The organism is Aureibaculum koreense (genome assembly GCF_034296135.1).
GTDB lineage: Bacteria > Bacteroidota > Bacteroidia > Flavobacteriales > Flavobacteriaceae > Aureibaculum.
On the sequence record NZ_JAXKVV010000001.1, the window covers coordinates 230,686 to 288,356 of the forward strand.

Here is a 57,671-nt window from a genome sequence, read left to right on the forward strand (position 1 = left end):
AACCAACCTTCTCTATCCAAACTTCTGTATTGAATAGCTTCTGAAATATGATCAGGTTTTATGGTTTCAGAATTATCTAAATCGGCCACTGTTCTGGCTACTTTTAAAATCCTGTCATAGGCTCTGGCGGAGAGGTTTAAACTTTCCATCGCTGTTTTTAATAAAGACGTTGAAGCCTCGTCTAGCTTACAAAATTTTCTGATTTGTTTTACGTTCATTTGTGCATTATAATGCACATTGGCATTGTCTTCGAACCTTATTGTCTGCAAATGCCGTGCCATGGTAACACGTTCTCTAATCACTTTACTCGCTTCTCCTTTTCGTTCTTCGGATAGTTTTTCAAAAGGCACAGGCTGCACTTCTATATGAATATCAATTCTGTCCAACAACGGACCCGATACTTTACTTAAATAGCGTTGCATTTCTGTTGGTGAGGAAGTTACGTGACCAGGTGTATCATTAAAATAGCCACTCGGACTTGGATTCATACTTGCTACCAACATAAAACTACTGGGATAGGTTACCGTAAATTTAGCTCTCGAAATAGTCACTTCCCTATCCTCCAACGGTTGACGCATTACCTCTAAAACAGTTCGTTTAAATTCTGGTAATTCGTCTAAAAAAAGCACTCCGTTATGTGATAAGGATATTTCTCCCGGTTGCGGATAAGCACCTCCTCCTACCAAAGCCACATCACTAATGGTATGGTGTGGTGAACGAAAAGGTCGTTGCCCCATAAGCCCAGAATTTGCTCTAATTCTACCAACTACAGAATGGATTTTGGTCGTTTCCAAAGCCTCTTGCAAAGTCATCGGAGGTAAAATACTCGGTAATCTTTTGGCTAACATAGTTTTACCCGAACCTGGCGGGCCAATCAATATAATATTATGACCGCCGGCTGCGGCAATTTCCATACATCTTTTGATGGATTCCTGCCCTTTTACATCCGAAAAATCAAATTCTGGATGCTCTAAATTATCGTAAAATTCCTTTTTGGTATCTACAATCGTGGGGGCTAAGGTAGAATTACCCTCAAAAAAATCAATAACTTCCTTAATATTCTCAACACCATAAACTTCTAAACCATCCACAATGGCCGCTTCTTTGGCATTTTGTTTGGGCAAGATAAAGCCTTTGAATCCTTCTTCTTTGGCCTTAATGGCAATAGGCAACACTCCTTTTATCGGTTGTAAACTTCCATCCAACGAAAGTTCGCCCATAATCAAATACTCAGAAATAGTGTCTCCCTTAATTTGTGAAGACGCATTTAAAATACCAATGGCCAAGGTTAAATCATACGCAGAACCTTCTTTACGCATATCGGCCGGAGCCATATTTATCGTAATCTTTTTACCGGGTATGCTATAACCATTATTCTGTAAAGCAGCCGCAATTCTAAAATTGCTTTCCTTAACCGCATTATCGGGCAAACCGACTAGATGATATCCTATGCCTTTATCAATATTGACCTCAACGGTAATGGTAGTAGCTTCTACACCAAAAACGGCACTTCCATAAACTTTAGTTAACATGTCCTTGCTTATTTATAACGGGATTGGCGTACATCTTAAGTAACCGCTCTTGAATATCGGCATCATCACTTTGCTCTTGTACGTAATTCTTAAAATCAACTAAATTCTTTGGGGTGTAAAAATCTACAAATAGATTGGTGCTGTGTAACAAATCGTATGCTATATAATTGGTTTTAAAAAGTTTATAATTTTTATAGACCAGTCTGTCCATTTCATCAGCAATGGCTATAATAGTAGATTTTACATCATCAGAAAAATCAATATTATTAACGTTTAACTTCTCAAAATGCAAACTTACATCGCCTTTGGGTTCTTCAATACCTTTTAGTATGCTATTGATATTTTCGTATTTAGATTTTTTATAAACACCAAGTTCCTCTTTGGTTTGCAATTCAATTGCTTTTTCTACAGCACAAGGTTCATATTCGTAAGAAACCGAAGAAATTACTATTTGTAAATCTTTTACTGATTGCTTTAGGTCTTTACCACCACTCATCAATAGCATTTTTACCAGTCCTGGAAAGGTTTTATCGTTACCGTCTTTTGTTCTTCCATTGCCCTGGGCAATCCATGAAGATACTTTTTTATGGGTAATGGAATACCTTAAATAGGCCGATAAATTCTTTGCATTTTGCAACAGTTCCACCCGAGTGCCAGATCTAAAAACCGTGTACATATTATTCAACTTTGCTACACGTTCCATTACGGGATTTACAATCAGATTATCTCCCAACGAAATTTCCGTAAACGGATAACCTCTGTGGTACAACGTATATTGCAGCAAACCTGAATCCAGAAAAATATCACGGTGGTTAGAAATGTAAAGATTATTACCAGTTTCAGCAACATCTTCTAAACCAGAAATATATAAGTTGTTGATTGAGCTTTCAATCAACGAGCGAATCATCGGCTCAATAAAATTAACCTGAAAATCGGCACATGTATTACATTTTTTTAGTTTATAAACAATTTCATCATCGGACCAATCGGGATAAATGTATTGTACGCCTTTTTTAAATTGATCGCTGGTAGTTAACCATTGCAACGCGGCATTAATCTGTTGTTGATTGTATGGAGCAATGGTTTCAAAAATGGTAGCAATTTCTTTAGTTATTGTCATGTTTTAAAAATATGGCATTCCATAAGAATATGCAAAATTATCTTTTATCAATAAATAAAACGGGCTTTCGACTGTTTTTTGGAAATTTAAGTTTGTTAATTACTTCAATATCATGGATTTCTATAGCGGGAAGTACTCTTAACTTGGCACGACAATGATCTTTAATTTGTTGTAGAATTTTATCGGATTTAGACAATGTGCCTATTTTTATGAGAATTTCGTCCGTACCGATGCTGTTATGTGAAATTTCAATGATATAATTTTCTATGGCATCAAAGTCGTTGAGCAGATCGTACAAGGCTGGTGGATATAAGGTAGTCCCTTTATACTTTACCATTTGCTTTTTACGGCCCATAACGGGACTCAATCGCATGGTATTTCTACCACAAGTACAAGTTTCGGTATGTTTTCTGACAATATCTCCTGTTTTAAAACGTAATAAGGGCATAGCTTCCACACCTAAGGTTGTGATGGTGAGTTCGCCATATTCATTTTGGTTAACAGGTTGGTTATTGTCATCTAAAATTTCAACAATTATGAGCTCAGGATGATGGTGACCGCCGTGTTGTTCGGTACATTCCGTAAATGCCGTACTCATTTCGGTGGAAGCATAGGTAGAAAACAAGTCTATGTTCCACTTTGACGTTATTTTATTGGCCAATAGGTTTAAGGAGAAATCATCATTACGCAGGGCTTCGCCTATGCAAATTACCCCTTTTACGCTTGAAGCATTATAATCGATGTTATTTTGCTCGGCATAATCTATGAGTTTGAGTAAAAATGATGGTACGGCAATTAAGTAAGTAGGACTAAATTTTAAGATAGAATCCCATTGCAATTCAGGAATGCCCGCTCCTACCCTAATAATACTAGCCCCGAGTTTTCTTACTCCTAAAAAATATGCCAGACCCGCTACAAAACGCCTATCCATTGTAGTCATTAGCTGAACGGTATCATGTTTGGTAACACCGGCACAGGCAAAAGAAATGGCTTCGTTATAGGCCAATCTATCTAAATCGGCATCGGTTAGGGCAAAAGTTACAGGACTCCCCATGGTGCCAGACGTAGTTACATAATCTACAATTTTACTTTTGGATACGCATAAAAAATCATCGTTATGGAGCTGTAAATCGTCTTTGGTGGTAACAGGTAGTTGGGTTAAATCTTGTAAAGTGTTAATGTTTGAAATATTTATATTATGCTGTTGAAACACTTCTTGATAATAAGCAGAATGAGCGTTAAGATACCCCAAAAGGTCTTTTAGTTTACCCTCTTGAAAACGTTTTATGTCAGATGTAGCTTGTTGTTCTATTTCAGGAATCATGCAATGCAAATGTAAGATGGCTAAAGTAAGAAAAAGTTTTAGCAGTTTTTAATTTCATCTATTGTTTTCTTTAATCTGCTTATCAATTCATAAATTTCATCTTCGTTATAGGTTGCAAAACCAATCCTTATACAATTGTGTGCTAAGTTGGCATTATCATAGCGTTGCCAAGCTCCAATTTCCAATTTGTACTTTCTAGCTACTTCAACAATAGTTGCCCAAGAGTGATTTGAATTCAACTTTATCCAAACTGCCATCCCTCCTTTTGGAACTTCAAATTGAAAAACACTGCCCAATTCTTCTTTTAACAGTTTACAAAACAAATTTCGTCGTTGCTTGTAAATTTTTATCACCTTTCTAATATGCCTATCTAAATCGCCAGATTTTATAAAATCTGCAAACGTCAATTCCAATAACGCATCTCCTTGCCTATCTACAACACCTCTTAGCTTAGCCGCTTCATCTACAAATTCTTTTGAAGCAATTAAATAACCAATTCTAAAAACCGGAGCAACCGATTTACAAACAGAACCAATGTAAATTACGTTTCCGTTGGTATCATGACTCGCCAATGGCAAAATTGGAGCATGATTGTAATTGAAATCGTAATCGTAATCATCTTCAATAATGGCGAAATTGTATTGCTTTGCGAGGTTTAACAAATGAATTCTTCTTTTTGCAGAAAGGGTTACCGTTGTTGGATGATGGTGATGGGAAGTTACATAAACTGCTTTTATCGGCTTTCGCTTACATAACTTTTCAATTTCGTCAGTTACCAAACCGTTTTTATCTACCAACACGCGTTCTAGGTTTGCCCCTTGCATTAAAAAAGTAGCATCTGCAGCAGTATAATTAGTGTCTCCCACAATTATAACATCTTCATTTTGAAGCAATAACTGAGAGGATAACCAAATTCCCATTTGACTGCCACGTGTAATCAATACATTATCTTTTGTAATGTGCAAACCTCTGGTTGCATTCAAATAATCAACTAAAACGGCTCGCAACATATCGTTACCATAAGTAGAACCATACGATACATGTTCAAACACCTTTTTTTTAGAACAAATTCTTCTGTAGGTTCTTGCAATTTCATCTATGGGTGTTAATCTTCCATCCGAAATTCCATCATTCAAATAAATAACGTCATCCCTGCTTTTTGTAGGTTTTTCAGGAAAAACACTGTTCTTGTAAAAAGAAAATCCAGCAGTTTTCTTTAACCCAATACCATCAGCGTCGTATAACTTTTGACGTTGCAACACGGGTAAATTGCTAAGCACAAAAGTTCCCTTTTTTGGAATACTTTCTACCCAACCTTGTAACAATAACTCGTCATAACAAGCTACAATTGTTTTTCTATGCACGTTTAACTGTTCTGCCAACGTTCTACTGCCAGGAAGTTTGGTATTGGCTGTTAAGGTTTGATTTTTAATCAATTGAATAATTTGATTTGATAGTTGTAAATACAAGGCCTGGTTGCATTTTCTATCAAATTGAATACTGGTTTTATAGGGAAACATCTGGACTATTATTAATTTTTATTCTGGACGATTATAAGAGTCCATAAATATACTATTTTTGAATTATAAAAGCAGAACAAATGACAAAACTAGATTTAAACCCATCAGAATTTGACGACTATTATTCAAGATATATCAATAAGTTATCTGACGTGACGAAACTTAGAAAAGGTTTTGAAATTGGTGAAATCACACTCATTGACTTTTTTAAATCCATTCCAGAAGAGAAATTAACGTATCGGTATCAACCCGAAAAATGGAGTGTAAAAGAAATACTACAACACTTAATTGATACAGAACGTATTTTTATGTATCGCTGTTTTAGAATTGCCAGACGAGATACAACGGCTTTGGCGGGATATGATCAAAACATATACATTAAACCATCTGAAGCTAATACGAAGTCACTAGACAGTTTATTGAATGAATTTACGATAAATCGCAACCATTCAATTGCATTACTGAATAGCTTAACTGATGAAGATTTATCCTTTATAGGAAATGCTAACGGTGGGGCGATGTCTGCAAGAGCGGCTGCCTTTATAATTTTGGGCCATGATATTTGGCATATGGAAGTTATTCAGAATAATTATTTATGAGACACGGTACATTAACAACAAGCAGAAAGAAAATGATGGAATTTAAACCCCATAGCATTGAATTCGCAGCAGCATTTGCGAAACTGAAGAATGTTCCAGAAATACTGGATAATGGATATGATAAAACACCAAATCCGTACACAGAAAAAGACGCTATTGAATTTATAAATAAAGAAATTGGAAAAAAACCAGCAGAGCGATTTCTAATTTATTGGAATAATGAAGTAGCAGGAGAAATAGGAATTACATTAAAGGATGATGTTTTTCGCCTAACCGCGGAAATCGGATATTTTATTTCTAAAAAATTCTGGGGAAAAGGATTGGCTACGCAAGCAGTCAAGAAAATGACGGAGTATACATTTAGTCATTTTGATGTTGTACGAATAGTTGCAGGGGTTTTTGATTTTAATACCTCTTCCATGAAAGTATTAGAGAAAAATGGCTTTTACTTAGAAAGTGTCCGAAAAAATGCCGTCCTAAAAAATGGAAAAATTATTGACGATTATATCTGGGTGAAATTAAAAGAGAGTGGTCAAAATAATACTGGTATGAATTAAAGAATAGGTTAGAAATTAGACCAAATTATCTGCATTAACAACTATATACTACAAAAATGAAACTAACAACAGAAAATAAAGCGTATATCACCAAAAGTGTACTATGCTGGTTGGCAACGGCATCGCCTGAAAACGTGCCAAATGTCTCACCAAAAGAGATTTTTAACTATTACGGTTCAGATAAAATAATTGTTGCCAATATCGCTTCGCCACAAACGGTTCGGAATATAAACCAGAACGAAAATGTCTGTATAAGTTTTATCGACATTTTGGTTCAGAAGGGGTTTCAAATCAAAGGAAAAGCAAAGATCATTAATAAAATGAATGCTGAGTTTTGGGAAATGGAAAAAATATTGACCGAAATGACGGGTGGGAATTTTCCATTTCCTACTATTACCCAAATTACAGTAGAACAGGTTAAGCCCATTATTGCACCCAGCTATATTTATTATCCTGAAACCACAGAGGCCGCACAAATTGAAAGTGCAAAAAAAGCATACGGAATTTAAAACAAAAAAACGATGTTAGAAATAAGACCCAATTGCGAACATTGCAACAAAGCGTTGCCAAACAAGGCAACCGATGCCATGATATGCTCCTTTGAATGCACCTATTGTAAAACATGTGCAATTGAAATCTTTAAAAATGTATGCCCTAGCTGTTCAGGGAATTTTGTGGAACGTCCTATTAGACCAAAAAAAGAAGTAGAAAAATATCCCGCTTCAATAAAACCGATTTTTAAACCAAAGGACTTAGAAAAAGCCAAACTAAATTCGGATAAATATGCAACCATTCCTCCAGAAAAAAGATAAACTATGAACGCTTTTTTAATTGATAGTGTAGGTTACGGTGCATTAATTATTAATTATTAATTTATATTCAATGTCCACCAAAGGTGAATATAAGCTACGGTTAATCTCGTTAATCGCTAATATAGGCTATATCTTTTATGGTGTATTGCTTGGTGCAGCACCCATAATTGTAGGCTGTACTATTGCCGTATTACTGCATGGGTATCATCTAAGAAGACTGCGATTAAATAAACCCAACAATGATTAAAATAAAATTAGCTACAGCAGCAGATACAACCGTTTTAGCACTGTTGGGGCGACTCACATGGGCCGAATCTCATGGGCATTATGTAGAAAATAAAAACAATCTATTAAAATACCTAGATTCGAATTTTTCAGTTTCTAAAACAAAACAGGAAATAAACAATCCTAAAAACCTTTTCTATATTATGTATGTAGATGATTTACCTGTGGGTTATGCAAAATTAATACTAAACGCAAAAAACGAAAATGTGGCCTCTCAAAACAATTGTCGCCTTGAACGAATTTTTATTCAAAATGAATTTATACCCTTAAAAATTGGAAAACAATTGCTAACTTTTGTTGAAACGGAAGCGAAAGCCTTACAATTAGATACCATGTGGCTTACCGTTTATATAAAAAACAACAGGGCCATTAGATTCTATGAAAAAAATGAATTTAAAAACGTTGGAGCATTAAATTTTATAGTCAATGGTGCGGCCTATGAAAATATAGTTTTCTCAAAAAATATAAAAAAGATAAATGAATTCGTTTAACCTTTTTTTGGTTTAAGTGAAAATTAGAAAAATTTTAGCAACTTAAAAAAGTTCAATATGCAAGAGTATTCAAAATCCAAACTAAATAGAGTAAAGCGTGGTCAAAATAGAGCTACTTACGATGTAGCAAAAATCAACACCATTTTAGATGCTGGTTTTATAGGCTATGTAAGTTATGTATATAAAGGCGGAGCCATTACACTGCCTATGGCTTACGGCAGAAAAGACAACAAAATTTATTTGCATGGCTCTCAAGCCAATAGAATGTTATTGGCTTTATTGGAAGCAAAAGAAATGAGTATGACCGTGATGCATTTAGATGCCTTGGTATTGGCACGTTCTGGCTTACACCATTCTGTAAATTATCGTTCTGCAACGTTATTTGGTGCTGTAAAAAAAATAGAAGACCCAAAAGAAAAAGAAAAAGCTCTATTTTGTTTTATGGAACATATGATGAAAGGCAGATGGGACGGCATTAGACCCATGCACCCCCAAGAACTAGAAAGAACTTTAGTTGTAGAAATGACCATTGAAACCGCTTCGGCTAAAATTAGAGATGTAGGTGTTGGTGATGAACCTGAAGATTATAGTTTAGACATTTGGGCGGGGTTGGTCCCTTTAAAACAAGTTGCTGAATACCCAATTCCAGATAAAGGGTTGCCACAGCAACTGGAAATACCGAAACATGTATTGGATTATTATGAACAGCATAAAGATTAACCTATGAAAATTAAACTCCGTGCCATGTCTAAAGAAGATTGGCCACAAGTAGTACAAATTTATACAGAAGGTATTGCCACTGGCAATGCTACCTTTCAGCAAGACGTACCCACCTACTTGGAATGGGATAACAACCACCTGAAAAATTGTAGAATAGTGGCTTTAGTTGAAAATGAGGTTGTGGGTTGGGCTGCCTTATCTCCAGTTTCTGGAAGGTGTGTGTATGCAGGCGTAGCAGAAGTAAGCGTCTATGTTTCTGGCAACTTTCGTGGCCACAACATTGGGGAACAACTACTAAAACAACTCATTACAGCAAGTGAAAAGGAAAAATTATGGACCTTAGAGGCGGGAATTTTTCCAGAAAATTTGGCGAGTAGTAAACTTCATAAAAAGCTCGGATTTAGAACCGTGGGCTACCGCGAAAAGATTGGGCAACTAAACGGCGTTTGGCGAAACGTAATACTCTTAGAAAAAAGAAGTGAACTCGTAGGAGTTTCATAGCTTAACCCTCCAAAAAAATTACTCCACGCAACATTTGTCAACCAATGTTGATAAAACTACATGTTGTAGCAAGAAATATTTATAACAATTTATTAAATTTGTATATAATTCGCTGGCAAACACTTATTTCCCCTAAGTACTTCACTTTTTAGAAATTAGATTTTGTTTTAGCAGAAATAACTTTTAATTTTAAAAGATATAATTACCATGTTGTAATGTTGTAATTCATATATCGAGCCTAAAGTGAAGAGAAATGAAATTAGAGAAAATTAGAATTGAATCATTTAAAAGTATAATTAATCAAGAAATCCAAATGAATGAAAATTGTGTTGGATTAATAGGTTTGAATGAATCAGGTAAAACTAATATATTAAAAGCTTTAAATCATCTTGATAGAAACAAAGAATTTACTTTAAGAGATAAATCTAAAATTACAAATGAATTACCTTCTATTAAATATTACTTCTCCATCAATGAACCGGAAATAAAGAGAATTACAAAGCAGCTGGAAAAAGAAATACCTAATTCAATTTCGATTGTTGGTGAATTACCTTTAATAAAAAAATTAAACTTGGAATTTATAATTGTTTCAAAGAGGCTTTCACAAAATACAGAGTCCGAATATGAAACAGAATATAATATAGAATTTGATTTTGATTACGTGCATAATGAAAAATATAAAGAATTCATATCGAATGAAGAGCTTTCCGACGCGTACACTATATCATTTAAAGAAGAAAATTATCAAGTAATTGATCATTATTTTGATATTAGCCTCGTTGAAAAAGAGCATTCAAAATATTTCAAAGATATAGAAAGTACGGTATTTCAAGATGACATAGAAAGTCTTTTAGTAAAAATCATAGAGGATCTAATACCTCATGTTAAATATTGGGAATTTAATTCGCAATATCTTGTTCCGGCAGAACTAACATATGCATCGTTCATGGAAGAGGATAATCCTTATAAAAACAATGCACCTCTTTACAATATGTTTTTAATTTCAAATGATTTAAGAATTTATGATGAAGAAGGCCTAAAATCAAAATAGCTGAATGGACTGAGGATTCAAGCACAAGAAGAAAGGATTCTAATATATTAACAAGAGATGTAAACAAACACATAAAAAGTATTTGGGAAGATTATGACCAAGAACTTAAAATCGAATTGGAAGAGACTAAAATTACGATTCACGTAAATGATCCAAATAGTTCAGTAATGAATTTTTATGACATAGGAGATAGGTCTCAAGGTTTTAAGACATTCATGTCGTTTATTCTAACCGTTTCAGCAGAGGCACAGACAGGTTTTCTTGAAAATTATTTTTTAATATTGGATGAGCCTGAGACTCATTTACACCCGAGCGGTGTTAGATATATGAAAAATGAACTCTTAAAGCTTTCCCAAAATAACAATTACGTATTTTTTGCTACACATTCTATTTTTATGATAGATAGAGGCAATCTAAAAAGGCACATCATTGTCAATAAAGAAAGTGAAAGAACAAAATTAACAACAGTTAACAGAAATAATATTTTACAAGAAGATGTTATATTTCAAGCATTAGGGACTTCAGTAGATGAATTTTCATTATCCAATTCAAACATTCTTTTTGAAGGTGAACTTGATGTAAAAATGTTTAGTTATTTTTTAGAAAAATGCTTGTCAAAAAAAGATAATAAATTAAAAGATTATGAGTTTTTAGATGGTGGTGGTACTAAGCGTATTTTGAGATTTTTCACAGATAAAACTATACCCAAGTTAACAAAATGGACAATAATTTTAGATAATGATTCTCCAGGTAGAAATTTGCCTCAAAATTTGCAAAAATGTACAATAAATGAAGTTTACAAAAATTTTAATTTTATGTATTATTCTTCTGAAATTGATTATGAATTAGAGGATATTCTACCTTTAGAATTAATAAATGAATCAATTAAAATTGCTTCTGCTGATTCAGATATTTCTTTTGAATTAAATTTAGATCAAGACAAACCAATTTCAAAAATAGTCAATGAATTTTATGGTCGTAATAATATAAACGTTAGTGAAAAAGAAATCATCGAAGAAAAGTTCAAAATTCAATTAGATTTGGAAATAACTAAACATTTAAATACAATTTCAAAAGAAACTAGTATTAGCTCTAGATTAGAAAAATATAAAGCGTTATTTCCAGATTACTTTACTTTTTTGAAAGGTGTTTTATTAGAATTTGGAATAGAAATAAACTAAGCCAAATAATGCCATTGTACATATCGATTTGGTTTTAGGAAATTTTATACCTTAAACTGAGCTTGCTTTTTTTCTTGATTTTATGAAGCCAATTAGAGATTTAACTAAAGAAGAAATTGAATTGACAACTTATTTGTTAAGTCTAATACCTGAATTTGATGTAGAAATTCCTAAAAAGGCTTGGACGATGGATGATGAAGAAATGGGTTCAATCTCTTTTGACCTTGAGGGTAAGGCTGAATTTGGTGAGGTTCTCATTCAAGCCGAATACGAAGACACAGATGGAGTGACAGTTTTAATTACTTTAACCGAAGATAAAGGCGGAAACTTATTTGAGCTCGATTTTTGGAAAACAGACTTTACTAAATTGATTGAATATCCGAAACCGGAAAAAATAAATCAAGAAAATGATAATAACTGAAGGCTCAAAAAAAAGAAACACAATATTTACAATTTTTCTTTCGATATTATTTATCACTGATTCAATTGCAACTAAAAGTTTTTTATTTGAAAATAACCTAAAAGAATTAAATAAAGTTGAATTTACTTTCGGGATACTCGGAATCATTGATATGATTTTAATAATACTTTTATTTTATTGGAAGAAATGGGCATTTTGGGGATTATTAATAACAAGTATTATTACACTAATTATTAATTTAGATTTAGGGTACGGAGCTATTTCACTAATTGGCTTACTAGCAATAATTATAATCTATTTGTTGCTACAAATAAAAAAAGATGGAATTAAAGGTTGGGAAAACTTGGAATAAAACTAATTAGTACAACAACCGAGTTAAAAAACAATAGTATATTTATAGTTGTAACTTCCACTTTGAAAAACAAAAATTGAGACAACTACTTTTTATTATTTCAATTATCATCTTTTCCTCATTCCAGGTTATGGCATGCAGCTGTTCTTCTGCTTGGAATGATTCTTTCAGCAAAACGGTCAATAATTCTGAATTTGTGGCCCTAGTCAAGGTTATTTCATTTGATGAATATTTGGATAGTGATTTTATGGATTTTGAAGAAAAGATGCCGTACTCCATGACTGTAGAAATAATAAAAAAATACAAGGGAAAAGAAAGTAGGAAACGAATAAAAATTTGGGGAGATAACGGAATATTATGCCGACCATATTTGACTGATTTTGAAATCAATGGTTATTATTTGATTGCTCCCAATCCGTTAGATGATTCTACAGCTCCTGAATATGATTTCTTTTCCTGTAGCACCGATTATTTAAAGGTAAACATGTTTACAAATATGGCTTATGGAAAATACTCAATGGTTCGGTATTTAATTGATCTAAAGACGTTTGAAAGAAAATTAGATTATGGAGATTGGGATTTGGTTATTGCGGGCTCATTTATTTGTCTATTATTTTTTGTCTTAGCAATTGTCCGCAGAAGAAAATTGAAAAAAATTGAGGTAAAAAACAAATTGTAAATTCGCATAAAATAAAACACCCATGAGCAAATACATTTTCATCATTTTTACTATAGTACTATTTTCTTGTAACCCAAAAGAAAAGACTACTTCTAAAGACCAAAAAGTAACGACAACACCCGAAAACACCAAGGAAACCCTTAAAGCAGTGGTTGAAGGGGAAACCTATGCGTATATGGAGAAAGATTATAAGAAATGGGCATCGTATTGGGATCATGGCAACGATGTATTACGATTAGATATAGCCAACGGAAGTTTCTCGCAAACCAGAGGTTGGGCCAACAATGGTGGCAATTTAGAATCCTATTTTAAGGAGAATCCCGAACCTATCACTTCCACTTTTAAAAATTCCAACTATCTAATTTTTCATGACGAAAACTTAGCTTGGGTTGCCTTTGACCAAACTTGGACAAGCCAGTCAGGCGAAAAAAGTGTGGCAAAAGCCACCATTACCTTAGTTAAAAAAGAAAATGATTGGAAAATTATTTCGTATACTGCAATTCAATACGAAGCCGAAGATGCTAATGCAAATACTTTGGGAAGGGAGTAAATGCGTTAAAACTATTTTATGAGATCTTTTTTATTGCTTACTTTTCTTGTTGTATGTATGGGTTGTTCTAGCAAATACGACAACTATAAAAAAACACCGGAATATATTACCAACGCGACTTCATTAGATAAAGCTTATTTTGAAGCTTACGACGAAACGCTGAAGTTATGGAATGTCTCTTTCGACGAATTATATATTCCCACCACCGCTGGTATTGCACATGTAATTGTTAGTGGCCCTAAAAATGGGGTACCCGTTATATTACTTCATGGAATGAATGCCAGTTCTACCATGTGGTACCCAAATATTGAAGCTCTCAGCGAAAATCATCGTGTATTCGCCATTGATTTTCTATTAGAACCAGGAAAATCATATTTGTACAACGATATTGAAAGTGTTGAAAAAGTCATTGATTGGTATAAAGAAGTTTTATTTGTGTTGGATTTAGATAGTTACCACATTATCGGTGCTTCTAGAGGTGGTTGGTTGGCGGTAAAATTGGCATTAAACAATCAGAAAAAGATAAAAAGCTTAGTTTTATTAAGTCCTGCTCAAACCTTTACATGGATTAAACCCAGTACAGATTTAATTAAAAATATTGTTACCTTACTTTCTTCAAAAGAAAAACAAATTGCACAAAGCTTAAAAAGCATGTCTAGCAATGTAGCTAATATTAATAATACCTACTTAAAGCAATATAAACTTGGTTTAGAAATGGAATCTGAAAACAAATTTGTAACCAGTATGAAACCTTTTTCTAACAAAGAATTAAAATCTTTACAAATGCCCGTATTGGTTTTAATTGGTGATGACGATATGATCAATGAAAAAAGAACAATTGACATTGCCAATAAGCTTCCCAAAGGAAAAGGTGAAATTATACCCAATGCAGGGCATTTTTTATCTATTGACCAAGCAGCAAAGGTGAATGAAAAGATGTTGGAATTTTTAAAATAAAAACATGCTTTTAGGTACAACAAATTTAGAATCAATATTTTAATACAACCGTTAGATGAACTAATTACACCATGAAAACTCAAAATATTTGGATAATCGTAATTATGACCGTACTTTTTGTTGGCTGTAATCAAAAAAATGAGGAAATAGAAAGTAATCCATTTAGCGGACTATGGTCACTTCACATTATGGAACAACAAGATTCCATTACAGGAGTCTGGAATAAATGGAGAAATGGAATGCAAGGATATATCCTTTATGATGCTAATGATAATATGGCCCTACATCTGACCACCAAAGGTTATGAAAAGACGGAGCTGCGGTTTCCCAATTTCAATGACACCATTCCGAACGAAGCACTAAAACATTTGACCAATTCGTATGTATATTTTGCAAAATATACGATTGATGAAAAAGAGGGTATTGTTGAACATGCCCGTATCTCGCATTCAAATCCCGGAGATTGGAATAAGGTAGTTAAAAGAAGATTTACATTTAGTGGTGATACTTTAATATTACAACCCGTAGAGAAATCAAATTCCGGATTGCGACTTAAATGGATAAAAGAATCTGATTAAAACCAATTCTAAAAGCCCATAAAATAGTTGTAATTTACCATCTATCCCATTTTTCTAAAGCACTTTTCGGTTCTCTTCCCCATCAGGTATTCTAGTAATTCCTTTAGAAACATATGTTTATTCCTTAATGATGTTATTTAATATTGAACTCCTAATCCCGCTCCCAAGCATCTTCAAAAATCAGAGGAATAAAAAAAAGAATATTTTTTCAGGATTTTTCTTTCTTTAATTGTTTTTATACAGAAGTTGCGAAAATAGCAACTAAAAAAGAATATGTTAAATTAATTAAAATGAAAATTATGAAAAAGTTAATTTTAAAATTTGGAATTTTAACGGCGATTGTAAGTTTATTTGCGTGTAGCGATGAAGAAATGGCTACGCATCAAGAGAGTCAAAACACTAAAGTCTCTATTACCGACGCTCCAATAGATAATGCGGAAGTGTCGGCAGCTTTTGTTACCATTTCAGATGTAAAGGTTAATGGAACTTCAATAGAAGGTTTTACTAAAACCACCGTTGATTTAATGCAATTGCAAAATGGTAATAAAAAGTTATTGGGCAATATTGATTTAAATGCCACCTCAGTATCTAATATGAGTTTAGTATTAGATTATGACCAAGATGTTAATGGTAATGCTCCAGGTTGTTATATTAAAACAGCAAATGGAATGAAACACGAATTGAAATCCTCTTTAAAAGAATTTAAAATAAAAGATAAGGCGGATATATTTTTATCAGATGCTAATGAATTGGTTATTGATTTTAATCTGAGAAAAACAATAATGGAAAATCAACAAAATCCTAATGATAACTACGATTTTGTATCCAATACCGAAATGTCTGCCGGTCTTCGTTTTGTAAATTCATTAGAAACAGGTAGTATTTCTGGTACCGTACAAGACCAAAATAACACCTCCGATAAAATTATAGTGTATGCTTATAAAAAAGGGACTTATAATTCTAATGAAGCGAAGGAACAAGGTACTAGCAAAATAAGATTTGCAAATGCGGTGACTTCTTCTGCCGTAAGTTCAACTGGCAACTACACAGTTAGTTTTTTAAAGGAAGGAGACTATGAATTCCATTTTGCATCTTATGAAGAAAATAATTTAAGTGGAGAGATGGAATTTAAGGGCATGTTAGAGGTAACTTCGTTATCAGCAATTCAAACAGATTTTTTACAAGTGTCTTCAAATCTTAATTTATCATTAAACGTGATAATAAAAGGAAGAGTAAACGGGTAAAAAATTCATTTACAAAATATTAGAAAATAAAAAAATGGTATTAAAAAACATAATTTTAATAGGTTTTATGAGCTTTGCCATAAATATATGGGGACAAAATCAACATCAAAGCAATACACATGCCGGTATAAAAGGAGGTTATAACTTGGCTGCGGTAACCTATGATGGTGAGGCAGAAACCGGGCAAAGGCATGGTTTTCATTTGGGTATTTATGGTAATTCTGCCATAAACAGTTTGATGGCCATTCAAGTAGAAGCTCAGTATTCTCATCAGGGTTATCAATTAAAAGATGGTTCAGGTACTTATACCCAAAAGTTAAATTATATAAATTTACCCGTGATGTTTCAAGTATATCCCATTGATGAAGTCTTTTTGGAAAGCGGGGCACAAATTGGATGGGCAATATCGCATAAAGAAACTTATGACAGTGGATTTAATCTTTTTGATACAGAATCTGATATTAGGCCAGATACATTTGATTGGGGCTTTAATTTTGGAGGAGGTATAAAAATAGATTCAGGATTAAGTTTTGGAATTCGTTACCATTTGGGAATGGGAGAAATTTATGACGAAGGCAAACCTAAAAATAGAATGTGGCAATTTTCTGTTGGAGTTGATTTTTAAGTAGATATACTAAGTGATGCAATTAGGGAAGATGGTGCTTATTTTTTACATAAGTGCTATCTTCCTTTTTTTATAGTATGTTGATGACTTTTGTTACATAAACACTCAGAAATTTGAACAGATAACAAATTTTAAACGCTACTATTTAAGATTTCTAATGTTCTTTTGAATCCGCTCTCTATCAGGTAATGTGGTAATTTCTTTGGTCAGTGCCAATTTAAATTCCTTTAAAGCTAAAGCGTCATAACCCTTTTCAAGGTAGTATCTTCCCACCAAATCATACACTTCCCAGTATTCAGGATTTGACGTTTTTAATTCCTTCAAAAATTGGGTACTCGCCTTTCCTTTTTTATCAATTATATCGAGTAACTCTCGTCTGAGATTACGATAATTCTCATAATTTTTATAGGCTTCGGTTTTAACAAAGTCATCCTCAGGAATGGTTGATATCTCTTCCGAAATCGTTTGGTTAAAAGTTTTATTGTTAAACCTTTGAAATACGTTGTTCAAATCATAACTAACAAATTCTCCTAGTTGATACGGATTGGTAGAAACCCATACTTTAAGCTGTTCTGGCTGAAAAACAATGCCATGATGTGCCAGTAATTGATTTAAGGCTTTTTCGTTACCGTAACCGATATTTTTATCCTCAAGACCTTTGGTGTTTCTTAAAATGGAAACCGCTTTTTTAGGATTAATTTTCTGGTTTTCTGATAGCAATTCTTCCATTCGCTCGTAACGGTATTGCGAATGACTTTCGGCTTTATGTTTGATGTTGTTTACATCATCTGCATAGGCTTTGCTTTGAAAATGGTTGGAACAAATCAATTGGCTTGTATTTTCCACTTCATAAACTCCAAAATTATTAGGTGAAACCTCAATGGTAACAGCTTTTTTGTCTTTGGCACTACCCACTAAAATGGCTTCTGATACAAATACTTCACGTTTTTTAGCAATGGCTATGGCTTCTTCAATGTTTGACGCATATTGTAGAATTTCCCGAGTTAACAATGAAATAGGCGTTTTTGCTACCCAGGGAATGTCAGATTTCCCAGCATTTATAGTTACCGTTAAACCTTGGTCGTTCATTCCAGACACAACACCAATCATTCCACCCCAAGTAACCGACATAAATTTATATCCATTGTCAGGAGCTACAAAGGCTACAATTTTTTCTCTGGCAAAGTCTTCCCCTGCATAAAAATCGAAGTTCCTGCCGATTAACAATCCGCCATCAGCAGTTTTATCATCCCAAACGGCAAAAGATGAACAACCTACCAAGGCCAAATCTTTCAGGGCGTGACCAATATCATGGGCTCCGTGTAAATACAGACTTCGTAAATAATCATCGGCTACATAATCATACTCGTCTCCGGCGTAACGGGAAACGCCATAAATTTCCGTTTTATATTCATCAACTATATTTAAATAGAGCTTTCTATTATACCAAGCTAAAAACTTTCGCAACAACATCTGCTTGAACTTCGAAGGTACCATCTCCTCCACTTTACTAAAGAATATAGCTTCTTGATTTTGCAATAATTCCCTAGTTAGACTTCCGTTTGCCAATCCACGTTCCAGCGGATCACCTTTTATATACAATTCCCAAAGGCCATGTTTGTTTTTGCGTAATTGGTTGTTTCCTACTGTAAAAGTAGAGTCGTTTATTTTAGTTCTTTCGGGGATGTTATTATTGTAACCGTCTAGTTTGGGTTGATGGTTGAGGGATTTTTTTACGCCGCAGGAGGTTAATAGGAGTAGAAATCCTATTATAGCTATGAGTTTATATTTTGTGGTTTTAACCCCTCCGTCCATTTTATTTAGTCTAAAATAACAAACTTTCAACTGGACACCTCCCCTTGAAAATAAGGGGAGGAGCTTTGTTTTTTGCTCATAATACTATTTTCTAGTCTTATTTGACCTTTTTTATCGCCCCAAATTAAAATTCTCTAAAATTTAAACTTCTGCTGGGCATACTGAATCAAGTTCAGCACAGACTCCTTCCTTGACCCTTCGACTTCGCTCAGGATGGGAGGGGAGTTTAAGCTTCTATTTAAAAGAAGTAAATATACGTTACGACTTTAACCTTTAAAATTCTGCATTTGTTAATCTGCATTCTTTAATCGTTAATCCTCTTCCTCATTTGCTTTCACAATTTTAGCCAATAACTTTTCTCTTCCTACAATTTCAGAGCAAGTTAATACCGCACTGATGGTTACACCTAAAATACCGTGCATGTTTAGGCTTTGACCAGTTAAAAATAGGTTTTTTAGTCTGGTTTTAGGGGATAAAAATGATTTCATAGGATTATTCGCATCTTTTACATAACCATACATGGAACCTCGATTAACCCCAATATAATCACGGTATGACAATGGTGTTGAAGCATATACGGATTGTACGCAATCTCTAATATTAGGGAATTTTTTTTCCAACTCTACCAACATCAATTCAATTTTTTCGGCTTTGAATTCCTCATAGGTTTGCCCTCGCTCCCCTTTTTCTGCAACGGTGTTAAACGTGTCTTCCCATTGTTTAACTTCGTCATAATTCATATAGGTTATTGCGGTCATATTTTCTGCCCATTCATCGGGTCCCGACGCTTCGGGATTCTTTACACTCATGGAAACCATATAACCTTCTGGCCAACTTTTTTCGTCATATTCCGCAGCAGTCCAAACTTTTTTATGGTCCTTAAAATGATAATAATTATGGTTGATATATTTAAAAGTCTTAGGCTTAAAAACAATATAGATACTAAAGGCTGAAATAACGCTTTCAATACTTGAAATACGATTCATATAGGATTTTCGGAGTCTATCTTCTCCCAACATTTTAACCGTATGTTTCGGTTCAATATTAGAGATAAATACATCACCTTTAATTTCGTTACCCTCTTTGGTAATTACCGAAACCAATTTTTCTTCATCAAACCCAAATGAGGTCACTTCACTACGTTTATAAGCTTCGCCACCAAATTCTTTGAGCTTCCTTACCAATAATTTAGCGATTTGGCTTCCACCATTTACACAGCGGTAAGAACTTTGTATATAGGAGTTTACGGATAACGCATGTACATAAAACGGGGTTTTATCTTTATCTCCGGCATATAAAAAATTAGAACCCACCAACACCGACTTAAGTTTTTCGTTTTCTGTAATACTGTCTAAAAAATCGCTAATCTTTAAGGTCAATAATTCTGTATTGCTGTAATAGGTATCTCCTGATTTTAAATTATAAAGTGGAAAACTGTTACAGGTTTCCCGAATTTTATCGCAATAATTTTGGATAGCCTCAGCTTCGTCAGGGAATTTTTTAATCAATTGATTTGCAAAGTTATCATAACCTTGTGCATGAGGATATTCAACCGTGTCATTGTCAAATGTGATGACATCGTATTGATTTTCATCCATTTTTTTCAGCTTTAGGCCGTCCATAATACCCAAATAATTAAAATAACGATATAAGTTCTGACCTTTATCCAACCCACCGATATAATGCACACCTGTGTCAAAAACACTTTTATCCCTCGAAAAAATCTGCAAGTTACCGCCGTATTGATTGTTTTTTTCTAATACACAAACACTTTTGCCCTCACGAGCCAAAATATTAGCAGATACAAGTCCGCCCAAACCACTTCCAATAATTACAACGTCGTATTTTTCTTTCATCGGATTAAGTGAATTATTGACTCGGTTTGATGCTTAATTTGATAGCCATTTGCGATGAATTTAGCTAACAATTGGTCATTTTTAACTAAAAACACATTATTTATTTGTAAATCTACGACTTTATCAACTAGTGAAATATTATTAAAATCGTCAGAAATTAGTAAAAAAACATCTTTTTTAGGCGAAAATTGCTCAAAATCATCTAAATATTGAACATTTCTGTGAATATTGGTATAACAATTTTTAGCAATAGATCGTTTTTCTTTGTTCTCAATTAAAGTAGCGATTTTTCGGTCTAAAAACCGAGATACTAACAAAATATCGATTTGACCAAAATCATCAGCGAAATGAATGATGTTGGCTTTGCTCGGCAACATATCAGATAGCTCTTTATAAATCAGCTTGTTTGCTGAAAAATCATTTTTTACCGTATTAAAAATATCTAATCCCTTATAGTGATAGTTGCTCAATAAAATATCTTTAAAATAATTTTCATCTTCAATAGTGTCCCTAACTTTTTGAAATTCCTGTTTGTAAAAAGCTCCAATCTTCTTGGTGCGTTCTCGGTCAGATGTTCCAAATGAAGCATCATCATAAGCAATTCTCTTACCGACCACCACCGTTAAACTACCATCATAAATAATAAAATCGCGTTTGGGCAATACCTCTGCGTTTCCATGCAAATACAAAGGCAGAATATCTAATTTTAATTGTTGAGCCAAGAAAAATGCCCCTTTATGGAAACGACCAATTTTATTGGTAAACGACCGACGTGCTTCTGGAAACACCACCAAACAATAACCTTGTCGGATTTTTTCTTCGAGATGTTCTAAGCTACCATCTACCCCACTTGAAACGGGATAAAAGCCCGCTACCTTGGCTAACAAACCAAAAATAGGTGATTTATATACCCAATCGTTTACCAAGTAAATCACATTGGGAGTTGTCATTCCAATAGTTAACGTATCTAAAAATGAGGAGTGGTTTGAAATTATTATCGCAGGTTTTTCAAAAGTTTCTCCATGAGAATTGATAACCTCTTTTTTCACAAACGGATTACCATACAGCGTTGCCGTAACCATTTTGGCCATGGTATTGTGCAACCACTTCATCTTCTTTTTCTTGGAAATGGGAAGGATTGGTAAAATAGTAATACTTATTAATGACAAAATCATCCCGCCAAGACCATAAAAAGCAAACAATACCATAGCGTGCAAAAAAGTCCTAATACGTAAAGGAGCAACTCCCTTTTTAGTACGCCAGCCAATAAAAAAATTAAATAATAATGGTTGAATGGTAAAGGCAATTAATACCGCCGACAAAATTCCAATAATGGAAACCGCAGATATGGATTTTAACGCAGGGTGCTTAGCAAAAATAAGCACTCCAACACCTAGAATGGTGGTAATAACTGATAATAAAATAGACGTTTTATAGGTCGGTAATTCCCGAATGCCATACTTATGTTTTTTAAGTAATCCATTCGTTATGAAAATGCTATAATCAACGCCTAATCCAAAAATAAAAGTGGAAATAATGATGTTAAATACATTAAAATGGATATTTAAAAGACCCATAACCCCAATGGTTATTATCCAAGTCAATGCTATTGGTATAATGGTAATCAGCGTAATTTCAATACTTCTATAAAATAACAACAAGATTATAACTACAGCCACCAAGGAATACCCAATGAGTTTGTTAAAATCGTCTTTTAAACTGCCCAGAAAAGTTTCATTAATATGTTGGCGGTCAATAACCACTGTTTGATGTAAATCGTCAAGCTTATTTATAATGCTTTTAAGGTTCTTTTGGTCAACTTTTACCATAGAAACAGCAGTGGCAAAATTGCTGTCAACCGAAATAAACTCATCTAAAAATAGTGATTTTAACTTTTGATAATCTTGAAACTTAACTGTGGAAAAATCACTGTCCAATTTATCATAAAATTGTTGAAAAGTAGTAGGTTTAAATCCGACCTCGGTGCCACTTTCAATAAGATTTTCTCTTAAGGATTGCTTTCTTTCAACATTCCAAAATTGCTTCCACTGTTGTATTTTCTTTTCTTGCGATTGTTCGGATAAAACCAAACCGCCTACCGAACTAAAGCTTAGTATACTATTAGATGACTTTAAATAATTTAGTTGGTTATAGATACTATCATTACTTAACAAAGCATCCTCAACAGAATCTCCATATGCAGTTACATAAATGGATTTAGAAGCCATGTTCATTAAGTTATCTAACTTCTTTTCAGTGATTTTTAGGGCTTCGGATTGATAATTCATCTTTGAAATATCTTGATCGAAAATTACATTTCTGTAGGTAAAAAGACTGGTTATGAAAACTATAATCAAAGAACCAATCAGTATTTTATTTTTGTAAAAACGATAACCTGCAATTTTATCAATTACAGTATTTTTAGAGCTTATTTTTTCGTTTTTATAACGGTACAATTGCGGAATCAATAACAGAGCAAAAAAGGAGGCACTCACTACACTTACTGAAGCGAAAATTCCTAACTCTTTAAGAGCTTCCGAATCTAAAAACAACAAACACAAAAAAGCGATTGCTGTGGTAAAGCTACTCATCAACACAGGTTTGGCAACATCTTTATATAATTGTTTTACGTTGTTGTTATTTTTATAATGTGTTAAAATATGCAATGCATAATCTAAAGTTATACCAAGTAAAACAGAACCAATACCCAACGAAATAGCAGAAATTTGACCCTTTAGTAGATATAAGAACGATACGGCAACCAAAGCACCAAAAATAGTTGGAAGAAACAGAATTATTGGAATCAGCAGCTTTCTGTAAAAGAAAATTAATATCAATACCAAAATGGTTAGAGCTATACTGATGGTAAACTGGATGTCATTTTTTATTTGATTGGCGTTCGCGACTGCAATAATTGTAGAACCATAATATTCGCTTGAAACTTTTGAATTGTATTTTTGGTTTAAATGCTCTTGAATTCTATAGAGTTGCTCTACAAATTGTGTGTTCTTAGCTGTTTCGTTGGATGCAAATTTTGGAACGATAAACAGCAACAAATTTTTATGGTCTTTACTAACCAAGAATCCATTGTGAATTTCAAAATTGTCGTCGGTTTTTAATTGTTCCAATTTTTTCAATCCCATAAAGGTAAGACCCAACGGATCTTTTAAAATGCTCCGTTTTGCAATGAGTCCCGTTGGAGAAACCAATGTTTTATAATTGGAGTTGGTAATTTGCTGAATACTATCGGGTTGCAGTCTTTTTTCAATTTGCCTATAATCAGATTCATTCAAAAACAAAGGCAAGTTGTTGTAGATAAAATCCAAAGTTTTATTTATTTCATCATCAGCAATTTTACCCTGAATTTCTTTGATATAGTCGCCAGTTTGTTGTTGAATGCTATCGATAAATTCACTGGCATAAGTAGACAAATCATTGGCATCAGCATCATTTTGTGTTTCTAAATACACAATAATTTTATCTGCAAAGTTTACATTTTTAAGAACTTTATTGGTGATGTCAGATTCTTCGGAAGTGGGAATCAGTTTGGTAATATCTTCTTCAAATTGCAGTTTGGAAGCTAAAAATCCCAGCAAAAAAAGCAAAAGCAAAAAAAATCCAAAAAACAACACCTTTTGTTTTTGAAAAACCCGATAAATCTTATAGAAGAAATCATCCATGGTTTACTTGTTTTTTTGGGCTGGAGAATATTTGGAGGGAAATATATCCAATTAATCCGAAAAGTAATGCCATTACGATCGCCAAAGCAAAACTTCCTACAATATACTGAACAAGATAAATACCGATTTTAAAATTTTCGTCGATCTGATTAAATTCTAGGCTAGTTCGCCCTAAGATAAATCCACCAAATTTTAAACTACCGTAAATAATAAATGGAATAAAAATGGGAAAACTCACATTTGAAAACGCAAAACTAATAACCTTATTTAATTTAAAAACGGCCGCTAATACTATTGATAGGATAGAATGCAAACCCCAAAAAGGAGAAATTCCTATAAAAGTGCCCAAGGCAATGGACATTGATTTTTTAAGATTAGAATCCGAACTGCCCAGCAAATCTTCCTTAAAAAAACGTTTAAAACCCTTTTGTTTAAACCTACGGTAAAAATCACGTGGTTTAATATAGACAATAGCGATAATAAATAACCAAGTATTCATGGCACTTATACGGACAAAATCCATAAAGGGACGGTAATGAGAGACACGTTCATCAGGGTCGTACAGGACACGTATTGGTATGTTCTTTACCAACACACCATGCCACGAAGCCTTTACCAACACTTCAACTTCAAACTCGAATTTTGTGCCTAAGAATTTAATTCTATTGACTTGTTTTACAGGATATAACCTAAACCCCGATTGCGTGTCCTGCAGATTAAAACCTGTCTCGGCCCAATACCAAAAGTTGGAGAATTTATTGGCAAAACTGTTTTTTCTGGGCATTCCTTTTGCGTTCAAATTTCTGGCCCCGACCAGTAAAACACTTTCGTTTTTATAATTTTCTAATTCTTTAATAAACAAAGGAATATCATCTGGAAAGTGTTGACCGTCAGAATCTATTGAAATGGCATATTCAAAACCCAGTTCTTCGGCTTTTTTTAAACCAAGCCGTAAGGCATTGCCTTTTCCCTTATTTTTTTCTAAGTGGATTTGGGTTAGTTTTGGGTATCTAGAAAGAATGTATTTGGTGTTGTCCGTTGATCCATCGTTGATAATAATTATTTTTCGTGTATGGTAAAGGACACCTTGAATAACACGGTCTAAGGTTTTTTGATTGTTATAAGTCGGTATGAGAATACAACAATTAAAATCGGCTATTTTGGGTGTTATTTCTTTGGAATTCTGCACGAAACTTTATCAAGACATTAAAGTTTCGAAATTACAGTTTTTTCTTCGGTTGTAAAAGCATTGGATTTAGAAACGTAACCTTTGATGTGTTCTTTTAACCCTTTATTTTTTAAAAGGGGCAGTTGATTGTAAATAAAGGTTTTATCTTCCTCAATCTTCGATTTATATTTCAATATTTTAGGCGAATTTTCTTGAATGCTCAAGCGAATCAAACGTAATTCAATATTGTTGGGCTTTTCAGTAATAATGTATTCCAATAATGTTGCCCCTTCCTTAAAAAACGCTTTCTTATCTTTTATTTTATTTTCGTGTTTGGCTTTTACAGTTAAAGAAGCCGCTTTGTAACCCACAAGTGTAGCATCATCAGTTTTTTTTATATTTTCTAGTTTTTCATACAGTTCTTTGGCAACTTCTTCGGAGTCTGAAGACTTTGTGTATAATTCTCGAATTTCGGATAATGAAGGATTTACTGTAATCAGCAAAAGTGATATGTAGAAAATAAGTTTTGTCATTTTATGGCGTAATTAATCTACAACTCGGTAAACACCATTGAATTTTAACGCAACAGTATCTCCCATTTTTGTGATGTTCTTTACTTTAATTTCATCATTTTCATCAGATATGTTCAAATTTAATACCAAAGTATTGTTTACTTCGGGATTAATTAATGCCATAAATTTTATGTTGCTCGATTTTTCCATAAACAACTTTTTATCCAACGCTTTTTCGGTCAATTCTTTTATAATCTGAATCATGCAAACACCAGGCATTACAGGATTACCAGGAAAATGGCCTTTAAAAATTTCGTGATCTTGGTTGATAAAAATTTCGGATTGTAATTCTCCTTCATTAAAATTGAAAGTCAGGATTTTATATAGGTTTTTGAGTAACATTATGTTATTAGTAAGTGAATGACAAAAATAGAGTTTCTTTTTTAATTGATATTGTATTATAAAAATGCCTTTAACTCAATCTTTAATTTTATATTTTTATGTTCGATTAAAATCTTTCTTGCCGTTTGACCATCATCACTTTTAAAGCTAAAAACCACTTTCTCTTTTGTTTTTGATGTGTTTATCAATTTTTCAAGATACTGTTTTCTTTTTTTTACAAAATAGTAGTTATATCGCTTATCATCTTTATTTTCATAAATCATAAAATCATTATTCTGATAAGTATTACTAATGGTTATTTCTTCTTTTAATAATATTCTAAAATCCTTTTTTAAGGTATTTATGAGAATTCTTTTATTTAAATCGTCAGCAATAAAATTGATCGTAAAACTATCATTAATTAACTCAATATCCAGCATTTTGGTGCCGAATTCGGTAGTAAAAACAACTTTATGATGTTGAGTAGCTAATTTTTTAATGATTAATATTCCACTAAACTCATGCCCATAGACCTCAAAGTTGGCTTTATAAACATAATCTTTGTTAATATTAGAGAAATACGGGTTGTGATAGGTTCGGACTGTGTTTTCAACAAAAACAAAATCTTTAGTTGTTGACAATGTACAAGACGACAAAAAGAAAATAGAATATAAACTAATTAGAAAAAACCTCATCTTTTATAGTTTGGTTTTCAATACGGTTTTTAAAGATAATGTGCGTATAGTCATCTGATGGCTCTACCATTTTAACCTCGTTAACGGCATAGTTTTTACTGTCAAAATGCAGTACAAATTGTTTGATATATTTTTTCAGTTCAATATCTTTAGAATGGAAGATTACTATGTATTTATCAGTATCTTTTGTGAAGTTCATTGTAAATTCAGCATCATCGAACATATCACCATTAATACTTTTTACGATAAGTTCGTTCAGTTTTTGGAACAATTTATTTGACCCAATATTTACATCGCTCTTTTTACCTTCGTCATTAATTAATAGCTTACCCTCTTTAAAAATTACACTGTAATGAAATGGCTCGGTATAAGACCATTTTACCAATTTCGGTGCTTTATACTGCATTTTACCCGAGGTTTTAATGGCATTGGACAAAAATTCCATGTGTTTATACTGGTCAAAATCACTACTAATGGTTTTTGTGTTTTCGGCAACGTTTTTTACCTTCTCTTTAAAATTAACTATTTCTTGAGTGGTCATAGTTTTTTGAGCATAAAGCACGGATGTTGCTAAAATTAAAAAAGTAAATAGTACTCTAAACATAAGCTTCAATTTCAAATAATTTGTCCACCGTAACGGCTTCAAATTGATGTTCTTGTAAAAATAACAATAATTGTTCCAAAACAACGACCGTTCTTTTATTGGTATCGTGCAATAAAATAACATCACCAGCTTTCAGGTTTTTAGTAATCCTTTTTAAAATTTCTCTAGGTTCTTTTATTTTCGTGTCCAACGACCTAACTGACCAACCGATTACATGATGTTTCGTTTTTTTTATGGCATTTTTAATTGCGGGGTTGGTTACCCCAAATGGTGGTCTAAACAAATTACAATTAAGATTTGAAATTTTCAAAATCAATTTATTTGTTGTATTTATTTCATTAATAACTTTATTGGAAGAAAAGAATCCGAAATTATTGGAATGGCTATACGAATGGTTACCAACAATATGTCCGTCATTAGCTATTTGCTTAAACAATTCGGGGTGTTCTTCTATGTTTTTTCCAATGCAAAAAAAAGTAGCATTAATATTATGTTTTTTTAGAATTGCCAAAATTGGAAGTGTAAATTGTGGGTTTGGACCATCGTCGAAAGTTATGGCAACCTGCTTTTTATTGGTTTTGGGATTTGAATGTAATGCGTTGACGTGGTAATTCCATCTGATATGAAATGAGCCAATAGTGGTAACAATCAACCAACATAAAAAAATAAAAATGTATAAATATTTTGGGAACTGAAACGTAAAAACAAGCAAAACCAATACAAAAAAGAAGCTATTTACACGTCCAAATTTTAACATGACTGCAGTAAGACTAAACTATGATTTTCACCCCTATATTGGTTATAAAGCAAAACATTTTTATAAGATTTAGATCCTATATTATTAATTTTAATAATTTCAGGAATATCTTGTTGCTTCAGTATATTTGAAGCCACCCAGCAGCCAAAAGAAGAAGCTGTGTTGAACTCACCACATAAATGTTTGTAATAAATTTGCTGTGTTCCTTTAAAAATTCCTTCTTGAAGGTTTTTATAATAAGCATCAAAATCAATATCACCATTATTACCCAAAACAACCGCATCTAAAGTATCAACTGACAAGTTATTTCTTTCCAAAAACTTGTTAATTTGCGTTTCAAGTTCATCTCGATTTAATCGGCTAAAAATTTCAACATCAGCGAGTTTTGCGTAACTGTTTTCATTTTTCTTATCGGATAATGAGAAAAATACGGCTCCTTCACCAAAGATGGTACCTTCGGTATTTGAATTTATCAAATCGGTATTACCTACCTCCTCCTTTTTAATATGTCCAATCAATTGATGTAACACGTTGGTATGTTCCCCATGTTCATCAATACCGCCTACCAAAATGTTTGATGCCTCATTTTCATTGAACATTAACTGAGCATCCAAGAGGCAAGATTCAAAAGAAACTGCTGCATGGACATACGTAAAATTATAAGCCTTGCACTGCAATCCAAGTGCAATTTGTGCTCCAACAGTATTGTGAGTAGATTGGATAAAAGAAGTTGGCGTCAAAAATTGTTCATCATTATCAATTACGGCACTTACAAACTTTTCAGAATCTTGAACACAACCCATACCCGTTCCCGTAATAATGGCATCAGGCACTTTAACCCCTGCCTCTTTCAATGCCAAGGCAGAAGCCACAACCCCCATTTTTACGCCTTTTGCCATCCTTCTGGCAGCGGCTGGTGGGATGTAATCTTTATAATTGGGGTTTATAACTGGCAGGATATTGGTTTCATAAACTGCAATATCCTCTAAGAACTGATTTCCAGTTGTATTTTGTGCAGAAACACATCCCAAACCATTTATATAACAGGGCTTCATTTAGTTTTTAGAAAATATTAATGTTGAACAATTCCCGCCAAAACCAAAGGAATTTGAAAGTACATGTTCAATGTTTTTTTGTTTTACTTCGGTAACAGGTACAATTCCTGTTTCTTCTATAGCATTTGCATAATTCAAATTTGGAAACATAATATTATGCTGCAAAGCTAATATTGAATATACAGCTTCTATCGCCCCTGCTGCCGCCAAGGTATGACCTGTAAATGCTTTGGTTGAACTTAAATCTGGCACATTTTTACCAAAAACCCGTTGAATGGCAATACTTTCCGAAAGATCGTTATTTGGTGTTGCCGTTCCGTGTGCGTTTATATAATCTATTTGACTGGGTTGCAGACCAGAAATTTTAAAAGCCTTTTGCATAGCCAACGTTGCTCCTTCGCCATTTTCCGAAGATGCGGTTTGATGGAAAGCATCATTAGCATTGCCATAGCCAGAAACATAGGCAAATACTTTTTTGTTTTGTTTTGCAACAACTTCATCAGATTCTAAGACTAAAAAAGCAGCTGCTTCGCCTAAATTTAAACCCGTTCTATCTTTATCAAAAGGCTTACAATAGGTATCGGATAAGATCATTAAAGTTTTAAATCCATTAATGGTAAATTTAGACAAGCAGTCGGCACCGCCCACCACTACTCTATCCAGCTTGCCCGCTTTTATCATTCTGGCTCCCAACATAATGGCATTTGCAGATGAAGAACACGCTGTACTGATGGTAGTTGCAAAACCAGAGATACCTAATTGCTCTACAATTTTTTGTGTAGCATCTCCACCATTATGACCTTCGATATATTTACGATGTGTATCATCCTCCAAATATTCGTAATAATATTTCTCGGTCATATCCATTCCACCCACACTCGTTGCTGAAATCAATCCTGTTCTCACATCGTTAATATCAGAAATATGGGCATTTTTAACCGCTTCTTTAGCTGCAATTACGCCCAACATAGCAGTTCTAGAATAATTATTAGATTCAGGTAAATTTAATTGTTGAAGCAGTTCTTCGTTGGTCAAGTCAATTTCACCAACCATAATTTCATCTTTATGGCGAGTTTTTATATTGGAAATTCTAGAGATGCCATGTTTACTTTGCAATAGGGCATTCAAATTTTCTTCAACTGAATTACCAATCGAAGAAATAATACCCATTCCAGTAATAGCAACTCCTTTTGACATTTATTTCGTTCTGTTTTCTGTAATATAAGCCGCCATCACTTCAACGGATTCAAATATTTTCTTTCCTTCTTTCGGGTCTGTTAATTTGATGCCATAATCTTTGTCTAACATTACAATTAACTCTAAAGCGTCAATAGAATCCAACCCTAAGCCGTCACCGAAAAGTGGGTCGTTATCGCCTATTTCATCAATAGCAACATCTTCCAAATTGAGTTGTTCTATAATTTTTTCTTTTAATTCTAATTTTAAAGCTTCCATCTATTCCTTTTATTTATATAGGTTGATTAATTCGTTGGTTGTATGTTTAATTCTTCCTTTGCGGGATACTTTGTACATAAAGCAGTCGTAGTTATCTCCATCATAATCTACCCATCCACATAGCACATTCTCTGCCTTATTGTTATTTATCAGACTGTTCGCATAATTATGTAAAAAATCCGTATTAAAAATGTCAAAAATAAAAAAAGCATTCTCGCTCTTTATCTGATTTTTAATACTTATTTCGCCAATGGCAATGTTGGGCAATGTATAAACAAACACAGCAGGACTAGGATAAAAACTATCTTTATTTTGAATACTGTCTTGATGTTTTCTGTCTGTATCTAAACTTGATGCCCTATTTGTTAACACGATGGCGGTATTTTCATTGTCATCTTTATCGTTCAAAACAATTTCCGCTCCCAAAAATGCTAATTTACTTAAGTTATCCATTTTAAAAAACTTTGAATAGCTTAAATTCAGTTCCTTATAGATTTTTTTAGAAAAATCAGAGAATTGAGTCTCGGTATCAACCATAAAACATGGCTTTCCATTTATGGAAACCTCATTATTTCTGATATGGCAATAATCTGATATGTAATTTTCAATTTTCAAATTATAACACTTTTTTAAAGATTGCGGCTGTGTTGCAACCCCCAAACCCTGAAGCTGTTTTCAAAAATGTGGTCAACGGCTTGGCTGTTGTTTCCTTGATTACGTTAATGGATTGCGAAACGCCCAAATTATCAAAACCAAAGGAGGCGTATAAGGTATTATTGTGCAAGGACTGCATCCCTACTATGGTTTCCACTAAACCAGAAGCTCCTAACGTGTGACCGTAATATCCTTTAAGACTGTTAACTGGCACTTTAGTTAAACCTATTCTGTTAAAAGCGATGGATTCCATTTCGTCATTATATTCCGTAGCTGTGCCATGAGCGGAAATATAATCTATAGCTTCGGTTTTTATGTTAGCTTCCTTAAAAGCAGATTGCATACTTCTGTACAATCCTTCGCCAGTCCTTGAAGGTCCAGATATATGATTGGCATCATTGCAAGAACCATCACCTAATATTTCAACCGCATCTGATGGCAAATTATCATTTTTCGATGTTACTAATATCGAGGCTGCAGCCTCACCAATATTTATTCCAGTTCTATTTTTTGAAAACGGTTTGCAGGGAGACTCACTTATAGCCTGAAACGATTGAAATCCCGATAAAATAAATTCTGAAACAATATCACCACTGACAACAAGCACGTTGTCATACATTTCGGATTGAATCAATCTTTTTGCTACAGAAACTGCTAAAATTCCAGAAACACAAGCATTTGAAAGTACAATAGCTTCATTTTTAAATCCGAAAAAATGCTGAATCTGTTTGCCCAATTCCGCTAAATACGTTCTTTCTTTCGGAAATTTTGAATCGGCATCCAAGACATCTACATTGCCTTTTGTGGTTGAGATTATAAGTCCTGTTTTGGAAGTTATCTCAATATTAGATTGCTCTATCACATCATTTAAGGATAAGAGCATCATTTTTTCCAATCGTGTAAAATCATTGGTATTTCCTATTTTCTGAAAAGCGGTATTTAATTTATCTGTATCTATTAAAGAAGAGTAAAATGGCATTCGAGACAATGCTCTGTCCTCAACCTTATTGATCCCTGAAATACCTTTTGAAACGTTCTCAATATTTTCAGCTGTAGTAAACCCCAGACTGGCAATAATGTTGTTGTATGTTAGATAAACTTTGGACACTAATTTTACTAATTAAATACAGGGAGCAAAAGTAACTAAAAGTATTTTGTTAGAACTACTGCGTACAGCAAAATAAATGAAGATACGTCGCACAAATCTATGTGAAATTTCAATCCCTCCGTCTTTCGACAAAAAAGCCGGAATCCACCTCCCTTTGTCTGAAGTGAGGAGTCATTTATAGTTTTAAAACGTTAACACAAAAGTGGTACGTTCATCAGGAATTGAATGTACCATTAAACTTCCTCCGTGAAGTTGCATAATTTGCTTTGAAAGACTTAAACCTATACCTGTACCCGAATTTTTAGTTGTGAAAAATGGGACAAAAATCTCTTCGATCAGCTCTGGAGCTATACCCGCACCATTATCCGAAATAGTGATGTGTTTTTTGTTGGCCTTATTCACTCCAGCCGAAATTTTAATTATACCGCTTTCTTTATTTTTCAGTGACTGCATGGCATTTTTACCTAAATTAATTAGTACCTGGGTAATCTGCTTGCTATCTATAAATAGCTCTAAATTTTCTGGATTAATTTCGAGTCGAATCTCTACATTATCTGTTGCACCATCTTGCTGAATTAACACCAAAATTTTGCTTAATAACTTTTGAGCTCCTACAATTTCTTTATCTGGTTCTGGAACGCTCAATAATGTTCTATAAGACTGTACAAAACTCATCAAATCATTACCTTGCTCTTTGATAACCTCCAACCCTTTAACTGTATTTTCTATATGCTTAACTTCAATGGTATCAGTATTTGTCAATTCGTTATCATTTTTAAAATATTTTAAAATAGATTCTGAAATGGATGTTATCGGTGTAATGGTATTCATAATTTCATGCGTTAAAACACGTATCAATTTTATCCATGAATCAGTTTCCTTTTCATCCAGTTCTTTATGAATATCTTGAATAACAACTACTAATAATTCTTCCTGGTTAATATCGATTGAAGTAGATTTTATCGCTAATTGTATTTTCTCTCTTTCATTAGCTAGTTGAAAGAGTTTTTGGTCAAAAGGTTTTAAATCTTCAAACAAAGCATAAAGTTTTTTATCTACTTGAGCTAATTGTTTAATATGATTTAATGGTTTGTAATTCAATAATCTTTCAACAGTAGGATTGGAAAAATTAATATGACCTTTTCTATTGAAAGCCAAAATTCCAATATCTGCTTGTTTAATTATTTCTTGATAAAACTGTTCTTGTTCTTGTTTTTTTAAATGTACATCTTGAATTAAAGCATTTACCCTATTCAAACTATGATTCAACTTTTGGAAAGATTTGATAAGATCTTTTTCAGGAAAATGTAATGTGAAATCCTCATTTCTAATGGCATCAAAAAAATATGCAATTTTTCTATTGATGTTATTAATGTAGTAAACCAATTGCCAAGCTTGTAAAATTAGTAAAGCGAATATAAAAACACTTAATACATAGTAACCCTTTACAAATAAAAATGCTATCCCAAGAGCTGTCAAGGTTATCAATGATATTCTCAGGATAAGTTGTAAATAAAAATTTCTACTTGCCATTAGCTGTTCATTTTCTTTACCTTATTGTAAAGTGTTTGCCTAGAAACACCTAATTGATTTGCAGCGGCACTATAATTTCCATCATGCTTGTTTAAAGCATTGGTAATCATTATTTTTTCCATTTCATCTAATGTAGCTACTTCTGTTTCTATGGCTGAAGAAGCTTTATTAGACCAAGAAAAGTCTGTTGGCTTCAGCACATTACCATCACATAAAATCACCGCTCTTTCCATAGCATGTTGCAATTCACGTACATTCCCAGGCCAACTGTAATTCCTAAATTTATCCTGAACGGCAGCATTCATTCTCAATCCTTGTTTTCCATATTTAACAGCAAATTTATTTAAATAGAAATCAGCCAACAAGATAACATCGTTATCACGATCTCGTAACGGTGGTACTTCAACATGAATTGTATTTATTCTATACAATAAATCTTCACGAAATATGCCATCTTTAACCATTTGTTCCAGATTACAATTTGTTGCACAAACCAAACGAATATCTACAGGTATAGGTTTGTTTGAACCAACACGAACAATAATTCTATTTTGAATTGCGGATAATAGTTTCGCTTGAGTTTGCAACGACAAATTACCAATTTCGTCTAAAAATAATGTGCCACCATTGGCGGCCTCGAACTTACCTGCCCTATCTTCTTTGGCATCTGTAAAAGAGCCTTTTGTATGCCCAAATAACTCACTTTCAAATAAAGATTCAGATATCGAGCCCATATCCACATTGATAAAAACTTCATTTTTTCGGATAGACATGCGGTGCAATTCTCTAGCAATCAATTCTTTACCAGTACCGTTTTCACCAGTTATCAAAACATTAATATCTGTTTTTGCTACTTTTCTGGTTAGGTTTAAAACCTCTGTCAATGCCTTTGAGTTTCCAATAATATAATTTTTATCTTGGTTTATAAATTGCTTTAAATTGCTCTCTTTTTCTTTTAACTGGTACACTTCTTTTTGAGACTTACGCAATAAATAAGCCGACTTGACCGTAGCCAATAGTTTTTCATTATTCCAAGGTTTTAGCACAAAGTCGGCAGCACCTTCTTTCAATGCTTTTACTGCTAAATCTATTGCCCCATAAGCGGTCATCATAATTACCGAAGCGGTAGGAACTCTTTTTTTAATTTCCTTTAACCAAAATAAACCCTCGTTACCAGAATTAATCCCCGCAGAAAAGTTCATATCCAGTAAAACAATATCGAAATCAGCGAGATTTTTAAGTGATGAAATTTGATTCGGGTTAGATAGCATTTCAATACTTTTATATTCAAACTGCAATAATATTTCTAAAGCACTCAATACACTTTTATTATCGTCAATGATTAAAATTTTTCCATCAGTCATTAGAATTGTTTTAATATTTTATAAATGTACTAACAAAGATTTTAGTTTAAAAAAAAGTGTCAAATTATTTGACATTTATTGTAAAATATTTTTACAAATAAAACCTTGTTTTAATCCTAATAAAATTTATTTACTTGATTTTCAGACACCTAAAAACATGGCACAACATTAGTGTACATTTTGGCACAATATAAATGTAAATCGCTATTTAAACTAGAATTACAATTAACATGACCTTAAAAAAACATATTATTTTTTTCCTTTTCCTTTTGATGGTAAAATCTATAACTGCACAGAAAACATGGACTTTAGACGAATGTGTGGCCTATGCCATTGATCATAATTTGGAATTAAATAATTTTAAGTACACTAGTGATTCCAATAAAGAAACCTATAGGCAATCTGTACGTAATTTACTCCCAAGCATAACTGGATCAACAGGTTACAACATTCGATATGGGCGTTCGGTTAATCCCAATACTAATGACATTATTGATACCGACTTTTTCTCGAATAACTATTCTTTAAGTTCGTCAATAGATATATTTAGAGGATTTCAAAAATTGAATTCGATAAAAGCTTCAAAATTACTTTACAAAGCCGCTAAAGAAAATGTTTTGCAACAAAAATATTTATTAGCTTTTCGTGTAATGTCAGCTTTTTACGATATACGGTTTTACGAAGGTTTATTGGCAATTTCTAAAGAACAGGCCGAAGTTTCTCAAACAAATTACAATTTGGTAAAACGTCAATTGGAATTAGGGCTAAAAGCTGGTGCAGATTTATATGAAGCGGAATCTGTATTGCTAACAGACCAATTAGCCGTTACTCAAAGTAAAAATAGTTTGGAAGCCGCTCAATTGAAACTAATTCAAGAAATGAATTTAGAGGGTGAATCAACTATCAACATTAGTACAGCATTGGATGAAATGACGGAAGAAGAAACCATCTATTCAACTACAGATTTAGATTCAGTTTACAATATTGCATCTAATTTTATTCCATTGATTAAAGCCGAAAAATTTAAAACAGAAGCTGCAAAAAAAGAAGTTGCCATTGCCAGAGGAAAGTTATATCCTTCATTATCTTTATCCGCAGGTTATGGAACAGGTTATTATGAAACGAACGTTGATGATGACAATCACATCATTCCATTTAATACACAGTTTAATGACAATCTCTCAAAATATGTGGGTGTTTCTTTGAATATTCCAATTTTCACTCGTTGGTCAAATCGTTCAAATATCAAACAACAAAAAATAGAACTTCAGCGAGCTAACAATAGTTTAGACATACAAAAACAAGAGCTATATAAGCTGATTCAACAATTGGTTCAAGATCAGAAATCATTTACTATAGAATCTGAGCAAAGCACAAAAAAGATGACGGCCCAAGAATTATCATTTGCTATTGCACAAAAAAAATATGAAAAAGGGATGATTAGTACAATAGAACTTTATCAAGCCAAAAATTTATACACAACTGCACAGAATGAAAATTTACAAGTGAAATTACAATTGAAAATAACAGAAAAAACATTAGATTTTTATAAAGGATTACCTGTGTTTGATATAGAAGCCCCCTAGCCCCCAAAGGGGGAAAAGATTCGGATCAAGAAACAAAAAAGTCGAAAGACCGAAGACAGGAGTGAAAAAAGGAAAATAGTGAATAGTGAATAGTGAATAGGAAATAAACGATTAAATAACCAAGAGACCAACGACTAACGACTAACGACCAAAAGACTACAAAAAATGGATATAAAACTTGAAAAGAAAAAAGGATTAAGGCCAAAACATTATGGATATATAGCCCTAGGATTACTACTCCTATTTGTGGGCTATAAGTTGATTTTTAGCAATTCAATGTCCACCTTCAGAACTGAGAAAGACAAATTATCTATAGGAGAAGTTGCACAAGGAAAATTTGATGACTATATCACTATCAATGGTGCAGTAGCACCTATTTCTACCATTTATATGGATGCCTATGAAGGTGGTCGTGTTAGCGAAAAACTTATCGAAGAGGGCTCCATGGTCAAAAAAGGGGATATTATACTGAAGCTGGAAAACATGAATTTATATGAGCAAATTTTAGCGAGTGAAAGTAATATGGCTTTAAAAGAGAACAATTTACGATCCACAAGATTAGAATTTGATTCGCGACAAGTAAGTGGCAAAAAATCTCTGGCTACAGCAGATTATGATTTAACAAAAAACAAGCGAAATTTTGAACAGAACGAAGCCTTATACAAAGATGAACTAATCTCACGAGAAGAGTATTTGCTTAGTAAGGAAAACTATGAACTTTCTAAAAAACAACACGATATAGTAAAATTACAAACCGAACAGGACGATAAAATGCGAAAAACCTCATTATCAGGTTTAGATTCGGATTTACAACGTATGCGTAAAACCCTAGGTATGGTGTATCAACGCCTAGACCATTTGAATGTACGTGCCCCTGCTGATGGACAATTGGGCTTTCTGGATGCAGAAATTGGTCAAAGTATTGGGCAAGGTGAACGCATTGGACAAATAAATGTACTGACCGATTTTAAAATTGAAGCCACCATTGACGAACATTATATTGATCGTGTAAAACGAGATTTATCGGCAAGTTTAGAACGTAACGGAAAAGAATTCCCGCTACGTTTACGAAAGGTATATCCCGAAGTTAGAAATGGAAAATTTAAGGTAGATCTTGTTTTTACAAAAGAAAAGCCAGAAACCATTCGTGCAGGTCAAACCTATAATATTAAACTACAATTGGGTGAATCAAGTGATGCCCTTCTATTGCCAAAAGGTAGCTTTTTCCAAAGTACTGGCGGCCAATGGATTTTTGTAGTCAGCGATAATGATGAAGCCATTAAACGCTCCATAAGAATAGGAAAACAAAACTCGAAATTTTATGAAGTGCTGGAAGGGTTGGAATCTGGAGAAAAAGTAATTACGAGTAACTATGACAGTTTTGGGGAGGCGGAGAGAATTGTTTTGAAATAAAAAAACCTCCCCAACCCCTCCGCAGGGAGGGGCTTTTACAACTGTTGTGGATAAGTTTGGAATTGTTATTCCTTCATTATAAGGCGAATAAATTGACGAAATAAAATTGAAGAGGAGAAATGTAAAGTCCCCTCCTTTTTTCAAGGTGGGAGCCTGTGCTGAACTTGATTAAGTATGCCCAGTAGCCATTTTAAATCTTAGAGAATCATAAAGAGCGGGGTGGTTATTAGTTTAATCGAAATATTAATAACAAAATAATTATTTAAATAGTTGAGATGAATCGAGTTGTTGACTTAAAATATCAAATGAGTTTAAGTACTAAACTAATAGAAGCTGTTCAAATGGAGTTATTTCAAATTGAAAATAGTGAAAAATTGATATTTGTAAAAGGACATTTAAGAGAATGGTTCGAAGAAAAGAATTCTTTAATTATGCCTTTGGAAGTTAATGATAATAGTGTTAAAATAATCCGCATAGGTCAATATGAAAAGAATCCTTTTATTGAATTTGAAGATGTGGTTATTCAGAACTTGGAAATGAAAAAATCTTTAGGGAAAACCTTACCTAAAATAGGGGTAAAACATTTAAAAAAAATTCTGAAAATAGTCAAAATTGAAACTTAAAATATAGAAATACAGAAAACAACTAATAATTAACTAGAGTAAAATCAAAAAAAACACCCCGTCTCGCTTTGCGGGACACCCCTCTGAGAGAGGGGAATTAAAAACAAAATAAAATGATAAAAATCCAAAATTTAAAAAAGAGTTTTAGAACCGAAGAAGTTGAAACATTAGCATTGAACAACGTCAATTTGAATGTTGCCGATGGCGAGTTTGTAGCTATTATGGGACCTTCCGGTTGCGGTAAATCCACCTTATTAAACATCATTGGCATGCTTGATAACCCTACCGAAGGCAGTTACCAATTTAGTGGTCACGAAGTGGGCGGCTTAAAAGAACGCCAAAGAACTGATTTACGTAAAGGTAATCTCGGTTTTGTTTTTCAGAGCTTTAACCTAATTGATGAACTTACGGTTTACGAAAATGTTGAGTTGCCTTTAATTTATTTAAAAATGAATAAAAGCGAACGTAAAGAAAAAGTAAGGGCTGTTTTAGAGCGAATGAAAATTGCACATCGTGAAAAACATTTTCCACAACAATTGTCTGGTGGTCAGCAACAACGTGTAGCTATTTCTAGGGCCGTAGTTACCAACCCCAAACTAATTCTTGCCGATGAACCTACAGGTAATTTAGATTCTAAAAATGGTATTGAGGTGATGAATTTATTAACTGAACTGAACCAAGAAGGAACTACCATTGTAATGGTTACACATTCCGACAGAGATTCGCATTATGCTCATAGAATTGTTAACCTTTTTGATGGACAAATTGTTACGGAAAGTCAAAATACTCCTTTTGTGGCAAAGATTTAAAAGCTCCCTCTAACTCCCCCTTAGGGAGAGGACTTGTGGACGCTTACAAAAAATCTAAGAGCCAGAAGCTCAAAACATTTAATAAGCACGGATTTTAATCCGTAGGGATAAAATAAGAAAGTAAAAATGAGTGCTGTAGGCATGGGACATATAAAATGTAAGAAAAAAGATCAGAACCTGCAAGGTATTGCCGAAGGCTTCCTTGTAGGTCTGGAATAAAATGAAGAACCAAACCTACAAGGTTCCGCCTATAGCGGGAAACCTTGCAGGTTAAACAAAAACAAATATCATGTATAAAAACTATCTAAAAATAGCTTGGAGAAATTTAAAAAAACAACCTTTTTTTACTTTTTTAAATACTTTTGGCCTTGCCATTGGTATGGCGGGCGGGATACTCATTTCGCTATATATTTACGATGAGTTAAGTTTCAATAAAATGTTTGCTGATGCCGATCGTATTTATCGTATAGATGCAGATATAAAATTTGGAGGGGCAGAAATTGAGACTGCACAAACTGCCGCTCCCATGGCCAAAGCATTACAAAACGATTTTTCACAAGTTGAAAGCACCGTTAGGTTTCGAACCCAAGGCAGTATGCTCGTTAGAAAAAATGAAACTGAGGATAATTCAAAAGAGCTTAATACCACATTTGTCGATTCCTCTTTCTTTGATATGTTTGGAATCAAACTACTTGCTGGTGATGCTAAATCTGCACTAACCGAACCAAATACCTTAGTACTAACCAAAACAACAGCCGAAAAATATTTCGGTACTAATAACGCAATAGGCCAGTCTCTTATCCTAAATAATGATGATACTTACACCGTAACGGGGGTGATGGGTAATCTGCCGAAAAATTCCCTTTTGAGGGATTATACGGTTTTTATGGCCATGACCGGACATGAGGCTTCAAAAGAGGACAATTGGGGTGGTAACAACTTTCAAACATTTATAAAGTTGATACCTGCGGCAAATGTTAATACCATGCACGAGCCGATACAAGGGTTTTTAGAAAAATATATGCTACCGTGGGCACAAAAATATTTTCCAGGAATTACCGCTGAATCGTTTGCGGCATCTGGTAATTACATAAGATACCACATTATGCCATTAACGGATATTCATCTGTATTCAACACGTGATGGCGGGCTAAGTGCCAATAGCAGTATCCAAAACGTATATATCTTATCGTTTATCGGGTTGTTCCTTATTATTTTGGCTTGTGTAAACTTTATGAACCTGTCAACCGCCCATTCTTTAAAGAGAGCCAAAGAGGTTGGGGTAAGAAAAACATTAGGGTCTAATAAAAGAGATCTAATTTATCAGTTTTTGATTGAGTCCGGCTTAATCTCTTTAATTTCGTTGTTAATGGCGGTAATGCTTTCAATCATAGTACTTCCCCTTTTTAACGAACTTTCTGGCAAGTCTATTTCATTACCCTTTGCCAATCCGTTTTTCTGGTTGATCTTATTAATGGTTACCATTATATTAGGTTTATTTTCAGGAAGCTATCCAGCATTCTTTATGTCGCGATTTAAACCCGGAAAAACGCTTAAAGGCGGAAGCCAAACAAGCGTAGGTGGGGGAAATATTCGGAACGGTTTGGTCGTATTCCAATTTACCATTTCAGTCTTTTTAATTGTAAGTACATTGGTCGTCTTTCAACAATTAAAATTTATTCAATCTAAGGATCTGGGGTTTACCAAAGATCAAGTTTTATTGATAAATGACACTTATGCTGCAGGTAGGCAAATCGATGCTTTTAAAGAAGAAGTTGTGCGTTTGAGCCAAGTAAAAAGTGCTTCTTTTAGTAGTTTTTTACCCGTACCTTCGGTTCGTTCGGACAGTTCATTTTTTGAAGAAGGAGCTACCGAACAAGAAAACGCAATTCAATTGGACACTTGGTATGTGGATGAAGATTATATCCCAACCCTAAGTATGGAAATTATCGCCGGTCGCAATTTTGACAAACAACGCCCAACAGACTCTACCGCTGTGATCATCAACGAAGCAACTTTATCTGTGCTAGGAATGGAAGCAGAAGAAGTCTTGGGTATGAGAATTACAGAAGATGTAGACCTTAAGGAAGGTAATATGATTTTTTACACGGTAGTAGGCGTTGTCAAAAATTTTCATTTTGAATCTTTAAGAGAAAATATTGGAGCATTGGGTCTTTTTCTTGAAAGATCAACAGGAACTTTAGCTGTAAAATTAAAAGCAGGGGATTTTAAACAAACCATTTCAAGTATAGAAACTATCTGGAATAAATTGGCACCGGGACAACCGTTTAGTTATCGATTTATGGACGATGCCTTCAATTCCACTTATGATGCCGAACAACGCCTGGGTCGCATTTTTATGATATTTACCATATTGTCCATCTTAATCGCCTGTCTTGGTTTATTTGGTCTAGCGGCATTTAATGCACAAAAACGTACTAAAGAAATTGGTATCAGAAAAGTATTGGGAGCAAGTATTGGTCAAATAACATACAGACTAACTACCGACTTTTTAAAAATGGTAGGTATTGCCATACTTATTGCAATACCAATTGGATGGTATGCCATGAACAAATGGCTGGAAGACTTTTCGTTTCGAATAGAAATTAGTTGGTGGATATTGGCATTGGCAGCATTTTTGGCAATAGCGGTAGCGGTATTGACGGTGAGCTACCAGAGCATTAAAGCCGCAATAGTAAATCCTGTAAAAAGTTTAAAAACAGAATAAAAACAAACAATCATGAAAAATAAGAAACTTAAAACCGTCATTTTTTTAAGCCTCCTCCTTTTAGGGTTGGCTAACACGAATGCACAATCAGAAACAACCAATGTCAAAAATTTTGACAAGGTAATTGTGAGTCCACATATATCGGTGAATTTTATCCAAGGTGATTCCGAGAGTGTAACTATTGAAACTTGTTCAGTAGATAAAAACAAACTAAACATAGAAGTAGATGGCAAAACTTTGCGAATTTATTTAGAGGGTGCAAAAGAAGTGACCAAAAATGAAAAGTATAAAAAAGACGGACAAAAAAGAACCCGTTCCTTATACAAAGGTACTGTAGTAACCGCCACGGTTACTTATAAAAATATTGATGAACTTTCTTTACGTGGTGAAGAAAAATTTAGTTGTAAAAGTCCCATAGTTCAAGATGATTTTCGATTAAAAATTTATGGTGAGTCTGAAATTACCATCAACAAAGTAAATCTAAAAAAACTTCGTACCACTATGTATGGAGAAAGTTATATAGTGATTAAAGAAGGAAATATAGGTTATCAAAAATTTACAGGTTATGGTGAAGCTAAAATAAACACCTTAGGTCTGGCCAATAAAAGCACTAAAATAACTGCGTATGGTGAAGGCAGTTACAGAGTGAATGTTTCTGAAGAGTTAAAAGTAACTGCTTATGGTGAAGCTACTGTGGCTTATAAGGGAAATCCTGAAGTAAATAAAGGTATTGTTATCGGCGAAGCAACAATTCAAAGAATATCAGAATAAAAAGTGACTCAAGACCTGCAAGGTATTGCCGAAGGCTTCCTTGTAGGTCTAGGATAAAATACAGATTAAGAATCAAACCTACAAGGTTCCGCCTACAGCGGGAAACCTTGCAGGTTAAAAACTAAAAATCATGTTAAAAAACTATCTAAAAATAGCGTGGCGAAATTTAGCTAAAAACAAAGGCTACTCGGCCATTAATATTGGCGGACTTGCCTTGGGTATGGCCGTAACGTTAATCATTGGGCTTTGGGTTCAAAGTGAACTTTCTCACAACAGTTATTTTAAAAATAAAAATAAAATAGCACAGGTCTATCAATCGCAAACTTTTAATGGTGAAATAGGTACGGGGCCCGCCATTCCCAGACCATTGGAAAAAGCATTAAGAGATGAGTATGGAAACAATTTTAAGCATTTAATAATGTCATCATGGACAAATAAAGTTTATTTAAAATATGATGAAACCAGTCTCTACAGGTCCGGAAATTATATGCAACGGGAAGCTCCAGAAATGTTAAATCTGGAAATTATAAAGGGAGAAAGAGACGGTCTAAGGGAAATTAACTCCATCATGCTTAGTGAATCAACAGCTAAATCGCTTTTTGGAAATGAAGACCCGATAGGTAAAGTAGTAAAGGTCAGGAATCAGGATGATTTAATGGTAACCGGTGTTTATAAAGATATTCCTCTTAATACCTCTTTTAACGACACCTACTATATTATTCCGTGGGAGCAATATGTAGCTTCAAGGGAATGGGTAAAAAATTCTGAAGACCAATGGGGCAATAATTCTTTTCAGATGTTTGTACAAGTGGCAGACAATGCAGATATGGACAAAGTATCAACAACAATAAAAGATGTAAAAAAGAAGTTAAACGAAGATACCGCAGAATATAACCCCCAACTGTTTTTGTTCCCAATGAATGAATGGTATTTAAGGGGTAATTTTAAAAACGGAAAACAAGAGGGTGGCCGAATAAAATATGTTTGGTTGTTTAGTATCATCGGTGCTTTTGTGTTGCTTTTGGCATGTATCAATTTTATGAACCTCAGTACAGCTCGGTCGGAAAAACGTGCTAAAGAGGTAGGTATCCGTAAATCGATTGGTTCGCAAAGAGGTCAATTGATAAATCAATTTTTGAGCGAATCTTTTTTGGTCGTGGTATTTGCCTTTTTTGTTGCCATCATTTTTGTGTTATTATCTTTGGACGGATTTAACGATTTGGCAAAAAAAGATATCGTATTTCCTTGGCTAAATCCTACATTTTGGATAGTCTCTTTATTTTTTATTTTGTTTACAGCTTTGTTGGCGGGCAGTTATCCCGCACTTTACCTTTCCTCTTTTAGACCCGTTGATGTATTAAAAGGAACCTTTAAATCAGGTAGATACGCAGGTTTGCCAAGAAAAATATTGGTCGTGCTACAGTTTACGGTTTCGGTTGCTTTTATCATAGGAACGGTCATTGTAATGCAACAGATCAATCATGCCAAAAACCGTCCAGTGGGCTATAACAAGGAAGGCTTAATTCAAGTACCGACCTATAGCCAAGATTTTGAAGGAAAATACGATTTAATGCGAAGTGAATTTATAAACTCAGGTGCGGTAGTGGAAATGTCAGCTTCCAGCAGCCCTACCACGCAAATCTGGTCCAATAGAAGTGGTTTTACTTGGGAAGGAAAGCCAGAAGGTTTTCAAGAAGACTTGGCATTTACAACAGTTTCTTATGATTATGGAAAAACATTAAACTGGAAAATTATTGAAGGTAGGGATTTTTCAAGGGAATTTGCTACGGACTCCAACGCCGTAATACTTAACAAAACCGCTGTAAAATATATGGGACTTACAAATCCCGTTGGAAAATTTATAAAAGATGCTAATGAGGAAAATCCAGAAACACCGTTAAAAATTATTGGGATTATAGACGATATGATAACACAATCGCCTTATGAACCTATAAAACAAGGTATGTATGTTTTTGATAAATGGAACGGTGGAAGCTTTTATAATTTAAGGTTAAACCCAGAGCAAAGCAACAGTAAAAATTTAGCGGTTGTAGAAGGGGTTTTCAAAAAACATTTCCCGGATATTCCATTTCAATATGATTTTATAGATCAGGAATATGGAGAAAAATTTGCTTCGGAAGAACGTATAGGAACTTTATCGGGCATTTTTACAGCTCTCGCCATTTTAATCAGTTGCCTCGGTCTTTTTGGGTTAACATCATTTGTGGCAGAGCAACGCACCAAAGAAATTGGGGTACGCAAAGTATTGGGAGCAACGGTTTTTAATGTGTGGAATATGCTTTCTAAAGATTTTCTGAAACTGGTTGCAATTTCATGTTTTATTGCCATTCCTATCTCGTATTACATCATGAACGGTTGGTTGCAAAACTATCCTTATCGTGTAATTTTAGAGTGGTGGATTTTTGCACTGGCGGTTATCGGGGCTTTGGCCGTTACCATTGTAACCGTTAGTTTTCAGGCCATAAAAGCGGCAAATGCCAACCCTGTTAAAAGTTTACGAACGGAATAGCAAAAGACCTGCAAGGTGTTGTCGCGATAGCGACCTCCTTGAAGGTCTGGAATAAAATTAAGATAAAAAACCTACAAGGTTCCGCCTACTGCGGAAAACCTTGCAGGTTAATCAAAACAAAGATTATGTTAAAAAACTATCTAAAAATAGCGTGGCGGAGTATTTGGAAACATAAACTATTTTCAACAATAAATAGTATCGGCTTGGCCATTGGCTTAAGTGCTTCTTTTGTGATCGGTGCAATGATATATTATGACCTCACTTTTGATAAATTCCATCCCGATAGCGAACACATTTATAGAATTACGACAGAGTTTACAACTCCCGAAGGTAAATTTTATAATCCGGGTGTAACTGTTCCTTTAGCTGAAAAATTAAAAAACGACACTCCCGGGCTAAAAGAAGTGGCACCTGTATTTACCTCTTACCCATTGCACGTTAAAAATGCAACTACTGAAAAACTCTTTAAAAATCCTGAGTTTGTGGTTTATGCCGATAAAGAATATTTTAACAATTTTGAATATGAATGGTTAGCAGGTTCAAAAGAGGTAATCTTTAACAATCCTAACGAAGTGGTTCTGTCCGAAAACAGAGCTAGAAAATATTTCCCGGAAAAACAATTGAATGAAATCATTGGCAGTGCATTAATCTATAATGATACTATTCCTGTAAGTGTAACGGGAATTGTAGCCAATTTCAAACAGCGTACCGATATTGTTTTTGAAGAATTTATTTCAATGAAAACTGCGGACAATAAAGACATGAGCAACTTAGTTGAAAATGCAGGTTGGGGCAATACAAGTTCCGCTTCCCAATTATTCGTGAAATTATCGGAAAAGACCAATTTGGTTACTATCCGTTCTGAGCTTGGAAAAATTGCCAAAGAATTTGCCGATCCAGAAACGATCTCATATGACCAAACACGTAAATTTCACCTACAGCCTTTAAGCGAATTGCATTTTGATCCTAATTATTACACATTTGACTTTGATTCAGGCCGTGCCAGCAAACCTGTTTTGATCAGTTTGGGCTTTATTGCTCTTTTCTTACTATTGTTAGGCTGTATTAATTTTATTAACTTAAATACTGCACAAGCTACGCAACGGGCTAAAGAAATAGGTATCAGAAAAACATTGGGAAGTTCAAAAAAGCAGTTGATTTTTCAATTTTTAGGAGAAACGTTTTTCTTAACCCTTTTTGCAGCTGTTCTTTCTTTTTTTCTGTCATTTTGGTTACTGAAAATATTTTCGGATTTTATTCCTGAAGGAATAAGTTTTCAATTGTTTAAAGAACCTATGGTAATTATTTCGATTTTACTTCTCTTAATTATAGTTACGTTTTTATCAGGTTTTTATCCCGCTATGGTGCTTTCACAATTCAGACCAGCATCTGTCTTAAAAAGTCAATTCCTACGTAAAGGAGACAAATCTTCCTTGCGGAAATATTTAACTGTTTTTCAATTTGTTATTGCCCAAATTTTTATAATTGGCACCTTGCTGGTTGGTAAACAATTGAATTACCTAATGTCTAAAGATATGGGAATTAAAACCGACGCCATTGTCCATATTCGTACACCTTGGCAAACTCCGTCATTGGATAAACGCATCCGCTTGGAAGAAGAAATTAGAAATTTACCTCAGGTAGCAAAAACCAGCCTTAGCAGTAATCCCCCTGCCTCATTTAGCACCAATTCATCTCATGTAACCTTTTTTGATGATGAAAAAGAAGTAAAAACCGAATTACAATTTCTCTATGGGGATAAAAATTATTTGGATCTCTATGATATCGATATTTTATCAGGTCGCAAACAACTAAATGATACTATACAGGAAATTGTAATTAATGAGTCTTACATGAAATTACTGGGCTTTAAAACACCAGAAAATGCAATTGGTAAAACCATCAAAATGAGTGATAAAATCATTCCAATTGTTGGTGTAATGGAAGATTTTAATCAACGTTCCCTAAAATCAAGAATAGAACCTATGGCATTTGCTGGAGATTGGTACCGTGAAAAATTTTCGCGTTTTAATACGCTTCACCTTGCATTGAGTAAAGAAAATTCTGAAAAGTGGTCTGAAACCATCGGTGAAATTGAGAGTGTTTATAAATCTATATATCCCGATGCTGACTTCACCGTCACTTTTATGGATGATATGATTAAGCGATTTTATGAACAAGAACGTAAAACTGCCGTGTTACTGAACTGGGCAACGGGACTATCAATTCTAATAAGTTGTTTGGGTTTATTGGGTCTAGTGATTCATACCACAGAAAGACGAACCAAAGAAATAGGTATCCGTAAAGTATTGGGAGCTTCAGTATTACAGCTAAACGTATTGCTATCTTCTGAATTTTTGAAACTGGTGGGTATTGCATTTTAATTGCTGCACCCATTGCTTGGTATGGCATAAATAATTGGTTAGAAGGGTTTGCCTATAAAACGAACATGAGCTGGTGGGTATTTGTAATAAGCGGGTTGGCCATGGTTATTATTTCAGTACTTATTATGAGTATAAAAACATTATCAGCTGCAAATAGTAACCCTGTGGAAAGCTTAAAAACGGAGTAAAAGACCTGCAAGGTGTTGTCGAGGTACGAGACCTCCTTGTAGGTCTAAGACGAAAAATTAAAACCAAACCTACAAGGTCAAAAAAAGACCTTGCAGGTTGACATAAAACAATAAATCATGTACAAACTATATTTTAAAATTGCCATTAGATACTTACTTAAAAATAAACTCTATTCGTTTATAAACATTGCAGGGTTGTCAATCGGTATCGCCTCTTTTATTCTTATAATGCTCTATGTTAATTACGAATTGAGCTATGATAAATTTGAAGGTTCTGAAAATGTTTATCGTGTATTTATGGACGCTAAAGAAGGTGATATTTTCGAGCCTGCAGATGCTCAAACCGCAAACCTGATTGGCCCAACACTAAAACGAGAATTCCCAGAAGTAAAAGAACAGGTTCGTTTGTATCGTTTTGAGAAAGTAACCTTTAAAGTTAATGAGAAAGTCATTGAGTCTACAAAAGGAGCATTGGCCGACGCAACTTATTTTAACATCTTCAACTATCCGCTATTAAAAGGATCAAAAGAAACTGCCTTGGTTGCACCCAATACGCTCGTATTAACTGAAAGTTTTTCAAAAAAAATATTCGGTAATGAAGACCCAATGGATAAAACCATATCGGCATTTTACAATGGTGAAGAAGCCATATTAACGGTTACCGGAATTTTAAAAGACATGCCCGAAAATACCCACATGAAAACCAATTTCTTAATTTCCATGGAAACGTTTGCTAATTGGTGGGCATCTGATGAGCAGGTAGCACCAAATTGGGGTCATTGTAATTTTTTCACTTATTTAAATGTAGATAAAAATGCAAATTTTGATTTATTAAAAAATAAGATAATCGCTTCTGATTTTGAAGATGATCCTGACGAAAGATATAATATTGAGCCTTTGGAAAATATTCATTTATACTCAGATAAACCGTATGAAGCAGAAGCAGGAGGCAGTTTGAGCAGAATTAAATTTTTGACCGCTATTGCGTTTATAATCCTCGTGCTATCTTGGCTTAATTATGTTAATCTTTCAACAACAAAATCGTTGGAAAGAGCAAAAGAAGTCGGAATCCGTAAAGTAGCGGGAGCTCAAAGAATTCAATTGATATTACAATCGTTATCCGAGTCTATTATTCTAAATTTTATTGCCATAGTATTAGCAGTACTATTAACAGTATTTATGCTTTCTGTATATAATAACATTACGGGTAGCCAACTGGTGTTACAAACATCGATGATTACACAATTTTTGCCCATTATCGGGGTATTAGTATTTGGAGTAGTTCTGGCAGGTTTATATCCTGCTTTATTATTGAGTGGCTATTCACCTTCCAAGGCGTTGAAAGGAAAAGTGAGAACCTCGGCGAGTGGGTTAAATATCCGAAAAGGATTGATTATTCTACAATTTATGGCAACGATTATATTACTTATCGGTACGATAGTCGTTACCAAACAAATTAATTTTTTACAAAATCAGCCTATTGGAGCTAATTTAAATGAAACCATTAGTTTTCAAGGAGAATTTCTTTCGCAACTGTCGGATTCACTAGTCAGGGATAAATACGAAACACTTGAAAACGAAATAAAAAAATTGCCATTTGTAACTGCTGTAACAAGAACACAAACCTATCCCGGTGGTGGTTTTGATGAGTTGAATTCCTTTGTTGGAATTACCTACCCCAATGGCACCGAAGAAAGTAGAAAGGTTTATTATAGTTATGCCACACAAGCTGAATATTTTGATTTATTAGATATTAAATTCCTAAGTGGAAACACTTTTATCGATAATGCCGCTGGTCAAAGTAGAACTATAATTATTAATGAATCCGCTATGCGAGAAATGGAAATTTCAAATCCCGATGATGCTATTGGTAAGATTACAAATTTCTTCGGAATAGATTGGACAATTGCTGGCGTTGTTGAAAATTACCATCACTTCGGACTAAAAAATTCAGTGTTGCCAATGATTATTATGCACCGCAATAGTAGTAATAATTTACTAGTGAAATTTAATAACAAAGTGTCTTCCAATTTAGGATATACAACAGCCATTACCGATTTAGAAAATAAATGGAAACAAGTTTTTCCGCAAAGTACCTTTAATTATACTTTTCTAGACAAGAAGTTTGAAGCACAATATAATGAAGATAAAAAGTTTAGCTCAGCGTTTCAGATTTTTACAATATTGGCCATACTTATTGCCTCCATGGGTCTTTTTGGATTGACATCTTATACCTGTATTCAACGCAAAAAAGAAATCGGCATCCGTAAAGTAAATGGGGCGACTATTGGTCAGATTCTAAAACTGTTAAATCAGGACTTTGTAAAGTGGGTCGGGTTGGCATTTATTATCGCCATTCCCATTTCATGGTATGCCATGAACACATGGCTGGAAGGTTTTGCCTATAAAACAACCATAAGTTGGTGGATTTTTGCCCTGGCCGGAATTACAGCCCTAGCTATCGCCTTACTGACGGTAAGCTGGCAAAGTTTTAGAGCGGCAGTAGCAAATCCGGTGGAGGCTTTGAAGGATGAGTGAAAAGACCTACAAGGAGGTCTCGTACCTCGACAACACCTTGCAGGTCTAAGACGAAAAATTAAAACCAAACCTACAAGGTTCCGCCTACAGCGGGAAACCTTGCAGGTTAAACAAAAATAAATATCATGTTTAAAAATTATATAAAAATAGCCTATCGAAATCTTGTGAAAAACAAGTTTTATTCTGTAATAAATATTATAGGTATAACGGTGGCTATTATCTGTTTGCTTTTTGCTGGAATTTATTGGAACGAGGAACATAGTTTTGATGATTTTCATACCAATAACCCAAACTTATACAGAATCACCACAAATATGGTGGAGCATAAAGGTGCTATTGCACAAACTGTTGGTGGAACAGGTCAAGTACAAGGGAAGGCATTTAAAGAGGCTATTCCCGAAATAAAGAAATATACTCGGGTGTTGGGTGGTGAAATTTATTACGAGGTTTCTACTGAAGAGAAAATTTTAAATTTAAATATTCTTTTCGTCGATACTAATTTCTTTGATGTCTTTACTTTTCCTTTGTTACATGGCGATGTTAATACTGCTTTAAGCGAAGTAAACTCGGTAGTGATTTCAGAAAGTACTGCTATGCGACTTTTTAATACTACCAATGTGGTGGGTAAAGTGTTGCGTATGGATCACAATCCCAGTTTTCAAAGGTTAAAAAAGCCTATGGTGATTTCGGCTGTGGCAAAAGATGCTCCAAAAAACTCTTCTATTCAATTTGAAATTGTTCTTCCGTTCAGTTTTCAGGAACTTACTTGGGTTGATACCAATTGGCTTAATGCCTACCTCGGAACATTTGTAGTCTTGGAACCAACAACAGATTTGGGAGCGATTGAACAGAAGTTCGATCGAGTATTTGCCATACATGCCAAAGATCAGGTGGAGCAAAAAATAGGACGTTACGGTTTTGATTCTCAAATCAATTATGGTTTGCAAAATATTTTGGATATACACTTGGATTCTCTTATGCAAGACAATAATTCCAATATTGAGTCCGGAGTTGTAAATACCAGCAACCCCATATATTCCATAGTCTTCGTTGCCATTGCCCTACTTATTTTGATAATGGCGGCTATCAATTTTATAAATATTAGCATTGCCTCGGCAATAAAGAGAGCAAAAGAAATAGGGGTCAGAAAAATAGCTGGAGGTAGCAAAAGGCAAATTATTTTTCAATTTCTTATAGAATCAAGCCTGCTTTGCGGCATTTCATTTTTACTTTCTCTGTTTTCATTAAAACTATTGATTCCAATTTTCAATGAACTAACAGCGAAACAGTTTGTATTTGAACAAATGCTTAATTTTCAATCAGGAGCATTTCTAATTTTAATTTTTGGATCTATCATTTTAATTACAGGCCTTTACCCAGCTTTTGTTCTTTCTAGGCTAAAACCCGCGGAAGTACTTTATAATAAATTGAAATGGAGCGGTAAAAATTTGGCTGGTCGCGGTTTGGTTGTTTTTCAATTTTCCTTGGGAATATTTCTACTTATTACAGCTATCGTATTTTATTCGCAGATGGATTATATACGGACCAAAGATTTAGGGTATAACCCCAACCAAATAATTACCACGACTATTTCAGGAAATCGGGATTACACCGCTATTGGTAAAGTGTTGAAAGAAGAATTATCTAAAGAATCAGCAATTGCGTCAGTCTCATACCACCAAAATCATTTTTCGGAACCTGTCATTATAAATAATACCCAAATAGAAGCTTCACTTATGCGGGTTGATGAAAATTACTTGCCCGATGTTGAAATTCCAATACTCTTGGGGCGAAATTTTTCAACTGATTTTTCAACCGACCCCACAAATTCAGTTGTTGTAAATGAAACTTTTGTTAAGGAATTTAATTTAACTGAACCCGTGGGACAATCCATAAAATTGATTGAAAATGATGAAGGTGATCAAAAACGAACAATAATTGGAGTGGTAAAAGATTTTCATTTTGGTTCACTTAGAGAGCCTATTAAACCAATGTTTATTTCTATGTTGCAAGCACCAATAGGGAATATTTTGGTCAAATTTGAAAAGTCAAAACAACAAGAAGCTATTATAGCCTTAGAAAAAGCTTATAAAACCATTATGCCCGATGCTGTGTTTACCTACAATTTTTTAGATGAACAAGAAGCAAAACAATACAAGCAAGAGCAACAATGGCAGAAAATAGTGAATATAGCTACTATTTTGTCCTTGATTATCTGTTGTATTGGTCTATTGGGTATGGCTCGATTGTCTATAAATCAACGCATTAAAGAAATCGGCGTTCGTAAAGTTCTCGGAGCATCAGTTTCGCAAATATTAACATTGCACACCACAAAATTTTTGAAACTGGTGATCATCGCCTTTTTTATAGCAGCCCCTATTGCTTGGTGGGCGGCTAAATATTGGCTTCAAAATTTTGCTTATCATATAGAGTTATCATTTTGGTTATTAGCCTTTGCAGGTGCCATCTCTTTGTTAATTGGTATCATAACCGTAAGCTTTCAAGCAATTAAAGCTGCAAGAACAAACCCGGTAAAAAGTTTAAGAACAGAATAAATTACATCCTGAATTAAAAAAAACGAATAAAAATAAACATAAAACTATGCTATTACAATTAAACAAAATTTTTAAATGGGTAAATTCAGGTGGGCAACGGGTCTTCTTGTTAAAAGATATTAATCTAGAAGTTGAAGAAGGAGAGTTTATCTCTGTAATGGGACCTTCAGGTTCGGGTAAATCAACCTTGCTTAATATTATTGGAATGTTGGACAATTTTGACGAAGGCGAATATAATTTTATGGACGAGTCTGTACATACTTTAAAAGAAAAACATCGTGCTAATTTATACAAACAATATATTGGGTTTGTTTTTCAAGCCTATCATCTCATTGATGAATTGACTGTATATGAAAACTTGGAAATGCCCCTACTCTATAAAAAGATAAGCGGTTCTGAACGAAAAGCCTTGGTTGCAGATATGCTAGACCGATTCAATATTGTAGGTAAACAAAAATTATTCCCAACGCAGTTAAGTGGTGGCCAGCAACAATTGGTTGGTGTTGCCCGTGCATTAATTGGTAATCCCAAATTAATATTGGCTGATGAACCTACAGGAAATCTAAACTCTAAACAAGGAGAAGAAATTATGGAAATCTTTAAACAATTAAATGAAGAAGGGGTAACTATAATACAGGTAACCCACTCTGAGAAAAATGCGGCTTATGGTTCTAGAACTATTAATTTATTGGATGGTAGAATGGTTTAGATTAATCCTACTTTACGTTTCCAATCCTCAAAGAATTTTGGTGCGGTCAGGGCCAATTCACCATTGTCATCGGTAAAAACTTGAACGGTTTCACCTGTGCAAACGATTTTACCTTCGGGATTAAATATTTTATACCTAAATGTCATTTTTGCGGCAGGGGAATCGACAAAAGTGGTTTCAATAGTGGCAATATCGCCATATTTTAAAGGTAATTTGTGTTCACAAGAAGATTTTACTATTGGTGTTGCAAAACCGTGTGCTTTTACATCTAAATAAGAAATATCATGTTCCCTGCCAAAAGCCTCTCTCCCATCCTCAAAATAGGTAATATAATTACCATGCCATACAATGCCGAGCGGGTCTGTTTCGTTAAAACGAATACGTATTTCTGAGGTATGGGTTATTTTTTGCATTAAGAATTTGCTTTTCGTATTTAAAATTATACTTACATAAATTTAGCTATTATCTGTCGGATTTTTTCTGAAAATCATCCTTAAATCAGCTATCAAATAAAATCCAACAAATACAAATATACCTGCTGCTAAAAAATATTGACCATTAGGAATAATTAGAAAGATATTCAATCCGATTAAAAACAAGCAAAATGGATATGTAAATAATCTAATTAATATGTTTTTTATTGACCATTCATTTTCATTTTTCTCCTGCTCAATTTCCATATCTAAAAGTTCAAATATTTGCTCAAGTTGATTTTTCTTTTCAAATCTGTAAATTATACCAGCTATAAAAACTAAGATGAGTATAAAAATACCTATGAGAGTTATTTGTGACCAATTATCCAAAAAGTTAAATTCATATAGATTTTTAGGAAAAACTAGATATAGAAATCCAATTAAAAAAATACCAATTATAGATTTACCGACTGGGTTTAGTGTGTCGGTAATATTGATGAGATTGTTATTTGTATTTAGTTCTAATTTGAAAATTGGATAGAAAGTTGCATTCCACGCATTTTGTCTCCAAACCTTAATTTCATATCTTCCAATTTCTCCTGTTGGCCTAAAATCACGACTAAAGACAGTCCAAAGGTGATTAAGAAAAGTGTCTTCTTTTCTCAATTCTATAAGCTCTTCTATTTCCATTTTAGTTATTTCCAATATTCGTTTTGAATTACGCAGAACTTGTTAATTATCATCATTAAACCATCCTCTTTCTTTTATCATACCAAATAGAAATACCAACGGTTATTACAAAAAACAATGTTAGCAATCCTATCTCAGGTAATACTTCGATTATTCCTCCATTACGTAACAACACATCATAAAACGCATTCAATCCCCAATTCATGGGTGAAATATTTGATATGATTTGCATAAAGTTGGGCATTAAAAACACAGGAACCCAAACGCCACCAATAGCAGCCAAAATTACAACCATTGTTGCTCCCAAGGGGGCGGACTGCTCTGGTGTTGTGGCCATAGTACCCAATAAAATACCAAAACCAACGGCCGCCAATCCCGAAAATAAGGCGACTATAAATAAGGTGATAAAATTTGAACCTATTTCCAACGCATGTAATCCCAACATGGGCAAAACATAAACACCTACCGCCAACATCAGCAAAAATTGTATCAGACATACTATTAAATAGGTAATTGATTTTCCTCCTAAAACGGTTAGATAAGAAACGGGATTCGTTCTCAACCGCACAAATGTACCTTGATTCTTTTCTTTGACAATATTTATGGATAATGGAATGACAATAAAAAATATAGCAAAAAGCGTCCAAGCGGGTACATTGTGTTGTGTGGAATTTGGCAATGCAACTTCTGAACCTTCTTTGGGATTTATTTCCTTAAACGAGACAAAGTTATTTTCGGTTAATAATGGGTTTTCCTCATTAGGCTCTCCCTCACTCAACTCGGCTTGGAAGGCTTCGTAAATAGATTTTGATTCTATTCTGGAAATCATTTTATTGATATTGTTCATTACCGCATTTTTAAACGATTTTTGAACGGCAGGATCGAAATATAGCTTTATTTCCTTATTGGAAATTACCTCATCAACAGTATCAGGCCCATCTTCCACACCAAATTCACTAAGAATTTTATTTACGTTCTGGTTAACTTTTTTATCTAAGTCAGCACTTAAATTTTGAGGAATAATTACCGCTAATTGATAATTACCTTTGAGTACAGCCGATTTTGCGGTTTCTTCAGTGAAATCAGTATCATTTAATTGAGTCACAATATTAAATGCATCGCTTTTATTAAGGTTTTCTAAAATATTGGCAGCAATATTACCTTTATCATTGTCCACAAAAAGAATGGAAATTTTGGCGTCGTTAATGGTTTTAAACGAACTATCTTGAATTAAGGTGATAGTTATTATAAGCACCAATGGCATAACGAAAAGTATGACCAACCCTCCTAAATCCCTCGACAATAGCAATATTTCCTTATATGTGGAACTGAAGAGTTTACGCATAATCCCGTAAGGCTTCCCCTGTTAATTGAATAAACACATCTTCTAGGTTTTGAGCTTCTGTAGTATTTTTAATCAGCTCCTTTGGTGTACCCGACGTAACAATTGTACCGCGATCAATAATTGAAACCTGTGTGCAAAATGATTCTGCCTCATTCAAGTGGTGCGAGGTATAAACAATAGTTGTTCCGTTAGAATTCAATGTTTTTAAATGCTCCATAATAACATTTTTAGATTGTACATCTACACCCACTGTAGGTTCATCTAAAAATAAAATTTCGGGTTGGTGTAAAATTCCTGCAATTAGATTTACCCGACGTTTCATACCTCCTGAAAAGGTTCTGATCTTTTTATGTTGAAATTTCTCCAATCCTAAATAACCTAAGCTTTCGATAACTTTAGATTTTAGATTATTGCCAGATAATCCGTACATTGCTCCGAAATACATCAGGTTTTCATAAGCCGTTAAAGTAGGATACAGGGCATATTCTTGTGGTACCACACCAATGGCTTGCTTTATCTTTTTGGCGTTTTCTTTAAAAGATAGTCCATTGATAGTTATTTGTCCCGATGTTGGTTTTAACAGACCACAAATCATAGAAATCAAAGTGGTTTTTCCGGCACCATTTGGACCGAGCAGTCCATAAATTTCGCCT

At 33.9% G+C, this 57,671-nt stretch carries 54 protein-coding genes (2 of these 54 only partly in view); 30 read left to right on the plus strand and 24 right to left on the minus strand.

Going from position 1 to position 57,671, the window contains the following annotated elements; translation table 11 throughout:
• The 4 genes in view from UMM65_RS01145 to pdxR are tightly spaced (at most 38 nt apart) and all read right to left on the minus strand, a layout consistent with a single transcriptional unit that may run on beyond the window.
• A protein-coding gene (locus tag UMM65_RS01145) for a YifB family Mg chelatase-like AAA ATPase (protein WP_321974619.1) crosses the window boundary here: on the minus strand, nt 1-1,532 show its 5' portion. The gene continues 7 nt to the left of window position 1, outside the view; 1,532 of the gene's 1,539 nt are visible here — the first part of the coding sequence; the start codon lies at nt 1,530-1,532; the stop codon falls past the left edge of the window.
• Nucleotides 1,522-2,652 carry a 1-acyl-sn-glycerol-3-phosphate acyltransferase gene (locus UMM65_RS01150; protein WP_321974621.1) on the minus strand — a complete coding sequence of 377 codons (1,131 nt, stop codon included), beginning with the start codon at nt 2,650-2,652 and terminating at the stop codon, nt 1,522-1,524. Before UMM65_RS01150 ends, UMM65_RS01145 begins: the two co-directional genes overlap by 11 nt.
• 37 nt (nt 2,653-2,689) lie before the next feature.
• Nucleotides 2,690-3,976 carry a flexirubin biosynthesis putative acyl-CoA ligase FlxY gene (flxY, locus tag UMM65_RS01155; RefSeq protein ID WP_321974622.1) on the minus strand — a complete coding sequence of 429 codons (1,287 nt, stop codon included), beginning with the start codon at nt 3,974-3,976 and terminating at the stop codon, nt 2,690-2,692.
• Nucleotides 3,977-4,014: 38 nt separating this feature from the next.
• On the minus strand, nt 4,015-5,496 hold the full coding sequence (gene pdxR / locus UMM65_RS01160; RefSeq protein ID WP_321974623.1) for a MocR-like pyridoxine biosynthesis transcription factor PdxR: 1,482 nt from the start codon (nt 5,494-5,496) through the stop codon (nt 4,015-4,017).
• An 80-nt stretch (nt 5,497-5,576) separates the two neighbouring features.
• Here pdxR and UMM65_RS01165 point away from each other — a divergent pair, with 80 nt between their 5' ends.
• From UMM65_RS01165 to UMM65_RS01250, 18 genes are all read left to right on the plus strand, one after another.
• Nucleotides 5,577-6,095 (plus strand): DinB family protein, encoded by a 519-nt coding sequence (locus UMM65_RS01165; protein ID WP_321974624.1) that lies wholly within the window; start codon nt 5,577-5,579, stop codon nt 6,093-6,095.
• Nucleotides 6,092-6,652 (plus strand): GNAT family N-acetyltransferase, encoded by a 561-nt coding sequence (locus tag UMM65_RS01170; RefSeq protein WP_321974625.1) that lies wholly within the window; start codon nt 6,092-6,094, stop codon nt 6,650-6,652. Before UMM65_RS01165 ends, UMM65_RS01170 begins: the two co-directional genes overlap by 4 nt.
• A gap of 56 nt (nt 6,653-6,708) precedes the next feature.
• On the plus strand, nt 6,709-7,161 hold the full coding sequence (locus UMM65_RS01175) for a pyridoxamine 5'-phosphate oxidase family protein (protein WP_321974626.1): 453 nt from the start codon (nt 6,709-6,711) through the stop codon (nt 7,159-7,161).
• A gap of 12 nt (nt 7,162-7,173) precedes the next feature.
• A complete protein-coding gene (locus UMM65_RS01180) occupies nt 7,174-7,464 on the plus strand; it encodes a DUF1272 domain-containing protein (RefSeq protein ID WP_321974627.1) in 291 nt (96 codons plus the stop codon).
• A gap of 70 nt (nt 7,465-7,534) precedes the next feature.
• A complete protein-coding gene (locus tag UMM65_RS01185) occupies nt 7,535-7,711 on the plus strand; it encodes a hypothetical protein (protein WP_321974628.1) in 177 nt (58 codons plus the stop codon).
• Complete coding sequence (locus tag UMM65_RS01190) at nt 7,704-8,240, plus strand: GNAT family N-acetyltransferase (protein WP_321974630.1); 537 nt, start codon at nt 7,704-7,706, stop codon at nt 8,238-8,240. The genes UMM65_RS01185 and UMM65_RS01190 overlap by 8 nt, the downstream gene beginning before the upstream one ends.
• A gap of 57 nt (nt 8,241-8,297) precedes the next feature.
• On the plus strand, nt 8,298-8,960 hold the full coding sequence (locus UMM65_RS01195; protein ID WP_321974631.1) for a pyridoxamine 5'-phosphate oxidase family protein: 663 nt from the start codon (nt 8,298-8,300) through the stop codon (nt 8,958-8,960).
• A 3-nt stretch (nt 8,961-8,963) separates the two neighbouring features.
• The gene (locus UMM65_RS01200) at nt 8,964-9,461 is read left to right on the plus strand and encodes a GNAT family N-acetyltransferase (RefSeq protein ID WP_321974632.1); all 498 of its coding nucleotides are present in this window, start codon (nt 8,964-8,966) and stop codon (nt 9,459-9,461) included.
• Nucleotides 9,462-9,714: 253 nt separating this feature from the next.
• Nucleotides 9,715-10,512 (plus strand): AAA family ATPase, encoded by a 798-nt coding sequence (locus UMM65_RS01205; protein ID WP_321974633.1) that lies wholly within the window; start codon nt 9,715-9,717, stop codon nt 10,510-10,512.
• Nucleotides 10,509-11,693: an ATP-dependent nuclease gene (locus UMM65_RS01210; RefSeq protein ID WP_415859540.1), complete on the plus strand. Its 1,185-nt coding sequence runs from the start codon at nt 10,509-10,511 to the stop codon at nt 11,691-11,693. The genes UMM65_RS01205 and UMM65_RS01210 overlap by 4 nt, the downstream gene beginning before the upstream one ends.
• A gap of 82 nt (nt 11,694-11,775) precedes the next feature.
• The gene (locus tag UMM65_RS01215) at nt 11,776-12,114 is read left to right on the plus strand and encodes a DUF6984 family protein (protein ID WP_321974634.1); all 339 of its coding nucleotides are present in this window, start codon (nt 11,776-11,778) and stop codon (nt 12,112-12,114) included.
• The gene (locus UMM65_RS01220) at nt 12,101-12,466 is read left to right on the plus strand and encodes a hypothetical protein (RefSeq protein ID WP_321974635.1); all 366 of its coding nucleotides are present in this window, start codon (nt 12,101-12,103) and stop codon (nt 12,464-12,466) included. Before UMM65_RS01215 ends, UMM65_RS01220 begins: the two co-directional genes overlap by 14 nt.
• Before the next feature lie 130 nt (nt 12,467-12,596).
• Nucleotides 12,597-13,145: a hypothetical protein gene (locus UMM65_RS01225; protein ID WP_321974636.1), complete on the plus strand. Its 549-nt coding sequence runs from the start codon at nt 12,597-12,599 to the stop codon at nt 13,143-13,145.
• Nucleotides 13,146-13,167: 22 nt separating this feature from the next.
• Nucleotides 13,168-13,695 (plus strand): Cif family virulence factor, encoded by a 528-nt coding sequence (locus UMM65_RS01230; RefSeq protein ID WP_321974637.1) that lies wholly within the window; start codon nt 13,168-13,170, stop codon nt 13,693-13,695.
• Nucleotides 13,696-13,713: 18 nt separating this feature from the next.
• A complete protein-coding gene (locus UMM65_RS01235) occupies nt 13,714-14,652 on the plus strand; it encodes an alpha/beta fold hydrolase (protein ID WP_321974638.1) in 939 nt (312 codons plus the stop codon).
• 71 nt (nt 14,653-14,723) lie between these two features.
• Nucleotides 14,724-15,230: a lipocalin-like domain-containing protein gene (locus UMM65_RS01240; protein WP_321974639.1), complete on the plus strand. Its 507-nt coding sequence runs from the start codon at nt 14,724-14,726 to the stop codon at nt 15,228-15,230.
• A 299-nt stretch (nt 15,231-15,529) separates the two neighbouring features.
• Complete coding sequence (locus UMM65_RS01245) at nt 15,530-16,474, plus strand: DUF4382 domain-containing protein (RefSeq protein ID WP_321974640.1); 945 nt, start codon at nt 15,530-15,532, stop codon at nt 16,472-16,474.
• 34 nt (nt 16,475-16,508) lie between these two features.
• The gene (locus UMM65_RS01250) at nt 16,509-17,099 is read left to right on the plus strand and encodes a porin family protein (protein WP_321974641.1); all 591 of its coding nucleotides are present in this window, start codon (nt 16,509-16,511) and stop codon (nt 17,097-17,099) included.
• 141 nt (nt 17,100-17,240) lie between these two features.
• Here the strand turns inward: UMM65_RS01250 and UMM65_RS01255 are convergent, their stop codons facing one another.
• The 16 genes from UMM65_RS01255 to UMM65_RS01330 all read right to left on the minus strand — a co-directional run bounded on the left by UMM65_RS01255 (nt 17,241) and on the right by UMM65_RS01330 (nt 35,736).
• Nucleotides 17,241-18,914, minus strand: a complete 1,674-nt coding sequence (locus tag UMM65_RS01255) for a C45 family peptidase (RefSeq protein ID WP_321974642.1) — start codon at nt 18,912-18,914, stop codon at nt 17,241-17,243.
• A gap of 311 nt (nt 18,915-19,225) precedes the next feature.
• Nucleotides 19,226-20,770 (minus strand): phytoene desaturase family protein, encoded by a 1,545-nt coding sequence (locus UMM65_RS01260; RefSeq protein WP_321974643.1) that lies wholly within the window; start codon nt 20,768-20,770, stop codon nt 19,226-19,228.
• Nucleotides 20,767-24,450 carry an MMPL family transporter gene (locus tag UMM65_RS01265; protein WP_321974644.1) on the minus strand — a complete coding sequence of 1,228 codons (3,684 nt, stop codon included), beginning with the start codon at nt 24,448-24,450 and terminating at the stop codon, nt 20,767-20,769. Before UMM65_RS01265 ends, UMM65_RS01260 begins: the two co-directional genes overlap by 4 nt.
• Nucleotides 24,443-25,639 carry a DUF2062 domain-containing protein gene (locus tag UMM65_RS01270; protein ID WP_321974645.1) on the minus strand — a complete coding sequence of 399 codons (1,197 nt, stop codon included), beginning with the start codon at nt 25,637-25,639 and terminating at the stop codon, nt 24,443-24,445. The genes UMM65_RS01265 and UMM65_RS01270 overlap by 8 nt, the downstream gene beginning before the upstream one ends.
• 17 nt (nt 25,640-25,656) lie before the next feature.
• Nucleotides 25,657-26,151, minus strand: a complete 495-nt coding sequence (locus UMM65_RS01275; protein WP_321974646.1) for a hypothetical protein — start codon at nt 26,149-26,151, stop codon at nt 25,657-25,659.
• A 12-nt stretch (nt 26,152-26,163) separates the two neighbouring features.
• Complete coding sequence (locus UMM65_RS01280; RefSeq protein WP_321974647.1) at nt 26,164-26,532, minus strand: 3-hydroxyacyl-ACP dehydratase; 369 nt, start codon at nt 26,530-26,532, stop codon at nt 26,164-26,166.
• A gap of 56 nt (nt 26,533-26,588) precedes the next feature.
• Nucleotides 26,589-27,206: a flexirubin biosynthesis protein LolB2 gene (gene lolB2, locus UMM65_RS01285; RefSeq protein WP_321974648.1), complete on the minus strand. Its 618-nt coding sequence runs from the start codon at nt 27,204-27,206 to the stop codon at nt 26,589-26,591.
• On the minus strand, nt 27,187-27,810 hold the full coding sequence (gene lolA2 / locus UMM65_RS01290; protein WP_321974649.1) for a flexirubin biosynthesis/transport protein LolA2: 624 nt from the start codon (nt 27,808-27,810) through the stop codon (nt 27,187-27,189). The genes lolB2 and lolA2 overlap by 20 nt, the downstream gene beginning before the upstream one ends.
• Nucleotides 27,803-28,567 (minus strand): polysaccharide deacetylase family protein, encoded by a 765-nt coding sequence (locus UMM65_RS01295; protein WP_321974650.1) that lies wholly within the window; start codon nt 28,565-28,567, stop codon nt 27,803-27,805. Before UMM65_RS01295 ends, lolA2 begins: the two co-directional genes overlap by 8 nt.
• Nucleotides 28,561-29,622, minus strand: a complete 1,062-nt coding sequence (locus UMM65_RS01300) for a beta-ketoacyl synthase N-terminal-like domain-containing protein (protein ID WP_321974651.1) — start codon at nt 29,620-29,622, stop codon at nt 28,561-28,563. Before UMM65_RS01300 ends, UMM65_RS01295 begins: the two co-directional genes overlap by 7 nt.
• The gene (locus tag UMM65_RS01305) at nt 29,623-30,819 is read right to left on the minus strand and encodes a beta-ketoacyl-[acyl-carrier-protein] synthase family protein (protein WP_321974652.1); all 1,197 of its coding nucleotides are present in this window, start codon (nt 30,817-30,819) and stop codon (nt 29,623-29,625) included.
• On the minus strand, nt 30,820-31,077 hold the full coding sequence (locus UMM65_RS01310; RefSeq protein WP_321974653.1) for a phosphopantetheine-binding protein: 258 nt from the start codon (nt 31,075-31,077) through the stop codon (nt 30,820-30,822).
• Between the two features lie 9 nt (nt 31,078-31,086).
• On the minus strand, nt 31,087-31,692 hold the full coding sequence (locus UMM65_RS01315) for a 3-oxoacyl-ACP synthase (protein WP_321974654.1): 606 nt from the start codon (nt 31,690-31,692) through the stop codon (nt 31,087-31,089).
• Nucleotide 31,693: 1 nt separating this feature from the next.
• Nucleotides 31,694-32,839 carry a beta-ketoacyl synthase N-terminal-like domain-containing protein gene (locus UMM65_RS01320; protein WP_321974655.1) on the minus strand — a complete coding sequence of 382 codons (1,146 nt, stop codon included), beginning with the start codon at nt 32,837-32,839 and terminating at the stop codon, nt 31,694-31,696.
• Nucleotides 32,840-33,022: 183 nt separating this feature from the next.
• Nucleotides 33,023-34,372, minus strand: coding sequence for a sensor histidine kinase (locus tag UMM65_RS01325; RefSeq protein ID WP_321974656.1), 1,350 nt, complete (start codon nt 34,370-34,372; stop codon nt 33,023-33,025).
• Nucleotides 34,372-35,736 carry a sigma-54-dependent transcriptional regulator gene (locus UMM65_RS01330; RefSeq protein ID WP_321974657.1) on the minus strand — a complete coding sequence of 455 codons (1,365 nt, stop codon included), beginning with the start codon at nt 35,734-35,736 and terminating at the stop codon, nt 34,372-34,374. The genes UMM65_RS01325 and UMM65_RS01330 overlap by 1 nt, the downstream gene beginning before the upstream one ends.
• 230 nt (nt 35,737-35,966) lie before the next feature.
• Between UMM65_RS01330 and UMM65_RS01335 the strand changes: the two genes are divergently transcribed.
• The 12 genes from UMM65_RS01335 (at nt 35,967) to UMM65_RS01390 (ending at nt 54,570) form a co-directional block, all read left to right on the plus strand.
• Nucleotides 35,967-37,322, plus strand: coding sequence for a TolC family protein (locus UMM65_RS01335; RefSeq protein ID WP_321974658.1), 1,356 nt, complete (start codon nt 35,967-35,969; stop codon nt 37,320-37,322).
• Between the two features lie 165 nt (nt 37,323-37,487).
• On the plus strand, nt 37,488-38,735 hold the full coding sequence (locus UMM65_RS01340; protein ID WP_321974659.1) for an efflux RND transporter periplasmic adaptor subunit: 1,248 nt from the start codon (nt 37,488-37,490) through the stop codon (nt 38,733-38,735).
• Between the two features lie 275 nt (nt 38,736-39,010).
• Nucleotides 39,011-39,358 (plus strand): hypothetical protein, encoded by a 348-nt coding sequence (locus UMM65_RS01345; protein ID WP_321974660.1) that lies wholly within the window; start codon nt 39,011-39,013, stop codon nt 39,356-39,358.
• 113 nt (nt 39,359-39,471) lie between these two features.
• On the plus strand, nt 39,472-40,167 hold the full coding sequence (locus tag UMM65_RS01350; RefSeq protein WP_321974661.1) for an ABC transporter ATP-binding protein: 696 nt from the start codon (nt 39,472-39,474) through the stop codon (nt 40,165-40,167).
• Between the two features lie 289 nt (nt 40,168-40,456).
• Complete coding sequence (locus UMM65_RS01355; protein ID WP_321974662.1) at nt 40,457-42,895, plus strand: ABC transporter permease; 2,439 nt, start codon at nt 40,457-40,459, stop codon at nt 42,893-42,895.
• A 12-nt stretch (nt 42,896-42,907) separates the two neighbouring features.
• Nucleotides 42,908-43,666 carry a head GIN domain-containing protein gene (locus tag UMM65_RS01360; RefSeq protein WP_321974663.1) on the plus strand — a complete coding sequence of 253 codons (759 nt, stop codon included), beginning with the start codon at nt 42,908-42,910 and terminating at the stop codon, nt 43,664-43,666.
• A 130-nt stretch (nt 43,667-43,796) separates the two neighbouring features.
• Nucleotides 43,797-46,196: an ABC transporter permease gene (locus tag UMM65_RS01365; protein ID WP_321974664.1), complete on the plus strand. Its 2,400-nt coding sequence runs from the start codon at nt 43,797-43,799 to the stop codon at nt 46,194-46,196.
• A gap of 125 nt (nt 46,197-46,321) precedes the next feature.
• Complete coding sequence (locus tag UMM65_RS01370) at nt 46,322-48,580, plus strand: ABC transporter permease (RefSeq protein WP_321974665.1); 2,259 nt, start codon at nt 46,322-46,324, stop codon at nt 48,578-48,580.
• Between the two features lie 65 nt (nt 48,581-48,645).
• Nucleotides 48,646-48,768: a hypothetical protein gene (locus tag UMM65_RS01375; RefSeq protein ID WP_321974666.1), complete on the plus strand. Its 123-nt coding sequence runs from the start codon at nt 48,646-48,648 to the stop codon at nt 48,766-48,768.
• 117 nt (nt 48,769-48,885) lie between these two features.
• The gene (locus tag UMM65_RS01380; protein WP_321974667.1) at nt 48,886-51,306 is read left to right on the plus strand and encodes an ABC transporter permease; all 2,421 of its coding nucleotides are present in this window, start codon (nt 48,886-48,888) and stop codon (nt 51,304-51,306) included.
• A 125-nt stretch (nt 51,307-51,431) separates the two neighbouring features.
• Nucleotides 51,432-53,861, plus strand: a complete 2,430-nt coding sequence (locus UMM65_RS01385) for an ABC transporter permease (protein WP_321974668.1) — start codon at nt 51,432-51,434, stop codon at nt 53,859-53,861.
• 46 nt (nt 53,862-53,907) lie between these two features.
• Nucleotides 53,908-54,570, plus strand: a complete 663-nt coding sequence (locus UMM65_RS01390; protein ID WP_321974669.1) for an ABC transporter ATP-binding protein — start codon at nt 53,908-53,910, stop codon at nt 54,568-54,570.
• On the opposite strand, the gene UMM65_RS01395 is transcribed toward UMM65_RS01390, so the two are convergent.
• The 4 genes in view from UMM65_RS01395 to UMM65_RS01410 are tightly spaced (at most 55 nt apart) and all read right to left on the minus strand, a layout consistent with a single transcriptional unit that may run on beyond the window.
• Nucleotides 54,567-54,983, minus strand: coding sequence for an acyl-CoA thioesterase (locus UMM65_RS01395; RefSeq protein WP_321974670.1), 417 nt, complete (start codon nt 54,981-54,983; stop codon nt 54,567-54,569). The two genes, UMM65_RS01390 and UMM65_RS01395, sit on opposite strands and share 4 nt — an antisense overlap.
• 42 nt (nt 54,984-55,025) lie before the next feature.
• Nucleotides 55,026-55,673, minus strand: a complete 648-nt coding sequence (locus UMM65_RS01400) for a hypothetical protein (protein ID WP_321974671.1) — start codon at nt 55,671-55,673, stop codon at nt 55,026-55,028.
• A 55-nt stretch (nt 55,674-55,728) separates the two neighbouring features.
• Nucleotides 55,729-57,018 (minus strand): ABC transporter permease, encoded by a 1,290-nt coding sequence (locus tag UMM65_RS01405; RefSeq protein WP_321974672.1) that lies wholly within the window; start codon nt 57,016-57,018, stop codon nt 55,729-55,731.
• On the minus strand, nt 57,011-57,671 hold the 3' portion of the coding sequence (locus UMM65_RS01410) for an ABC transporter ATP-binding protein (protein ID WP_321974673.1). The gene runs 95 nt beyond the window's last position; 661 of the gene's 756 nt are visible here — the last part of the coding sequence; its start codon lies beyond the right edge, outside the window; its stop codon occupies nt 57,011-57,013. The genes UMM65_RS01405 and UMM65_RS01410 overlap by 8 nt, the downstream gene beginning before the upstream one ends.

What these genes read in the sequence shown, in the direction of transcription:
- UMM65_RS01150 (WP_321974621.1), bottom strand. Translation starts at nt 2,652, where the DNA reads ATGACAATAACTAAAGAAATTGCTACCATTTTTGAAACCATTGCTCCA.
- flxY (WP_321974622.1), bottom strand. Translation starts at nt 3,976, where the DNA reads ATGATTCCTGAAATAGAACAACAAGCTACATCTGACATAAAACGTTTT.
- pdxR (WP_321974623.1), bottom strand. Translation starts at nt 5,496, where the DNA reads ATGTTTCCCTATAAAACCAGTATTCAATTTGATAGAAAATGCAACCAG.
- UMM65_RS01165 (WP_321974624.1), top strand. Translation starts at nt 5,577, where the DNA reads ATGACAAAACTAGATTTAAACCCATCAGAATTTGACGACTATTATTCA.
- UMM65_RS01170 (WP_321974625.1), top strand. Translation starts at nt 6,092, where the DNA reads ATGAGACACGGTACATTAACAACAAGCAGAAAGAAAATGATGGAATTT.
- UMM65_RS01175 (WP_321974626.1), top strand. Translation starts at nt 6,709, where the DNA reads ATGAAACTAACAACAGAAAATAAAGCGTATATCACCAAAAGTGTACTA.
- UMM65_RS01180 (WP_321974627.1), top strand. Translation starts at nt 7,174, where the DNA reads ATGTTAGAAATAAGACCCAATTGCGAACATTGCAACAAAGCGTTGCCA.
- UMM65_RS01185 (WP_321974628.1), top strand. Translation starts at nt 7,535, where the DNA reads ATGTCCACCAAAGGTGAATATAAGCTACGGTTAATCTCGTTAATCGCT.
- UMM65_RS01190 (WP_321974630.1), top strand. Translation starts at nt 7,704, where the DNA reads ATGATTAAAATAAAATTAGCTACAGCAGCAGATACAACCGTTTTAGCA.
- UMM65_RS01195 (WP_321974631.1), top strand. Translation starts at nt 8,298, where the DNA reads ATGCAAGAGTATTCAAAATCCAAACTAAATAGAGTAAAGCGTGGTCAA.
- UMM65_RS01200 (WP_321974632.1), top strand. Translation starts at nt 8,964, where the DNA reads ATGAAAATTAAACTCCGTGCCATGTCTAAAGAAGATTGGCCACAAGTA.
- UMM65_RS01205 (WP_321974633.1), top strand. Translation starts at nt 9,715, where the DNA reads ATGAAATTAGAGAAAATTAGAATTGAATCATTTAAAAGTATAATTAAT.
- UMM65_RS01215 (WP_321974634.1), top strand. Translation starts at nt 11,776, where the DNA reads ATGAAGCCAATTAGAGATTTAACTAAAGAAGAAATTGAATTGACAACT.
- UMM65_RS01220 (WP_321974635.1), top strand. Translation starts at nt 12,101, where the DNA reads ATGATAATAACTGAAGGCTCAAAAAAAAGAAACACAATATTTACAATT.
- UMM65_RS01225 (WP_321974636.1), top strand. Translation starts at nt 12,597, where the DNA reads ATGGCATGCAGCTGTTCTTCTGCTTGGAATGATTCTTTCAGCAAAACG.
- UMM65_RS01230 (WP_321974637.1), top strand. Translation starts at nt 13,168, where the DNA reads ATGAGCAAATACATTTTCATCATTTTTACTATAGTACTATTTTCTTGT.
- UMM65_RS01235 (WP_321974638.1), top strand. Translation starts at nt 13,714, where the DNA reads ATGAGATCTTTTTTATTGCTTACTTTTCTTGTTGTATGTATGGGTTGT.
- UMM65_RS01240 (WP_321974639.1), top strand. Translation starts at nt 14,724, where the DNA reads ATGAAAACTCAAAATATTTGGATAATCGTAATTATGACCGTACTTTTT.
- UMM65_RS01245 (WP_321974640.1), top strand. Translation starts at nt 15,530, where the DNA reads ATGAAAAAGTTAATTTTAAAATTTGGAATTTTAACGGCGATTGTAAGT.
- UMM65_RS01250 (WP_321974641.1), top strand. Translation starts at nt 16,509, where the DNA reads ATGGTATTAAAAAACATAATTTTAATAGGTTTTATGAGCTTTGCCATA.
- UMM65_RS01255 (WP_321974642.1), bottom strand. Translation starts at nt 18,914, where the DNA reads ATGGACGGAGGGGTTAAAACCACAAAATATAAACTCATAGCTATAATA.
- UMM65_RS01260 (WP_321974643.1), bottom strand. Translation starts at nt 20,770, where the DNA reads ATGAAAGAAAAATACGACGTTGTAATTATTGGAAGTGGTTTGGGCGGA.
- UMM65_RS01265 (WP_321974644.1), bottom strand. Translation starts at nt 24,450, where the DNA reads ATGGATGATTTCTTCTATAAGATTTATCGGGTTTTTCAAAAACAAAAG.
- UMM65_RS01275 (WP_321974646.1), bottom strand. Translation starts at nt 26,151, where the DNA reads ATGACAAAACTTATTTTCTACATATCACTTTTGCTGATTACAGTAAAT.
- UMM65_RS01280 (WP_321974647.1), bottom strand. Translation starts at nt 26,532, where the DNA reads ATGTTACTCAAAAACCTATATAAAATCCTGACTTTCAATTTTAATGAA.
- lolB2 (WP_321974648.1), bottom strand. Translation starts at nt 27,206, where the DNA reads ATGAGGTTTTTTCTAATTAGTTTATATTCTATTTTCTTTTTGTCGTCT.
- lolA2 (WP_321974649.1), bottom strand. Translation starts at nt 27,810, where the DNA reads ATGTTTAGAGTACTATTTACTTTTTTAATTTTAGCAACATCCGTGCTT.
- UMM65_RS01295 (WP_321974650.1), bottom strand. Translation starts at nt 28,567, where the DNA reads ATGTTAAAATTTGGACGTGTAAATAGCTTCTTTTTTGTATTGGTTTTG.
- UMM65_RS01300 (WP_321974651.1), bottom strand. Translation starts at nt 29,622, where the DNA reads ATGAAGCCCTGTTATATAAATGGTTTGGGATGTGTTTCTGCACAAAAT.
- UMM65_RS01305 (WP_321974652.1), bottom strand. Translation starts at nt 30,819, where the DNA reads ATGTCAAAAGGAGTTGCTATTACTGGAATGGGTATTATTTCTTCGATT.
- UMM65_RS01310 (WP_321974653.1), bottom strand. Translation starts at nt 31,077, where the DNA reads ATGGAAGCTTTAAAATTAGAATTAAAAGAAAAAATTATAGAACAACTC.
- UMM65_RS01325 (WP_321974656.1), bottom strand. Translation starts at nt 34,372, where the DNA reads ATGGCAAGTAGAAATTTTTATTTACAACTTATCCTGAGAATATCATTG.
- UMM65_RS01330 (WP_321974657.1), bottom strand. Translation starts at nt 35,736, where the DNA reads ATGACTGATGGAAAAATTTTAATCATTGACGATAATAAAAGTGTATTG.
- UMM65_RS01335 (WP_321974658.1), top strand. Translation starts at nt 35,967, where the DNA reads ATGACCTTAAAAAAACATATTATTTTTTTCCTTTTCCTTTTGATGGTA.
- UMM65_RS01340 (WP_321974659.1), top strand. Translation starts at nt 37,488, where the DNA reads ATGGATATAAAACTTGAAAAGAAAAAAGGATTAAGGCCAAAACATTAT.
- UMM65_RS01345 (WP_321974660.1), top strand. Translation starts at nt 39,011, where the DNA reads ATGAATCGAGTTGTTGACTTAAAATATCAAATGAGTTTAAGTACTAAA.
- UMM65_RS01350 (WP_321974661.1), top strand. Translation starts at nt 39,472, where the DNA reads ATGATAAAAATCCAAAATTTAAAAAAGAGTTTTAGAACCGAAGAAGTT.
- UMM65_RS01355 (WP_321974662.1), top strand. Translation starts at nt 40,457, where the DNA reads ATGTATAAAAACTATCTAAAAATAGCTTGGAGAAATTTAAAAAAACAA.
- UMM65_RS01360 (WP_321974663.1), top strand. Translation starts at nt 42,908, where the DNA reads ATGAAAAATAAGAAACTTAAAACCGTCATTTTTTTAAGCCTCCTCCTT.
- UMM65_RS01365 (WP_321974664.1), top strand. Translation starts at nt 43,797, where the DNA reads ATGTTAAAAAACTATCTAAAAATAGCGTGGCGAAATTTAGCTAAAAAC.
- UMM65_RS01370 (WP_321974665.1), top strand. Translation starts at nt 46,322, where the DNA reads ATGTTAAAAAACTATCTAAAAATAGCGTGGCGGAGTATTTGGAAACAT.
- UMM65_RS01375 (WP_321974666.1), top strand. Translation starts at nt 48,646, where the DNA reads ATGAGCTGGTGGGTATTTGTAATAAGCGGGTTGGCCATGGTTATTATT.
- UMM65_RS01380 (WP_321974667.1), top strand. Translation starts at nt 48,886, where the DNA reads ATGTACAAACTATATTTTAAAATTGCCATTAGATACTTACTTAAAAAT.
- UMM65_RS01385 (WP_321974668.1), top strand. Translation starts at nt 51,432, where the DNA reads ATGTTTAAAAATTATATAAAAATAGCCTATCGAAATCTTGTGAAAAAC.
- UMM65_RS01390 (WP_321974669.1), top strand. Translation starts at nt 53,908, where the DNA reads ATGCTATTACAATTAAACAAAATTTTTAAATGGGTAAATTCAGGTGGG.
- UMM65_RS01395 (WP_321974670.1), bottom strand. Translation starts at nt 54,983, where the DNA reads ATGCAAAAAATAACCCATACCTCAGAAATACGTATTCGTTTTAACGAA.
- UMM65_RS01400 (WP_321974671.1), bottom strand. Translation starts at nt 55,673, where the DNA reads ATGGAAATAGAAGAGCTTATAGAATTGAGAAAAGAAGACACTTTTCTT.
- UMM65_RS01405 (WP_321974672.1), bottom strand. Translation starts at nt 57,018, where the DNA reads ATGCGTAAACTCTTCAGTTCCACATATAAGGAAATATTGCTATTGTCG.